The 45,141-nt window shown below is 66.4% G+C and carries 28 protein-coding genes; 18 read left to right on the top strand and 10 right to left on the bottom strand.

All coding sequences use genetic code 11. From position 1 onward, the window contains the following. Window positions 1-524 precede the first annotated feature (524 nt). From VGM71_RS02770 to VGM71_RS02735, 8 genes are all read right to left on the bottom strand, one after another. Window positions 525-3,605, bottom strand: a complete 3,081-nt coding sequence (locus VGM71_RS02770; RefSeq protein ID WP_331542272.1) for an efflux RND transporter permease subunit — start codon at window positions 3,603-3,605, stop codon at window positions 525-527. Continuing rightward, entirely contained in the window at window positions 3,602-4,630 is a 1,029-nt protein-coding gene (locus VGM71_RS02765) for an efflux RND transporter periplasmic adaptor subunit (protein WP_331542271.1), read from the bottom strand. The genes VGM71_RS02770 and VGM71_RS02765 overlap by 4 nt, the downstream gene beginning before the upstream one ends. Continuing rightward, the gene (locus tag VGM71_RS02760) at window positions 4,627-5,847 is read right to left on the bottom strand and encodes a TolC family protein (RefSeq protein ID WP_331542270.1); all 1,221 of its coding nucleotides are present in this window, start codon (window positions 5,845-5,847) and stop codon (window positions 4,627-4,629) included. The genes VGM71_RS02765 and VGM71_RS02760 overlap by 4 nt, the downstream gene beginning before the upstream one ends. A 256-nt stretch (window positions 5,848-6,103) precedes the next feature. Then, the gene (locus VGM71_RS02755) at window positions 6,104-6,850 is read right to left on the bottom strand and encodes a hypothetical protein (RefSeq protein ID WP_331542269.1); all 747 of its coding nucleotides are present in this window, start codon (window positions 6,848-6,850) and stop codon (window positions 6,104-6,106) included. 24 nt (window positions 6,851-6,874) lie between these two features. Beyond that, complete coding sequence (locus VGM71_RS02750) at window positions 6,875-8,464, bottom strand: hypothetical protein (RefSeq protein ID WP_331542268.1); 1,590 nt, start codon at window positions 8,462-8,464, stop codon at window positions 6,875-6,877. Window positions 8,465-8,565: 101 nt separating this feature from the next. Next, on the bottom strand, window positions 8,566-9,801 hold the full coding sequence (hutI, locus tag VGM71_RS02745; protein WP_331542267.1) for an imidazolonepropionase: 1,236 nt from the start codon (window positions 9,799-9,801) through the stop codon (window positions 8,566-8,568). Next, window positions 9,798-11,180 carry a chloride channel protein gene (locus tag VGM71_RS02740; RefSeq protein ID WP_331542266.1) on the bottom strand — a complete coding sequence of 461 codons (1,383 nt, stop codon included), beginning with the start codon at window positions 11,178-11,180 and terminating at the stop codon, window positions 9,798-9,800. The genes hutI and VGM71_RS02740 overlap by 4 nt, the downstream gene beginning before the upstream one ends. Continuing rightward, complete coding sequence (locus tag VGM71_RS02735; protein ID WP_331542265.1) at window positions 11,177-12,748, bottom strand: bifunctional GNAT family N-acetyltransferase/carbon-nitrogen hydrolase family protein; 1,572 nt, start codon at window positions 12,746-12,748, stop codon at window positions 11,177-11,179. Before VGM71_RS02735 ends, VGM71_RS02740 begins: the two co-directional genes overlap by 4 nt. A 69-nt stretch (window positions 12,749-12,817) precedes the next feature. Here VGM71_RS02735 and VGM71_RS02730 point away from each other — a divergent pair, with 69 nt between their 5' ends. After that, the gene (locus VGM71_RS02730) at window positions 12,818-14,173 is read left to right on the top strand and encodes a formimidoylglutamate deiminase (RefSeq protein ID WP_331542264.1); all 1,356 of its coding nucleotides are present in this window, start codon (window positions 12,818-12,820) and stop codon (window positions 14,171-14,173) included. 40 nt (window positions 14,174-14,213) lie between these two features. Here VGM71_RS02730 and VGM71_RS02725 read toward each other — a convergent pair whose 3' ends face one another. Then, window positions 14,214-15,341: an acyltransferase gene (locus tag VGM71_RS02725; RefSeq protein WP_331542263.1), complete on the bottom strand. Its 1,128-nt coding sequence runs from the start codon at window positions 15,339-15,341 to the stop codon at window positions 14,214-14,216. A 282-nt stretch (window positions 15,342-15,623) separates the two neighbouring features. Between VGM71_RS02725 and asnB the strand changes: the two genes are divergently transcribed. From asnB to treY, 15 genes are all read left to right on the top strand, one after another. Continuing rightward, window positions 15,624-17,294, top strand: coding sequence for an asparagine synthase B (asnB, locus tag VGM71_RS02720; protein WP_331542262.1), 1,671 nt, complete (start codon window positions 15,624-15,626; stop codon window positions 17,292-17,294). A 184-nt stretch (window positions 17,295-17,478) separates the two neighbouring features. Then, a protein-coding gene (gene prfB / locus VGM71_RS02715) for a peptide chain release factor 2 (protein WP_331542261.1) occupies window positions 17,479-18,604 on the top strand; the annotation gives its coding sequence in 2 pieces (ribosomal slippage) (window positions 17,479-17,553 and window positions 17,555-18,604; 1,125 coding nt in all). Between the two features lie 53 nt (window positions 18,605-18,657). Beyond that, a complete protein-coding gene (gene lysS, locus VGM71_RS02710; RefSeq protein ID WP_331542260.1) occupies window positions 18,658-20,187 on the top strand; it encodes a lysine--tRNA ligase in 1,530 nt (509 codons plus the stop codon). A gap of 25 nt (window positions 20,188-20,212) precedes the next feature. Further along, on the top strand, window positions 20,213-20,512 hold the full coding sequence (locus tag VGM71_RS02705) for a YciI family protein (RefSeq protein WP_331542259.1): 300 nt from the start codon (window positions 20,213-20,215) through the stop codon (window positions 20,510-20,512). Beyond that, window positions 20,509-20,772: a BolA family protein gene (locus VGM71_RS02700; RefSeq protein ID WP_331542258.1), complete on the top strand. Its 264-nt coding sequence runs from the start codon at window positions 20,509-20,511 to the stop codon at window positions 20,770-20,772. The genes VGM71_RS02705 and VGM71_RS02700 overlap by 4 nt, the downstream gene beginning before the upstream one ends. Before the next feature lie 156 nt (window positions 20,773-20,928). Beyond that, on the top strand, window positions 20,929-24,429 hold the full coding sequence (gene smc / locus VGM71_RS02695; RefSeq protein WP_331542256.1) for a chromosome segregation protein SMC: 3,501 nt from the start codon (window positions 20,929-20,931) through the stop codon (window positions 24,427-24,429). A gap of 21 nt (window positions 24,430-24,450) precedes the next feature. Further along, complete coding sequence (zipA, locus tag VGM71_RS02690; RefSeq protein WP_331542254.1) at window positions 24,451-25,422, top strand: cell division protein ZipA; 972 nt, start codon at window positions 24,451-24,453, stop codon at window positions 25,420-25,422. Between the two features lie 368 nt (window positions 25,423-25,790). Further along, window positions 25,791-26,003 (top strand): hypothetical protein, encoded by a 213-nt coding sequence (locus tag VGM71_RS02685; protein ID WP_331542253.1) that lies wholly within the window; start codon window positions 25,791-25,793, stop codon window positions 26,001-26,003. A gap of 138 nt (window positions 26,004-26,141) precedes the next feature. Beyond that, window positions 26,142-29,411, top strand: coding sequence for a maltotransferase domain-containing protein (locus VGM71_RS02680; protein WP_331542252.1), 3,270 nt, complete (start codon window positions 26,142-26,144; stop codon window positions 29,409-29,411). 3 nt (window positions 29,412-29,414) lie between these two features. Then, window positions 29,415-32,726: a maltose alpha-D-glucosyltransferase gene (gene treS, locus VGM71_RS02675; protein ID WP_331542251.1), complete on the top strand. Its 3,312-nt coding sequence runs from the start codon at window positions 29,415-29,417 to the stop codon at window positions 32,724-32,726. Then, window positions 32,723-34,912, top strand: a complete 2,190-nt coding sequence (gene glgB / locus VGM71_RS02670) for a 1,4-alpha-glucan branching protein GlgB (protein ID WP_331542250.1) — start codon at window positions 32,723-32,725, stop codon at window positions 34,910-34,912. Before treS ends, glgB begins: the two co-directional genes overlap by 4 nt. A 12-nt stretch (window positions 34,913-34,924) precedes the next feature. Continuing rightward, window positions 34,925-37,033 carry a glycogen debranching protein GlgX gene (gene glgX, locus VGM71_RS02665; RefSeq protein WP_331542249.1) on the top strand — a complete coding sequence of 703 codons (2,109 nt, stop codon included), beginning with the start codon at window positions 34,925-34,927 and terminating at the stop codon, window positions 37,031-37,033. Continuing rightward, complete coding sequence (gene treZ, locus VGM71_RS02660; RefSeq protein ID WP_331542248.1) at window positions 37,030-38,781, top strand: malto-oligosyltrehalose trehalohydrolase; 1,752 nt, start codon at window positions 37,030-37,032, stop codon at window positions 38,779-38,781. The genes glgX and treZ overlap by 4 nt, the downstream gene beginning before the upstream one ends. Before the next feature lie 4 nt (window positions 38,782-38,785). Beyond that, window positions 38,786-40,867 (top strand): 4-alpha-glucanotransferase, encoded by a 2,082-nt coding sequence (malQ, locus tag VGM71_RS02655; protein ID WP_331542247.1) that lies wholly within the window; start codon window positions 38,786-38,788, stop codon window positions 40,865-40,867. Then, entirely contained in the window at window positions 40,864-43,494 is a 2,631-nt protein-coding gene (gene treY / locus VGM71_RS02650) for a malto-oligosyltrehalose synthase (RefSeq protein WP_331542246.1), read from the top strand. Before malQ ends, treY begins: the two co-directional genes overlap by 4 nt. Window positions 43,495-43,604: 110 nt before the next feature. Here treY and VGM71_RS02645 read toward each other — a convergent pair whose 3' ends face one another. Then, on the bottom strand, window positions 43,605-43,865 hold the full coding sequence (locus VGM71_RS02645) for an acyl-CoA-binding protein (RefSeq protein ID WP_331542245.1): 261 nt from the start codon (window positions 43,863-43,865) through the stop codon (window positions 43,605-43,607). 121 nt (window positions 43,866-43,986) lie between these two features. Here VGM71_RS02645 and cmk point away from each other — a divergent pair, with 121 nt between their 5' ends. Both cmk and VGM71_RS02635 read left to right on the top strand, forming a co-directional pair. Beyond that, the gene (gene cmk / locus VGM71_RS02640; protein WP_331542244.1) at window positions 43,987-44,667 is read left to right on the top strand and encodes a (d)CMP kinase; all 681 of its coding nucleotides are present in this window, start codon (window positions 43,987-43,989) and stop codon (window positions 44,665-44,667) included. Window positions 44,668-44,836: 169 nt separating this feature from the next. Next, window positions 44,837-45,141, top strand: a 305-nt coding sequence (locus VGM71_RS02635; RefSeq protein WP_331542243.1) for a S1 RNA-binding domain-containing protein, incomplete at its 3' end; no start/stop codon positions are given.

Raw genomic sequence — 45,141 nt, 5'->3', positions numbered from 1 at the left:
GCGGCCCGTGTGCTCATATGGCCTCCGGCCGCTCTCTTGTGCGGAACTCGCCTCGAGGGTGGGCACCGAAGACTCTCCCCATTCCTGAGGGCGGAGTGTCCGGAGAGCCGCCACGGCCGACGACGGCAGCCGCTGCTCGCGGGATGTCGTCATCGCATCGGGCGCCTGTGGCTCTCCCATCACCCCACCGCATCGTCCGGAAGAGACCTTGGTGCCCACCCTCGAGGCGAGTTCCGCACAAGAGAGCGGCCGGAGGCCATATAAGGACATAGGCCGCGCAAGCGGCCCTCCTTGCCGAACGCGGAGGACCTGTCTGAGCAGCGAGGGTGGGCACCAAGGTCTCCTGCGAGACGCTCAGGTGTAAACGCGCCGTGGCGATACCGGGCGCGCGAACGCCACGGCGAGCCTGATCGAACCAGCGGCAGGGTCGTCATCTAAGGCGGTGCTGATCCCCGATAATGCGTGAAGAACCTTTTTTTAGCTCTCACCCTGAAGCCTATGCCGACGCTAAGGCACAAGCCGCTTCAGCGGCGATCGGTGCTCGTGGCAGGTTTACCCGCGTTGCGGGATCGCCACCGTTCCACGGCCCCGATCGCAACGGGAAGGCCCAGCAGGACGAGTGGGTACTGAATGACGAGACCGCCCACGATCGCGATCGCCAGTGGCTGCTGGATTCCCGAGCCTCGGCTTATAGCAAGGGCAAGCGGCAGCAGGGTAAGCAGCGCGGCGAATGTGCTCATGCTGATCGGTCGTACACGCAGGCGCACCGCACGGCGCATCGCGGCAACGGGTGAGGATATGCGCCGCTGGGTCACATAGGCGGAAACGAGGAAAATCGCCATCTCGGTTCCGATACCGACCACCATGGTCAGTCCCATCATCGCGGTAACATTCAGATCCACTCCGGTGAGCCAGAGAGCAAGAAACACGCCCGAGGCCGACAGCAGGGACGTCGCAATGACCAACCCGGCTAACCACGCGTTGCGGTACAGCAGCATCAACAGAAGAAACTCGGCGAGGAGCGCCGCCGCGAAAACCTTCCGCAAACCCGAAAACGCTGCTTGCTGTTGCGCGTAGAGACCACCCAGTTCGTAGCGGATGCCAGGAGGCAACAGGCCGGGCTGGGCCAATACCCCGCGCACGCGGGACACCGCGGCGGCGATCCCGCCCTGGTCGATGCGTGCCGTTATCGGCACCATCGTCTGCAGGTCCTCATGGGTAATCTGTGCCTGGCCGGTTACCGCCGTAAGCGTGGCCACGCGGCTTAGCGGAAAGATGTGGCCGTCGGGGGCGCGCACGGGCACATTGGCCACGTCGGCAATGCGCCAGTGGCGCGCACCCGGCATCGATACGCGGACACCCACGACGCGTGTCGCCATGGGAAGGCTCGTGGCGACGACGCCATCCAAGGCAGCGCTGACCGTGCGGGCAATCAGGTCCGCTCCCACGCCTTCGGCTGCGGCGGCATCATGGTCGACGCGGATGTCCAGCGCATCGCCTGCGATCCGCACGCCACTTTGCACCTCGACCAGGCCATCGGTCCGCGCGAGCGTGTCGGCGACGCGTCTTGCGGTGTCGCGCAAGGCTGCCTCGTCGTCACCGTACAGCTTTACTTCGATCGGTTGAGGCACTGCCGTAAGGTCACCGATGAGATCCTCCATCAATTGAGCGGTCTCCACTTCCACACCGGGGACATTCCGCTGCACGCTCCTGCGCACCTCATCCATCACGTCGTGTGTCGATAGCTCGTGGTCAGGAACCAGTCGGACAAACATGTCGCCATGGTGCGATTGACCGAGGTCGCCACCCAGGCCCGTGCCGAGCCGGCGAGAAAACGTCTCCACGTCATGTCGCGCACGCACGATCGCCTCGACCTGCGCCACCTGCCGTTCGGTTTCGGGCAGCGATGTGCCGGGGGCGGTGTAATAATCCAGCACGAAGCCGCTTTCGTCTGCGTCGGGCATGAACCCGGTCGGTACCCGCGAGGCGGCGAACGCCCCGGCGGTGAGCAATGCCAGCATCCCGATTGCCGAAAGCCACGGCCGGCGGACCACGGCACCGTACGCCAGGCCGTGCCAGCGGATCAGGCCCCGGGCCCGCCCCCTACCGGGATCCCTCCATCGGGACAGGTCAAGGCCGTGCGCCGTGAGGTACGGGACGATGAAGGCCGTCATCGCCCAGGAAACCGCGAGCGCACAGGCCATGGTGATCGACAGGGCGCGTGAAAAGGCCCCGGTAACGCCGTCCAGATAGGCTAGTGGAACGAACACGATGAGCGTCGCGGCGCTCGATCCCGAAAGCGGCGACAGGAATTCCCGGGCGCTCGCAAAGATATGTCGCTGTGCGCCGCCCTCGTCCGCGGTATCGGCCTGCGCTGCGCGATGGGCCAGGTGCTCGACCATGACCATCACGTCGTCGATCACCAGCCCTACCGCCGCCGCCATGCCACCAAGGGTCATGATGTTGAAGCTCATGTTCATCGCGCGCAGCAACAGCACCGTGACAGCCAGCGTTGCCGGCACGACGAACAGCGCGATCGCCACGATGCGGCCGTTGCGCAAAAAGAGCCAGAGCACCAGGGCCGCCAACAGCAGGCCGATGCCAATGGCATCGCGCACGCTCGCTGCGGCATCCGTCACCAGTTCGCTCTGGTCGTACCATTTGTTCAGGGTGACACCCTGGGGGAGCGTGAGCTTCGTCAGGCGTGACTTCACCTCGGCGGCGATCGCCACGGCATTGCCGTCCGGTTGCTCGTACACGTTGAAGAGCACAGCGGGACGACCGTCTTCCGCCACCCGGGTCCATTGGGGTTCCACCCCCACCTGTACCGTCGCGACGTCGGCGACGTGGATCCAGCCGGCGTCGCTTCGGCGCACGACGACCTCGCCAATGTCGCGCGCACCGCGCAGCGGTTGATCGACCAGCGTGAGAAACAGCTTATTGTGATCCTGGACGCGGCCGACCGCGCGGACCACGTTGGAACTGCCGATCGCTGTCACCAGGTCGTCCAGCGTAAGGTCCTGGGCCGCCAACCGGCGTGGATCGGCCTGCACCTGGATTTCCGTCGTGTCGCCGCCTTGTACGTCCACCCGTGAAAGGCCCGGTACGGAGGCCAGCGACGGTGCGATACGGTACTGCGCGAACTCGCGCAGCTGAGCGGGGGACACCGCGGTTGAGCGCAGCGCATACGAAATGATCGGGAACACGGTCGGATCCATGCGACGGACGTCGTAGCTCGTCCCTGCCGGAAGCGTCGCAACCACGCGCGCGATGGCAGCATCGACCAGCAACGTGGACGCGATCATGTCGCGCCCCCAACCGAAATCAACCGAAATCTGTGCCGCACCGCGGGAGGTTTCCGAACGCACGCCTTCGACGCCAGGGACGGTGCGGACAGCTTCCTCGACAGGTTGGGTCACCAGCAACGCCGTCGTGTCAGCCGGTCTATCGCCTGCGTCCAGGTCGACGACGATGCGAGGGAAGGACACCTGCGGGAAAAGGCCAACAGGCAGAGACCAGGTGGCCACCGCGCCCCCCACGGCGAGCGCCACGGCGAGGAGAAACAAGGTTCTCGCGTGACGGAAGACGAAGCTGTCGCCGTTCACTTCATGGCCGCCGGTCGCACCTGCATGCCTTCATCAAGCTGGGGCGCCCCGACGGTCACCAGCGGTCGCGACGGGTCGATCTTACCGTCGACCAAAGCCTCGGCGCCGTGCTGTGCGACGACGGTGACCGGCACGCGATGGGCTTTGCCTTTCACCACCTCCCAGACTGCTCGCGAATCGTCCTCGCCGATCACGGCATCCGCCGGTACCCTCCACCCTTCGAGCGTGCCGACAACAATATCGCCACGATACGCTGCCCCCTGGACCACGGGCGTCGCTGCCCTTGCTCTCACGTTGACCAGATGTGTGGTCGGATCGACCGCCCCGGCCACGGCGATGATCCGGGCAGCCAACGTTCCACCGCCAGAGAGGGGCTTCAACGCGACTGTCTCGCCGACGTGGACCCGGTCCATATCCCCGGGTTCGACGCCACCTGCGAAGTCGCCGAGGGTGTCATCGGCGAAGGTCAGCAGGGGCGCCCCGGCAGTGACCATCGCGCCGCGCCGCGCATCGACGCTCAACACGGTGCCGTCGGCAGCCGCCCGCACGGTGTCGTCCACCGTGGCTTGGGCAGCGAGCGTCGCTTCCGCATCGCGCAGTGCCTTGTCGGCCTGGAGCCACTGCTCGTTGGTCGCGAGATGGTCGGTCCGCAGACGCGCGAGGCGATCGCGCTGCTCGCGCGCCAGACTCACGGCTGAGCGAGCCGCGGTGCGTGCGGCCGCGGCAGCCTTGCTTGGAGTAAATACGGCCAAACGTTGGCCGGCACGCACACGTTGCCCAGCCATCACGTCCACCTCCATCAGCGTGACGTCCAAGGGCAGCGTGATGGCACGCGCGCCGCCGCTACCCGCGCCGCCTTGGCCGTAGGCCACGATCACATCGTCGAACTGGCCACGCGACGGCGTGATCTGCTCGATCACGGCGCTGGCGGTGACATCTTCCGCGTCCGTGTCTGCATCGCTGCTGCAGCCGCCCAATGCGAGAAAAAGCAGCGTGATGCTGCTCCGGAAACAGTATGGGTTCATGGTGTCATCCGGGGCGAAAGCGCATTGGGCAGACCTTCACCGGTCAGCGCCTCGAGTGCGATGCGTTGCTCCCGCCGATAGAGATCGCGGGAGATGTCGTTGGCAGCCTGTCCCAACGCGGCGATGCTCAGATCGCTGTAGGTGGCGGCGTCGATGTCGCCGTTCGCATAGGCACGACGGGCGGCATGCAACGGCGCGGTGTCGGCGGCGACGGGGGATGCCTCAGGCTCATTGGCGATGAGGGCGGCAAGAAGCGCACGGGCTTCGCCGGCCGCCGCATCGATCCGTGCGGTGTACTCGTCGTGCAAGGTCTGGCGGGTTGCTTCGGCGATCGCGATTTTGCTCTGTTGACGGTCGAACAGGGGCATGTCGAAAGAGACAGAGGGACCGATGTTGAGCACCCGGCTGCTGTCACGCGTCGCGTCCAGACCTATCGAGAGAGGGGGGAATTGACTGAGGATGGCGCCGCGCACACGGGCCTCCTGTGCCGCGTATCCGTACCTCAGCGCGGCGAGGTCGGGGCGGTGCTCACCCATGGACGCGATGTCCGACGCCGCCCGCATCGCATCAAATGGTGCTAGCGGCGGTAAGGGCGCCAGGGGCAGCGGTGCGCCTGGATCGAGGCAAAGGAGCGCGGCGAGTTCGGCGCGCTCCTGTTGCAATGTGTGACGTGCGTCGTCGCGGGCGGTACGGGCATCGCTTGCCACGGCAAAGACGGCGCCCGCCGCACCGGCCTCGATGTCTCCACGGGCCAGCGCCGCGCGCAGGGATGTTCCTCGTGCGTCGAGCAGACGCGCGGTTGTTTCCAGTATGGCGAGGCGGCGTTCACCATCGACGATGTCGACGACCAGCTGACGCGCGCGCGACAGCGTGACCCACGATTCCCAAAGCAGGCGCGCATCGGTTTCCTGGGCCGACGCGCGAGCCTCGTCGCGGCGGGCTCCTCGCGTGACCAGGCCTTGCAGGCTCTGAGCGAATCCCGCGGCCCAGGCGGGTGCGTCGCCGGCACCGGCCACAAGAAAACCCAGATTGGCCTGGATCGAAGGATTGGGGAGCATCGCGGCATCCCGGACCTGTGCCTGCGCAATGCCACGCTCGGCCCGTGATGCTGCAAGGGTCGGATTATTAAGCAGTACCAGCCGAAGCACCGCCGCTTCGTCCAAGGGTTGATTCAGCTCGCGTCCCCCGTCGAGGTCTTCAATCCGCCGGGCGAGCACCGGCTTGTCTGCCAGGGGCAGCGGATGCCAGCTCGCACATCCAGCCGTCATCGCGCACAGGACGACGGCAAGGCGGGGCCAAACGCGACGAGCAAAACGTTTCACCTACCATTCATCCCATGACAGTCATTGCAGGGAGAAGGTTAAGCAAAACTCCTTAGCGGAGACTTTTGAACGGTGATGGAGGCTATTTCGCGCCCATGGCCATCGATCAAGCAGGCGAACAATGCCCTCGACGGCATCCAGGAAGCCGGTCCTAGAGTTCCAGGCGTTCGGCGAATTCGAAGCGGCTGTCGGCGGGTGCGGCGATCATGTTCTGCTGGACCATCCCGGGGAAGATGTTCGCGCCGACGCCGGCGTGGTTCTCGTTGTTGAACAGGTAAGGCACGTGCGACCACACCCGGTAGCCCAATGCCTTGATCGCGTCGACCTCCGCCTGGGCGACGTCCAGTCCGGACAGGCGCGCATAGATCAGCGGACGGTGCGTGCGGATGGTCTCACCGGCGCCCGCCAGGACGTCGACCAGCGCGTAGGGCTGATTCACCTTGAGCAGGTGTAGCGCGTCCAGCTTCAGGCTGTCGACCGTAGCGAGGCGGACCTTCTCGTCGGTGCCCGCGGCGTGCCCGGGTAACAGCGTGCCGAGGGACGAGGTGCCCTTGCCTCGACCAAGCCACACGGGATGGGTGAATACATTGCCGAGCCCGTTGATGGCCACGTTGGCACAAGCCTGCTGGAAGAGGATGCGGCGTGGCTCGGCCACGTGGACCTCCCCTTGCGGACCCACCACTCGCGCCATCCACAACGCATGTGCCGCGAAGTCGCCGCCGAATTCGAGCACGGTCTGTCCTTCCTCGATCAGGCCGCTCAGCAGGATGGTTTCGTGCTCTGCCCATTCGCCGTAGAGCTCCAGCGAGCGGGCCACCACGTTGTCCGTGGTAACGCCAGCGGCGATGCCGTAACGGGTGGACCAGAAGGGTGGGGCGGTATCGCGGAAAGTTTTCATGCGTGAGGACTCGTGTTCGTGAATTCAGGAAGTGGAACGGGCGATGGCGAGGCAACGAAGCGACTGTGCGAGCGTTCGTTCGTCGTGTCCTTCGGTGCCGGCCCAGCGCCGGCAGGCCTTGCGCCAGAGTTCGAAGACCTTGCCGTCGGCGCTGCCGTCGCGCCAGATGGACTCGCACAGGCTTGCGGCTTTCGCATGGGCACCGTCGCGCAGGTACGCTTCCGCGACGGCGGCGCGCGCCGCGGGAGCAAGCGGGCCGGTGGCTTCCAGGTGGCGTCCAAGCGATGCGGTGACGCCATCCTGTCCGATATGGTCGGGAAGTGTTTCGTAAACCAGTTGGATGTCGAGGCGGCAGGCTATGGCCTCGGTTCGGCATGCCGGATCCTGTTCGGCGTGGAAGGCATGAACCAGGGCGTGGGAGCACGCGTCGGCCGCATCTGCCGGCGGCAACAGGCGCGCGCGCCGCAATGCGGTCTGGGCGACGAGAAGCGCTGTTTCCGCGTCCGGCGCGCGCAGATGCGCTTCGTCGAAAAATGCCTGCGCGCGATCGAGTTCGGGCAAGGCCAGCGATGTCTTGCCCAGCCGCGCGCGTTGCAGGCAAACCTCGCCGCGCCGGCGCAGGACGCGGCCGTCGACATCGGGATCTGCCTTCGCCAGCCGCTCGCATAGCCTTTCCGCCTCGCCTAGACGGGTGTCGGCGGCATCGCCCATGACCCATGAAGCCCAGGCCAGTTGCGCGTCGATACGGGCTTCGACGACGACGGTCGCGTCGGTGTCGGGATCGTCGGCGACGGCAGCGAGGAGGTTTCGCACGGCTAACAGGCGGGTGGCACCGGAGAGCTTCTCCGCGCGCGTAAGCCTGATCCTCAGCCATTGCGCAAGCACCTGCGCGCGCGCGTCGCCGCTGGTCTCCTTGAGCGCATCCATGGCTTCGCTTTCTGCCATGGCAAGGATGAGATCGGCGTCGTGCCGGGGTAGGGCGCGCGATTCCGCGATGAGCGCCTGCCATGCGGCAGGTCGTGCGTGCAGTCCAGTGGACGCGGCGCGCTCGGCGACGGTGGACGGCACCAGCAGGTCCACCGGCTCCGGCACCACGTAGATGGCCGGTGTTTCGAAGGGCGTACTGCGGTAGACCCAGGCGGGTGGGGTGGCTGGCGCAGAGCTGTCGTCCGGGGATGGGACGAAGAAGGCGGCGATCGAGGGCACTTCCGGCGCCGGCTCGGCAACGCGTTTCCTCCTTCGCCTCCAGGCAAACATGGCGAACGCCGGGATGGCGAGGCCGGCGGTTATGGCGATCGCCAGTGTTGCGAGCAGGGAAAAGGCCGAACGGTCACCTGACGCTGACGTGTTCGCAGGCGGGATCGGGCTGGCGATGGCAGCAGGGGAGGCGGGAGGTGCAATGGCGAACGACGGGGCCTCCGCGGCCGCCGGTTTGTCCGCTTCCATGGCATCGAGCATGCGCGACACGTCGCGCATCTGCCGCGCGCGCTTCGCGCGTTCCTCCTGCTGTTGTTCGCGTCCGCTGCAGGCGGCCAGCACCCAGGCCAGCATCGTGCAGACGAAAAGACGCACGACGACGCGTCCCTGCACGAGGGACGACGATGAAACCTTCAACGATCTTCCTCAGCGTTTGCAACAGGCAAAGCGCTTACGATGGTACGAGGTCGATTCCGGAAGATCGATGGAAGTTTTCGGAAAGTTCCCGCGGATTACGCCTACAGCAGCACGCGCTTGCCACCGATCCAGCTTTCCCTGAGCAGGTTGCCCCCGATCCAGTAGCAGAGTTCCGGAAGGTGCTGGACATTCCACACGGCGAGGTCGGCGCGCTGGCCTGCCGCGAGGGTGCCGCGGTCGTCGAGGCGCAGGGCACGCGCCGCATTCACGGTGGCGCCCCGCAGTGCTTCCTCGGGAGTGATGCGAAACAGCGTGCAGGCCATTCCCATGGCCAGGCGCAACGACAATAGCGGCGATGTTCCCGGATTGAGATCGGTGGCGACGGCCATGTCGACGCCGTGCCGGCGGAAGGTGTCGATCGGCGGTGGCCGCGTGTCGCGCAGTGCGTAATACGCGCCGGGGAGGAGCACCGCCACTGTGCCCGCTTCAGCCATCGCCCGCGCACCGTCTTCGCTGGTCCACTCGAGGTGGTCGGCGGAGAGGCCGCCGTAGCCTGCCACCAGCGCCGCGCCACCCAGGTCGGACAATTGTTCGGCATGCAACTTCACCGGCAGCCCCAGCGACGTCGCTTTATCGAACAGCCGACGCGTTTCTTCCGCGGTGAAGCCGATGCCTTCGCAGAATGCATCCACCGCATCGACCAGGCCTTCGTCCGCGAGGGACGGCAGCATGATGTCGCACACCAGTGCGACGTAGTCGTCGCGCCGTCCGGCATACTCCGGCGGAACGGCGTGCATGCCGAGGAACGTCGTGCGCACTTCCACGCCCAGTTCCTCGCCGATGCGCCGGGCCACGCGCAGCATGCGCCGCTCTGCATCGGGCTCCAGGCCATAGCCGGACTTGATCTCGAGCGTGGTGACGCCGTCGGCGAGCAGCGCCTTCGCGCGAGGCAGCGACTGCCGCAGCAGTTCGTCCTCGCTGGCCGCGCGGGTGGCGCGCACGCTGGAGACGATGCCACCACCCGCGCGGGCGATCGCCTCGTAGGTGGCGCCTTCGAGCCTCTGTTCGAACTCCTGGGCGCGCTCGCCGCCGAACACCAGATGGGTGTGGCAGTCGATCAGCCCCGGTGTCACCCAGGTACCGGGCGCCGATTCGACGTGCCGTGCCAGCGCGTGCGGCTCCCCAGCCAGTTCGGCCATCGGCCCGGCGAAAGCGATGCGCCCGTCGCGCCAGCCGATGGCGCCGTGTTCGATGGCACCGTATGCCTCGCCGTTGTCCAGCAACGTGGCGAGGCCGACATCGAGGAGCAGGTGGTCCCAGCGTGGATCGATGGTCATGGGTTTCCTTCGGCCCCGGCGATACGCCGCTGCGCGCATTCGTCTTTGTATTGGGCAATCAGCTGGTTCGCCAGCGCCCGGTATACCGGCACCCGGCAGATGAGCGCGGATACGACCCGCGCAAGCAGGCACGCGGCCATGATCGGCAGGGCCATCTGCCGGTTAGCGGTGAGTTCGAGCGAGATGACGGCCGCGGTGAGCGGCGCCTGGGTCACTCCGGCCAGGTAGGCAGCCATGCCGAGAAGGACCACGGCCGATGGGTCCGCGCCGGGAAGGAGATGGGCGATGTTGCCACCGAGCCCCGCGCCGACCGCCAGCGCCGGCGAGAAGATGCCCCCCGGTATGCCCGCCCAGGAGGCCGCGATGTTGCCGAGGAATTTCAGCGCGCCGAACAGCGGACCGGTGTCACTGTGCCCCTGGAGGATGTCGCGTGCCTGGGCGTAGCCGGTGCCGTAGAGGCTCGTGTTGCCGGCCATGCTGAGCAGGACCAGGCCGAGGCCGCATGCGGCAGCGAAAAGGACGGGGTTGTATGCGCGCAGGCGCGCGACGCCACCGCGAAATCCCTTCGCCGAAGGCAGGATCAGGCGCGCGAACAATCCACCCGCGGTGCCGCCGACGAGGCCGGTGAGGACCACGGCGATCCATGTCTTGCCGAGCGGGAGCGATGCGGCGATTTCGCCAAAATAGGCGTAATTGCCGAGGATGCCCAGGGAAACCACGCCGGCCACGATCACCGCGGTGAGCAGGGTGCCGCTCATGCGGTGCTCGAAGGTGCCGGACATTTCCTCGATGGCGAACACCACGCCGGCCAACGGCGTGTTGAACGCGGCGGCGAGCCCTGCGGCGGAACCGGCGAGGATGAAGCGCCCCGCCGCGGCCGGCTCGTCGAAGCCGAAGCGACGGCCCAGCGAATACAGGAGGCCAGCCCCCACGTGCACGGTCGGACCTTCGCGGCCCACCGATGCGCCGCCGAGCAGCGCGCCGAGCGTGAGCGCCATCTTGCCCACGGCGATCTTCAGTGAGAGCAGGCGGGCCCGGAAGTCCTCGTCCTCGACGTCGAGGCTGGCCATCGCCTGCGGAATGCCCGAGCCGCGCGTGGCTTTCATCGCGCCCTGGGTAAGCCAGCAAAGCAGGGCAAACGTGGCGGGGGTGATCAGCAACGGCACCCACCAGCCGTGCGAGGTGACGCTGCGGAACAGGTCGAAGGCGAAGTCGGCGGCTTTCGCGAAGAACACCGCGGCGACACCCACGAGCACCGCACCGGTCCAGAAGAGGATGCGTCGACGCCATTCGGTGGGCGAAAGCCAGGTATGGCGGCGGAGGCGTTCGAACGGCGAATCGGCTACCGGTGCAGGTCCGGATTCCGGAGCCTCGCTCATTTGACCTCCGTGCTGCGCACCCAGCGCACTTCGTAGAGATCGTAACGGCGGTCCTTCAGGTTCTGCACGGCGCCGGAGTTGCGGGCACGGGCGAGGTTCTCGAGGCGCAGGTCCGCGAACAGCACGGTTTCGATGTTCGGGGTGGAATCGGCGGCGACACCGTCGCGTGCGAAGGGAAAGTCGCTGGGCGTGAGGATGCAGCTCTGCCCGTACTGGATATCGAAGTTGTTCACGCCGGGCAGGTTCCCGACGTTACCGGAAAGGACGACATAGCATTGGTTCTCGATGGCACGGGCTTGGGAACAATAGCGCACGCGGAGGTAACCCTCGCGCACGTCGGTGCAGAAGGGCACGAAGAGGATCAGCGCGCCCTGGTCGGTGAGGTGGCGGGCCACCTCGGGAAACTCGGCGTCGTAGCAGATCATCACGCCAATCGGACCGCAATCGGTCTGGATGGTCGCTGCCGCGTCGCCGCCGGTGATATTCCACACGTTGCGCTCGCTGGGCGTTGGGTGCAGCTTCTCGCGCTCGTGGATCGAGCCATCGCGCAGGCACACGTAGCAGACGTTGTGGATGTCGCCGTTAGGCTGCCGCGTGGGGTGCGAGCCGCCGACGATGTTGATGTTGTAATGCACGGCGAGGCGGTGGAACAGTTCCTTGACCTCGTCGGTGTATTCGGAAAGACGGCGGATGGAATCCACCGGCGACAGTTCCGCGTTCTCGATCGACAGCAACTGCAGCGTGAGGAGTTCGGGGAAGGCGACGAAGTCGGCGTCGTAGTCCGCGGCGATGTCCACGAAGTATTCGACCTGGGTGGCGAACTCCGCGAACGAGGCGATCCGGCGCTGCTGGTATTGCACGGAGGCGACGCGCACGTTGTCGGGCAGCCGGTGGCTTTGCGATACGCGTGGCATGTCGGGCTGGTCGAGCCGATGCGGATTGCGCCAGACGAGGTGCGCGGCGTAGCCGAGGGATTCATGGTCGGAGGGCACGTAGCCGCGCAGCAGGCCGATCACCTCGAAGCCGTTGCGCAACTGGAAGCTGAGCGTGGGATCGCGGCGGCTGCCATCGACCACCGCCTGCACGTACGCCTCGGCGCTGCCGTAACGGCCCATGGCGCGGGCGAGACCGGGCACGCGGCCACCGAAGACGATGCCGCGCAGCTTGAGGTCGGCGCAGAGCCGTTTGCGCGCCATGTACAGGCGCTGCCCGATGCGCATGCCGCGATAATCGGGGTGGACCACCACCTCCATCCCATAGAGCCAGTCGCCTTCCGGATCGTGGCGCGAGGCGAAGCCACCACCCGTGATCTGCATCCAGGTGTGTGGGGCGAGGGCCACCGCCTCGCCCAGCCGGAACGTGGCGCAGAAACCGACGATCCGGCCTTCGTATTCGACGATGAACTGTCCTTCGGGGAAATGTGTCTGCTGTCCATGCAGCATCTCGGCGGAATGCCCCCATTCGGCCGTATACACACGGGCAGTGAGGGCCACAAGCTCGGGAACGTCGCCTGGGCGGGCCAGGCGAAGCAGCAACTTGGGTGGCTGTGAGGCCTTGCTCTCGTTCATCCCCGCATTATGCGCCAGCGTAAACCCCCCTTTTAGTACCATGCGCGCACCCCTCCACAGGTCATCCTCATGTCGAACGCCGCATTGAGCGCCGATTTCCTCTGGCAACAAGGCGCATGGCGTGCCGGCGATGCGGGTCTTGGCATTGCCGCGCAACGCTTCGCCGCGGCGGAGGGTAAGGCCGAACGGATCGGCCGTTTCGTACTGCCGGGCATGCCCAATCTGCATTCGCACGCGTTCCAGCGCGCGATGGCCGGTCTGGCGGAGCGGCGCGGGCCGGGGGAGGACAGTTTCTGGACGTGGCGCGAAACCATGTACGCCTTCGCGGAGGCGATCGATCCGGATGACCTCAAGGCGATCGCCACCCAGCTCTACGTCGAGATGGTGAAGGCGGGCTACACCCAGGTCTGCGAGTTCCATTACCTGCACCATGGCCCGCGCGGCGTGCCCTATGCCGATCGGGCGGCGATGTCGCTGGCCCTCATGGAAGCGGCGAAGGAAGCGGGCATCGGGCTGACGCTGTTGCCGGTGCTGTACATGACCGGTGGCTTCGACGGGCGGCCGCTTTCCGAGCGGCAGCAACGCTTCCGTCACGATGTAGGCAGTTTCGTGAGCCTGCTGGAGCGCCTGGCTCCCTTGCAGGACGACATGTTCACCCTGGGCATCGCGCTGCATTCGCTGCGCGCGGTGCCGGAAGAGGCGATGCGGGCGTTGCTGGCGACAGGTATCGCGCAGGGATTGCCGGTCCACATCCACATTGCCGAGCAGATCGGCGAGGTACAGGATTGCCTGGCCGTGCGCGGCGCGCGCCCGGTGGAGTGGCTGCTCGATCATGCCCAGGTGGACGCGCGCTGGACCCTCGTCCACGCGACGCACCTCACGGCGCAGGAAACCGATCGCATCGCGAAGAGCGGCGCGGTGGCGGGCCTATGTCCCACGACCGAGGCGAACCTCGGCGATGGCGTGTTCCCGCTGGCGGCCTTCATCGATGCGGGCGGTACATTCGGTATCGGTTCGGATTCGCACATCTCCGTGTCGCCGGTCGAGGAGTTGCGGTGGCTGGAGTACGGCCAGCGCCTCGCGACGCGGCATCGCAACGTCGCGGCTCGCGCGCCGGAGGAAAGCGTCGGCACGGCGTTATGGCAGCGAGCCCTGGATGGCGGCCTTCGGGCCGCGGGCCGCGATATCGGCCGGCTCGCTGACGGTGCCCGCGCTGACCTGCTCGTCCTCGACGACCGCTCGCCACTGCTCGCCGCGCGCGACGAGGCGGATGTGATCGACAGCTTCCTGTTCGCCGGCAACACGCCGCTGGTGCGCGACGTGATGGTGGGAGGGCAGTGGCGCGTGCGCGATTTCGCGCATACGGCCGAGTCGAGCGCCGCGCAGGCGTATCGCGGCGTGGTGGAAAGGTTGGCTGCCGCGTGACTGGCGGTGGCGCCTGTCACGAGGAAGACCCTTCGTCAGGCTATCGCGCGTAACCGCCGGCTCCCGGCGAAGGGAACGACGCGCCCCTGCCCAGGAGCCGTTGCCCGAGGTACCTCAGCAATGGTTTCTCCAGGACGTGGTAGCTGAGCAGACCGGCGCCCAGGCCAGTGGCGACCATGAGCGCGGTCAGCCCGGTCGAACTCACCACGCCCACCCAGCCTAGGTGCGCGAAGGCGTTCGCCACGGCATGGAACACGACCGCATGCCACAGGTAGATGGAGAATGAGGCGTTACCGAGGTATTGCAGTACGCGCGGCATGATCCATCGTTGGCGAATTTCGAGCACGACGATCCCGTAGATGACGATCGCCGCCGGGGCCCCCCAGCAGATGACGTGGAGCGCAAACGAAAGGTGGACCGCCGCGAACTTTCCCGAGTGGGCCACGCTCGAGGCGAATAGGGCGGGTCTGAGGAAAAGCGACCCGATGGCCATCCAGATAAATGCGCCCGCCAGCAGTGCGCCATGACACCGGCGAAAGCCGCGCTCTACCAGCACGGCCACGGCGATACCCAGCAGGAACTCCAGCAGGATGGGAGAAAACACGAAGTCCAGCGGCTTGCCCCATGGGAACCAGAAGCCCAACAGGGTTGCGCCGCCGATCATGGCGAACCAGGTCAGCACGCCTGCCATGGCCCGCCTTGCGAACAGCAGGAGGCTGAGGGCTACTACCGCGTAGAAGTAGACCTCGAAGGTCAGCGTCCAGGAGACGTAGAGGCGCGGGTTCGGCAGGTTGTCGACAAGCGCGAGCAGTTGGAACAGGGGTTCGGGCAGCGGCGGCGGGGTAGGCGACACCCAGGCCGTGAACAGGCACGACGTGCCGAACACGAGCCAGAAGAGTGGATAGATTCGAATGACCCGCTTCATCGCGAAGTCGTAAACCGCTTTCGCCTTTCCCACGGCGCCCATGCTGGCGATCGACCGCCCCATCACCTGGTAGATGAGGAAGCCCGAGATCACGAAAAATATATCGACGCCGGCTCCTCCGACGAGTGCGAAGAAAGGTTTCGCCCAGTGGGTGCGCATGGGCTCGATGTCGAAGAACATATGGGCGGAGACCACCAGCAGCGCGGCGATCGCGCGCATGCCCTGGATATTTCGGTAAGTCATCCGTGTCGATTCCCTTGGCAGTGCGGTATGTGCCCGCAAATCCCTGCTAGGTTTAATTGGCCCCGATGCGGCGGTGACGGCCGCTTGCGCCGGCCATAAGGTTCGTGTTGTAGTCACTGCATGATTCGCATCGCCGCCAATAACGCCAATAGCAATAATTCCCGGAACCTCGGGAGGGTCGGCGTGTAGGCGGTTGCAAGCGAAACCACCGTATACACGAAAGGCCCGCCCTCACAGGCGGGCCTTTTTCTTTGGACGTTTTCTGATCAGGAGAAAGAAGGCATGTGTTCGATCCTGGGGATATTCGGCGTAACCGCCGGTGACGACCTCGTCGCATTGCGCGCGCGGGCGATGGAGCTTTCGCAGCGGCAGCGCCACCGCGGCCCGGACTGGAGCGGGGTGTATGCGGACGACGGTGCGATCCTCGTCCACGAACGCCTTGCCATCGTCGATCCGGCCAGCGGCGCGCAGCCCCTGCGTTCGCTTGACGGCGAACTGGCTCTGGCGGTGAATGGCGAGATCTACAACCATCGCGAATTGCGCGCCGCCAGCGACTACGCTTTCACCACCGGCTCCGACTGCGAGGTGATCAACGCCCTCTATCGCGAATACGACACCGATGTCGTGGGCATGCTCAACGGCATCTTCGCCTTCGCCCTGTGGGACGCAGGCCGCCGGCGTGTCCTCATCGCGCGCGATCCCCTCGGAGTCTGCCCGCTGTATTGGGGCCACGACAGCGAGGGACGCCTGTATATCGCTTCGGAAATGAAGTCACTGGTGGGCGTGTGTGCGGATGTGGCGCCATTCCCGCCGGGGCACGTCTACGACAGCGCGCGGGGCGAGGCGGTGCCTTACTGGACACGCGAGTGGCGCGACTACGACGCGACACAGGGCAGGTCGATCGAGCCCGCCGCCTTGCGCGCAGCCTTCGAAGCCGCCGTGCACCGGCAGATGATGACGGACGTGCCGTACGGCGTGCTGCTCTCGGGTGGCCTGGATTCGTCTCTTGTTGCCGCGGTGGCCGCCGGTTTCGCGCGCCGCCGGATCGAGGCCGACGATGGCGCGGAGGCATGGTGGCCGCGATTGCATTCCTTCGCCATTGGCCTGGAGCGCTCGCCCGACCTGAGGGCCGCCGAGATCGCGGCGGCGGCTCTGGGTACCGTGCACCACGGTTTCCTCTATACGCTCGAGGAGGGCCTCGACGCCCTGCCGGAAGTGATCCGGCATGTTGAAACCTACGACGTGACCACCATCCGCGCCTCCACGCCGATGTTCCTCCTGGCACGAAGGATCAAGGCCATGGGCGTGAAGATGGTGCTGTCGGGCGAGGGTTCGGACGAGGTCTTCGGTGGCTACCTCTACTTCCACAAAGCACCTTCCGCCCGGGCTTTCCACGAAGAAACCGTCCGCAAGCTGGACGCCTTGCACTATTACGACTGCCTGCGCGCGAACAAGTCGATGTCGGCCTGGGGCGTGGAGGCCCGCGTACCGTTCCTCGACCTCGACTTCCTGGATACCGCGATGGGCTTCGATGCCGAGGCCAAGATGGTTGCCCGCAAGGGCATCGAGAAGGGCATCCTGCGCGAGGCCTTCGAGGGCATGCTTCCAGCGGAGATCCTCTGGCGGCAGAAGGAGCAATTCAGCGATGGAGTGGGCTATGGCTGGATCGACGGGTTGAAAGAGCATGCCGGAAAGCAGGTGTCGGACCGCGAATTCGCCGCCGCGGCCGCCCGGTTCCCGCGCAATACGCCGGCCACCAAGGAGGCATATTTCTACCGCGCACTGTTCGAGAAGCACTTTCCGGGCGATGCCTGCGCGGCGACGGTGCCCGGTGGCAAGTCCATCGCCTGCTCGTCGCCGGCCGCGCTGGCCTGGGACCCGGCCTTCGCGGCCGCGGCCGATCCCTCAGGCAGGGCGGTGCGCGGCATCCACCGCGAGGCGTTGACGGGGTAGGAGCGCGCCTTGCGCGCGACATGTTTTGAGGCCGAGACCGGGAGCTGGCGCGCCAGACCCGGGCCCGTGGCGACGACCTGTCGCGCGCAGGGCGCGCTCCTGCATGCGAGGGCGCCGGGCATTTGGTAAGATTATTCGCTTTAGTCGGGCCGCACCGCGCCCGCATCATCAGGCCAGCCAAACCATGATCGAGATCAATCCGATCCTTGCGCAGATCGCGGACCTCAAGGGCCGCGTCGAGTCGCTTAGGGGGTATCTTTGACTACGCCGTCAGGAAAGAACGCCTAGAAGAAGTCAATCGCGAGCTCGAAAGCCCCACCGTATGGGACGACCCGAAGCGCGCGCAGGAGTTGGGCCGTGAGCGCGCCCAGCTCGACACCATCGTCACCGGTGTCGAGGAGATGACCGCCTCGCTGGACGACGCGAAGGAACTGCTCGACATGGCCGCCGCCGATGGCGACGAAGCCACCGTGCAGTCCATTGTCGACGACCTGAACAAGGTCGAAGCCCGCGTGGGCAAGCTCGAATTCCGGCGGATGTTCTCCGGCGAGCTCGACGCCGCCCCGGCGTTCGTCGACGTGCAGGCCGGTGCCGGCGGCACCGAGGCCCAGGACTGGGCGGAAATGCTGCTGCGCATGTACCTGCGCTGGGCCGAGTCGCGTGGCTGGAAAACCGAGCTGATGGAAGTCAGCGCGGGCGAAGTCGCGGGCATCAAGTCCGCCACGTTCCGCGTCGAGGGCGATTACGCCTATGGCTGGCTGAAGACCGAGATCGGCGTGCACCGCCTGGTCCGCAAAAGCCCGTTCGACTCCGACAACCGCCGGCATACCAGCTTCACCTCGGTCTTCGTCTCGCCTGAAGTCGATGACGATATCGAGATCGACATCAATCCGGCCGACCTGAGGACCGACGTCTACCGTTCCTCGGGCGCCGGCGGCCAGCACGTGAACAAGACCGAATCGGCCGTGCGTATCACGCACGTCCCGACGAATACGGTCGTGGCCTGCCAGACCGAACGCAGCCAGCACGCCAACCGCGACCGCGCGATGAAGATGCTCAAGGCGAAGCTGTACGAACTGGAAGTGCAGAAGCGCAACGCCGAGAAGGACGCGCTGGAAGCCACCAAGTCGGATATCGGCTGGGGCAGCCAGATCCGCAACTACGTGCTCGACCAGTCGCGCATCAAGGATCTCCGCACCGGCATCGAACGTTCCGATACGCAGAAGGTGCTCGACGGCGACCTCGACGAATTCGTCGAAGCCAGCCTGAAGGCCGGCCTCGAGGCCGGTTCGAAGCGCGTCGACGCCTGATCCATCCGGGGCGCTCCGCCCCTGCTCTTACCAAGAAGCCAGCAATCCACGCCATGACCGAAAACGCCAACGCCACAGCCTCCGCCGCCGCCGACGAGAATCGCCTCATCGCGGAGCGCCGCGAGAAACTGAAAACGCTGCGCGCGCAGGGCATCGCATACCCGAACGACTTCAAGGTCGACAGCTTCGCTGGCGACCTGCAGGACGAGTTCGCGGACAAGGACACGTGGACGGCCGAGGCCATCGAGGCCGCGCCGCGCCGCGTGGCCGTCGCCGGTCGCATCATCCTGATGCGCGGGCAAGGCAAGGTCAGCTTCGTGCAGATGCAGGACGGCACCGGCCGTATCCAGCTCTTCGTGCACCAGGGGACGTTGGGCGAGGAGGGCTACGAGGCCTTCAAGCGTTGGGACCTCGGCGACATCGTCGGCGCCACCGGCCTGCTCATGCGCACCAAGACGGGCGAGCTGTCGATCAAGGTGGATGCGATCCGCCTGCTGACCAAGTCGCTGCGCGGCCTGCCGGACAAGCACCACGGCCTCGCCGACGTCGAGCAGCGCTACCGCCAGCGCTACGTCGACCTTATCGTCACCGAGGAATCGCGCCGCACTTTCGCGCTGCGTTCGAAGATCATCAGCCACGTCCGCCGCTGGCTCGAGGACGAGCCGCGCCGCTTCATGGAAGTGGAAACCCCGATGATGCACGTGATCCCGGGCGGCGCCACCGCGCGGCCGTTCACCACGCACCACAATGCGCTCGACATCCCGCTCTTCCTGCGCGTGGCGCCGGAGCTTTACCTCAAGCGCCTGGTGGTCGGCGGCTTCGACCGCGTGTACGAGATCAACCGCAATTTCCGTAACGAGGGCGTGTCCACGCGGCACAACCCCGAGTTCACGATGCTCGAGCTGTACCAGGCCTATGCCACGTATCACGAGGTCATGGATCTCACCGAAGGCATGATCCGGTCGGCCGCGGCGGATGTCGTGGGCAGTGCCCGGATCGAGTGGGACGGTGCCACCGTCGACCTGGGCCCGGCATTCCGCCGCTGGCGCATGGAAGACGCGGTGCTCGAGCTCAACCCCGGGATCAATCCGGGCGAGTTGCGCGACCGCGAGGCGATGGCCGGGCATGCGAAGCGCCTGGGTATCCATGTGAAGCCATCGTACGGCTGGGGCAAGCTGCTCCTCGAGATCTTCGAGGCCACGGTCGAACACACCCTCATCCAGCCGACCTTCATCACCGATCATCCGGTGGAGGTCTCGCCGCTGGCCCGCGAGAGCGACACCGACAAGGGCATCACCGACCGCTTCGAGCTGTTCATCAACGGCAAGGAGATCGCCAACGGCTTCTCGGAACTCAACGATTCCGAAGACCAGGCGGCCCGTTTCCAGGCCCAGGTGGACGCGAAGGATGCCGGCGACGACGAGGCCATGCACTATGACGCCGACTACATCCGCGCACTCGAGGTCGGCCTGCCGCCGACCGGCGGCCTCGGCGTCGGCATGGACCGCCTCGTCATGCTGCTCACCGGCTCGTCGTCCATCCGCGACGTGCTGCTGTTCCCGACCATGCGTCCCGAGGCCTGAGCCTCGTCCTCCCCGGAGTCACACCATGTGGTATGCCATCGTCGCCCTCGACCATCCGAACTCGCTCGAGAAGCGCATCGCCGCGCGCCCGGCGCACCTGGCCCGGTTGAAGGCGTTGCTCGAAGAGGGACGCCTCAAGCTGGCCGGCCCGTTTCCTGCCATCGACTCGGAAGACCCGGGTGAGGCCGGTTTCGACGGCAGCTTGATCGTCGCGCAGTTCGGCGACGTTGCCGCCGCGAAGGCCTGGGCGGATGCCGATCCTTATATGGAATCGGGCGTATACCGCGAGGTATCGGTCCGCCCGTTCCGCGTCACCCTGCCGTGACCGTCGAAAAAGTCGAGCGCATCCGACAACTTCTGGCCGGGGCCCTGGCCCCGGTGGAACTGGATGTGATCGACGAGGGCCACAAGCACGTGGGCCATTCGGGTCAGGGCAAGGGTCATTTCTTCGCCCGTATCGTCAGCCCGGCCTTCGCCGGGAAGAACCCGATCCAGCGCCATCGCATGGTGTATGAAGCCCTGGCGGAGATGATGCCGGACGGCATCCACGCCCTGTCGATCGAGGCCAAGGCCCCGGGAGAGTAGTTCCCGAGGCTCTATTTATGATGGAACAATGGGTTAGCGCCTTAACTTAATCCGTCTTCGCGTATTGCGCACCCCGCCCCCCTTTGGCAAAGTGATCGATCAGCCACGGGGAGGCTCCCGAACGGAGCCCACGGCCGCGTCCCAACGGAAACCATAATGCGTCTGACCACGATCAAGCTGGCGGGATTCAAGTCCTTCGTCGACCCCACCACGCTGCACCTGCCCACCAACATGACCGGTGTCGTCGGTCCGAACGGCTGCGGCAAGTCGAACATCATCGACGCCATCCGCTGGGTCATGGGCGAGTCCGCGGCCAGCCGCCTGCGTGGCGACTCCCTCACTGACGTGATCTTCTCCGGCTCCAGCGCGCGCAAGCCCGTGGGCCAGGCGGCGGTCGAGCTGATCTTCGACAACAGCGACGGCACCATCCAGGGCGAGTACGCCAGCTTCGCCGAGATCTCGGTGAAGCGCGTGGTCAGCCGCGACGGCCAGTCCGCCTACTTCCTCAACGGCGGGCGCTGCCGCCGCCGCGATATCACCGACCTGTTCCTCGGCACGGGCCTCGGCCCGCGTTCCTACTCGATCATCGAGCAGGGCATGATCAGCCAGATCATCGAGGCCGCGCCGGAAGAATTGCGCATGCACCTGGAAGAAGCCGCGGGCATCTCCAAGTACAAGGAACGGCGCAAGGAAACCGAGAGCCGTATCAAGTCCACCCGCGAGAACCTGGACCGTGTGCGCGACGTCCGCGACGAGGTCGAGAAGCAGCTGGACCACCTGAACCGCCAGGCCCGCGCCGCCGAGCGCTGGAAGGCCTTCAAGGAAGAGCACACCCGCCGCGAGGCGGAGTTGCGCGCGCTGGAATACCGCTCACTGCATCGCCAGCACGAAGGCGAAGGCTCCGGCCTGCGCGAGGCGGAACTGGAAATCGAAAAGCACCTCGCCGGCCAGCGCCAGGTCGAGGCGCAGCTGGAAAGCGTGCGTGAGCGTCATCATGGCGCCAGCGAACACCTGAACGTGGTGCAGGCCGAGGTGTACAAGGTGGGCGCGGAGATCGCCCGCGTCGAGCAGCAGGTGCGGCACAACCGTGATCTCAGCGAACGCCTTACACGGTCGCGCGCCGATGCCGAGCGCGAACACGAGGAACTGCAGGGCCATATCGCCGCCGATCGCGAACAGGTCGAAACGCTGCGCATGGCGCTGGCCGAGGGCGAACCGAAGCTCGAAGCGCTGCAGCAGATTCAGGACGAGACCGGCGAGGCGCAGCGCGCCACCGAGTCCAGGCTCGCCGACTGGCAGCAGCGCTGGGACTCGCATACGCGTGGCGCGTCGGAATCGAGCCGCGCCGCGGAAGTCGAGCGCACGAAGCTGGCCTACCTTGACCGCCAGTCGGTCGATCTGTCCCGGCGGCGCGAAGCGCTGGAGACCGAGCAGCGCGCCACCGACGTCGCCGCGCTGGACGCTGCCGCCGAACAGCTGGACACCGAACACGACACGCAGCGCGAGCGCGTGGAACAGCTGGGTGGCGTGCTCGACCAGCACAAGTCGGCCTACGAGGGTGCGCTCGAAGAAGAGCGCCAGGTCCAGTCCGCACTGAACGATGCCCGCCAGCAGTTGCAGACGGCGCGCGGCCGCCAGGCATCGCTGGAAGCGCTGCAGACGGCTGCGCTCGGCCAGGAAGAATCGGCCGCGAGCGGCTGGCTCGCGCGCCTGGGGCTGGATCGGTCGCGCCGTCTCGGCGAATCGCTGCAGGTGGACGCCGGCTATGAATCCGCCGTGGAAACGGTGCTCGCGGGCGTGCTGGACGGTGTGCTGGTCGATGCACCCGAAGCGCTCACCGCCGAGTTCGACTCGCTCGGCCAGGCCGACGTGGCGTTGTTCGCGGGCGCGCAGGGCGGACCCGGTGCCGACGGTACGCTGGCCGCCTACGTGCGTGGCCCCGTTGCCGCCGTGAACCTGCTGGGCAATGTCCTGGTCGTCGATTCGGTCGAAGCCGCCGCCGCCCGTGTCGGCTCGCTGGCCGCGCACCAGTCGGTCATCACCCGCGACGGCGCCTGGATGGGCCCGGGCTGGGTCCGCGTGCGTCGCGCGCAGGGCAACCAGGTGGGCGTGTTGGCCCGCGAACGCGATCTTCGCCAGCTCGCCGAGCAGGTCGAAACGCTCGAGGCGACCATCGAGGAACGCACGGACCAGCTGGAAGGCCTGCGCACCCGCAAGTTCGAAACCGAACGGCAGCGCGACGACGCACAGCGCGACCTGTACGCCGCACATCGCCGTCTCTCGGAACTCGCGGGCCAGCTGCAGAGCCACCGCGGCAAAATGGAAACGGCGCGTGCGCGTGCCGAAAAGGTCGGCGGCGAAATCGCCACGATCGTCGACCAGCTCGACGAACTGGATGGCCAGACCCGCGAAGCCCGCGCACGCCTCGACGAGGCCGTGGGCCACATGGGCGATCGCGAGGACGAACGCCGAGGGCTGGAAAACGAACGCCGCGAACTGCTCGAGGCGCGCGAGGAAGCCCGGATCAACGCCCGCGAGGCAGCCGACCAGGCACACCAGCTCGCGCTGGGCATGGAGTCCAAGCGGTCGGCGCTGACCTCTCTCGAGCAGGCACTCGCACGACTCGACACGCAGTTGCGCCAGGTAGTGGCGCGCCGCGACGAGATCGACCAGCAGCTCGCCGCGGGTTCCGACCCGATCGCCGACCTGGAAGCCGAGCGCCAGACCTACCTCGACCAGCGGTTGCTGGTGGACCGGCAACTGGTGGATTCCCGCCGCGCGCTTGAGGATTGCGATGCCGAATTCCGCAAGCTGGAACAGGACCGCCAGCGCATCGAGCACGTGCTGAACCAGGTGCGCGAGAGCGTGTCCGAGAAGCGCCTTGCTGCGCAGGCGCTGCAATTGCGCGCCGAGCAGCTGGCCCAGGCCATCCATGCCTCGGGCCTGGAACTCGAGCCGCTGCTGGCCGAACTGGCCGAAGACGCCGTACCGGAGCGCTGGCAGCAGCAGTTGGTGGACCTTTCGCAGAAGATTGCCCGCCTGGAACCGGTGAACCTGGCCGCGATTCAGGAACACGCCGAGCAGTCGCAGCGCAAGGAATACCTGGACGCGCAGTTGACCGACCTGTCCAGCGCGCTCGAGACGCTTGAGGGCGCGATCAAGAAGATCGATCGCGAAACCCGCCAGCGCTTCAAGGAAACCTTCGACCGGGTGAATGCGGGCGTGCAGGAACTGTTCCCGCGCCTGTTCGGCGGCGGGCACGCGTACCTGGAACTCACCGGCGAGGACCTGCTGGATACCGGCGTGGCGATCATGGCGCGCCCTCCCGGCAAGCGCGTGTCCAACATCACCTTGCTGTCGGGCGGCGAAAAAGCGCTTACCGCGGTGTCGCTCGTATTTGCCATCTTCGGCCTCAACCCGGCCCCGTTCTGCCTCCTGGATGAGGTGGACGCACCGCTGGATGAGGCCAACGTAGGCCGCTTCTCCGCGATGGTCCGCGAGATGAGCGAGAAGGTGCAGTTCATCTTCGTGAGCCACAACAAGGCCACGATGGAGGCCGCGCACCAGCTCTGCGGCGTTACCATGCGTGAGCCGGGTGTTTCGCGTCTCGTCCAGGTCGATCTGGCCGAGGCGTCGAAGCTGGTCGGCGTCGCTTAAGTACTACTCGAGGAAACGACCATGAATCCCGCCATCGGCCTGGCCTGGAACCCCGCGGTAGGCATTCCCATGCTCTTCGTTGGCGTCGTCGTGCTCGTGCTGCTCTGGCTGTTCGGCCAGCCGCGCCGGGAGCAGGGCCGTCGCAAGCCCGTGCAGGAGCAGCCGGAACGAGCCCGCGAGCGCCTCGAGCCGGTGTTCGGCGACGAGGTAGACGGAGAGGATGTGGCGATGGCGTCGTTCCGGGCGCGCGAAGACGACGACGCCAACGATCCCCTGTTCCATCCGAAGCGTGCTCAGGGCGAACTCGATGTCGACCTGCGGGCGGAGCTGGAGCGTCTCGGCGCCTCGCTTGCAGGCGAGCGCACTGTGCCCGCGGCGCCAGCCATGCCGGAAGATCCGGCTTCGCGCCCAGCTCGCCTGGATCCGCGCCTTGACCTGCCGTGCGAGTTCGACGAACCCGCGGCCGTCGCGCCGGCTCCTGCGCCGGCACCGCCGCCGCGGACACCGCCGCCGCGCTCCGACCTTGGCCGCCGCCCGTCGAACGCGATGGTCGAGCGCATCGTGAGCCTGTACGTCGTGTCCCGCGAGGGCAGCAAGTTCAACGGGTCCGACCTCGTCGTGGCCGCCGAGAAGGCCGGCCTCGAGTTCGGCGACATGGGCATCTACCATCGCCTCGTGGACGGTCGTCCGGAGCAGGGACCGATCTTCAGCGTGGCCAACCTCGTGAAGCCGGGCAACTTCGACATGGCGCGCATCGCGTCGTTGCAGACGCCGGGCCTGTCGTTCTTCATGGCCCTGCCGGGCCCGGTTCCGGCGCTCGACGCGTGGGACGCGATGTTGCCGACCGCGCAGCGCCTCGCAGAGTTGCTTGACGGTCTGGTGCTGGACGAGGAGCGCAACGCGCTCGGTCGCCAGCGCATCGCGCATATCCGCGACGAATTGCGTGGCTGGGATCGCGGTCACGAAGGCGAAGAGATCAAATTCGGACAATAGCGCCCGTGTATACGCCGAAGGACTTCGTGGAAGCGCGCCTGCCCATATTGCACGAGGCGATCCGCGCGAACGCCTTCGATCTAAAGGGACAGCCTGCTGTCATGCCCCGGCGGCTTCGCCGCGCTTGCCGGCTCGGCTTCGCCATCGTGTTGCGCTTCGCTGGTGAGGCAGGGGAGCCGCCGCGCGTCACCCTGGTCGCTAAGTGCTCGTCCGGCCTACGCCTCCCTGCGCAATCGCTCCCAGGGCGACGCCCACCGGCTCCCCACCCAACCTGACAGCGAACGTGTAGGAGCTCGCCCTGCGCGCGACATATTTTCTCGACACCACTGCAGGTTTAACAGCTCCCGCCCTTGCAATGCTCGAAAGGCGTGACCGAGCTACTGGCCGAACTCGTGCACGAAGCGGATAAGTTGAATCCGCAGCAAATGGCTGTTGGCCTTGAGGCTGTCGGCAAGATGATCCATATGGGTTTGCAATGCGCCTCGACGGCACACACGCGAATGCAGTGGGCACAGGCCAAGGCGAAGGCCGGTTCCGGCCTGCGCGGGAACGACGGAGTGGGAGTCTACGTACAAGAATGAGAACCAGTGCCATGGCACATTCACACTTCCGCAACGCCCCGATGCGTCACTGTCCAAGCTTCGCGTGCCCGGGTCATTGGCACGATGCATACATACGGCCCGGCATGCTTGTCTCCATTCCCCAGGAACGCGAGTCACATGCAGGCCAGCCAGAGTGCGCCCTTTCGTATCTATTACCTGCATCCGCTCATCGCGGGGCCACTGACCGCCTGGAGCGCATGGATCGAGCATGCGGCGGAACTGGGCTTCCGCCAGTTGCTCGTGGCACCACCGTTCGAAACCTCCCCGTGCAACGACGTCTTCGTCACACGCGATTTCGATTGCATGAACCCCGCGCTGGGCGACGGCGAGGCGACGATCCGGCTAGCGCAGATCGCGAAAGCCTGCCGGGCGCACGATCTCGAGTTTTGGCTCGACCTTCCCCTCGACGAATTGTCTTCGGATGCGCCCGTGCGCGAGCAGCATCCGGAATGGTTCCGCGCGGTGGCCGCACAACACGGTACGCCGGACCCGCGCTGGACGCCCAGCGAGAGCGACAGCGCGCGTTGGCGCCTGAACGATCCCGATGTGGTCGATGCGGCGAGTGACTGGTGGACGGAGCGCCTGCGGCAATGGATAGCGGCGGGTGTGTCGGGCTTCCGTATCGTCCACCCCCAGCGGCTGCACGCCAAGGCATGGAAGGCCCTGATCGACGGAGTGCGCGCGGATGCGCCGCGGGTGGCCTTCCTGGCCTGGACGCCGGGGCTCACGCCGGACGAACTCGGCGCGCTGAAGGGCGCTGGTTTCAACGCGGTGGTTTCGTCGGCCAACTGGTGGGATTTCCGTGCGCCGTGGTTCGCGGACGAAGCGGAACGCCTCGCCACCGTGGCGCCCGCCCTGGCATGCACGGAGGAACCGTTCGCCAGGCGATTGGGAGACGAACTGGGCGAAGAGAACCAGCTCGATCATGCGTATCGCCGTGCCATCGCCTTCAGTGCGACGTCGCCGGCAGGCTGGATGATGCCAGTCGGCTTCGAATATGCCGTGCACGACATGCTGGACCCGAGGCGCGGCAGTGCACTTACGCCGGCCGCGCTCGCCAGGGATGGCGTGCTCGATCTTTCCGCCGCGGTGAAGGCGGCTAACGCTTCCGTGGGCCAGCAGGTGGCGATGCGGCCGCTGGTCGTCACCCGCCCTGGCGTGGCCATGTTCCTGAGCGTGGACGGCGCCGATCCACGCACGGCGGACGGCGCCACACTCACCCTCGTGAATGCGTCGCTGGATCGCGAGGTGGACGTATCGGCCGCGGACGCGTTGATAGGTGCGGCCGCACACTTTTCTCCCTGGACCGCGCCCGACGGGCGCAAGGTCTTCGACCAGGGCGAAGGCATCACGCTTCCGCCGGGCGACGTGTTGACCCTGCGTGGGACACGCGCCGCGCCGGTGAAGCGCAAGATGGGTGCGAGCGCCCAGAAAGAATCCCTGCATGCGGCGACGCGCGGGCAGCGCGTGGTGATCGAAGCCGTGCAACCGAGCGTGGACGGCGGATGCTTTCCGGTCAAACGGATCGTCGGCCAGGCGATCACGGTCACGGCGGACATCTTCATGGATAGTCACGACGTGCTGGCTGCGCGCTTGCGCCATCGCGCCATGGACGAGAAAGCCTGGCGCGAAACGCCGATGCTCCTCCTGAACAACGACATCCACACGGCGAGCTTCACACCCACGCGCATCGGCCGCTACGAATTCCAGGTGGAAGCCTGGCGCGATCCTTTCGCCACGTACCGGCATGAAATCGAGTTGAAGCATGCAGCGAAGGTGTCGATCTCCCTAGAGCTGGAAGAGGGCAGGCTGCTGGTCGAAGAACGCGCCGCCGCGGCTTCCGGTCCGAAGGCGAAGGCGCTGCGTCACCTCGCGGCAGCCGTGGCAAGGAGCGAGGGCGACGCCCGCCGGGAACTGCTGCTCGCCGAGAGCACCCTCGAACTCATGACGGCGACCGATCCACGCGAACAGTCGAGCGCCACTGATGCGTACGCCGTCGAGGTGGATCGCCGCGAGGCCGGCTTCGCCAGCTGGTACGAGCTGTTCCCGCGCTCGATGACCGGATCGAAGGCAAGTCACGGCACGTTCCGCAACACCATCGCGCGCCTCCCGGCGATCCGCGACATGGGCTTCGACGTGCTGTACTTCCCGCCGATCCACCCGATCGGCACGGCCTTCCGCAAAGGGCCAAACAACACGCTGACGCCGGGCCCGAACGATCCCGGCAGTCCGTACGCCATCGGTTCGCCCGAGGGCGGGCACACCGCCATCCATGCGCAACTCGGCACGCTGGACGATTTCCGGGCGTTGCGCGATGCCGCGCACGAGCACGGCCTGGAGCTGGCCCTCGACTTCGCCATCCAGTGCTCCCCCGACCATCCCTGGCTAAAGGAGCACCCGGAGTGGTTCGACTGGCGACCCGACGGCAGCATCAAGTACGCCGAGAATCCCCCGAAGAAATACCAGGACATCGTCAACGTCGACTTTTACACGGACGGTGCTGTGCCTTCGCTCTGGCAGGCGCTGTGCGACGTGGTGCTTTACTGGGCGGGCGAAGGCGTGCGCACGTTCCGCGTCGACAATCCGCATACCAAGCCGTTCCCGTTCTGGGAATGGATGATCGCGCGGGTGCGCGCGAAGTATCCGGACACGCTTTTCCTGTCCGAAGCCTTCACCCGGCCGAAGCCGATGTATCGCCTGGCGAAGGTTGGCTTCAACCAGTCGTATACCTATTTCACCTGGCGCAATACCAAGCAGGAGTTCATCGACTACCTCACCGAATTGACGACCACGCCGGCGAAGGAATTTTTCCGGCCGAACTTCTTTGTCAACACGCCGGACATCAATCCGTATTTCCTGCAGACATCGGGTCGCCCGGGCTTCCTGATTCGCGCGGTGCTGGCTACGACGCTATCCGGCCTGTGGGGCATGTATTCCGGGTTCGAGATCTGCGAATCCGCGCCCATTCCCGGCAAGGAGGAATACATGGATTCGGAGAAGTACGAGATCCGCATTCGCGACTTCGATGCGCCAGGCAATATCGTGGCGGAGATTACCCAGCTGAATCGTATACGCCGCGCCCATCCGGCCCTGCAGACCCACCTGGGTGTGCGCTTCCTGCCGGCGAACAATGATCAGGTACTGTTCTTCGAGAAACGCACGGGCGACGACCTGGTGCTGGTGGCGATCAGCATGGACCCGCACAACGCGCAGGCGGCCGATGTCGTCCTGCCGCTGGGCGACTGGGGCCTGCCCGCCGATGCCGCGATCGACATCCACGACCTCCTGCACGACCAACCCTTGAGCTGGCGCGGCACGACGCAGCACGTATGGCTCGGCCTCGGCCAGCCTTACGCGGTGTGGCAGGTGCGGCTTCCCGGAGTCTGACCCATGGCCACGCGCAATAAGAAGAAAACGGTCGCTCCCGATTTCTCGAACGATCCGCTCTGGTACAAGGACGCGATCATCTACCAGGTGCACCTGAAGTCGTATTTCGATGCCAACGACGACGGCGTCGGCGACTTCCAGGGCCTGATCGACAAACTCGAATACATTGCAGAGTTAGGCGTGAATACGCTCTGGCTGCTGCCGTTCTACCCGAGCCCGCGCCGCGACGATGGTTACGACATCGCCGAGTACAAAGCGGTGCACCCGGACTACGGCAAGCTGGCCGATGCGCGGCGCTTCATCGCCGAAGCCCATGCCCGCGGCCTGCGCGTCATCACGGAACTGGTCATCAACCATACCTCGGACCAGCATGCATGGTTCCAGCGGGCGCGCCATGCCAAGAAAGGCTCGGCGGCGCGCAATTTCTATGTCTGGTCGGATACCGACCAGGCCTACGACGGTACCCGCATCATCTTCCTGGATACGGAGAAGTCGAACTGGACCTGGGATCCAGTGGCCGGCCAGTACTTCTGGCATCGTTTCTTCTCGCACCAGCCGGACCTCAATTTCGACAATCCTGCTGTATTGAAGGCGGTGTTGGACGTGATGCGCTTCTGGCTCGACATGGGCGTGGACGGGCTTCGCCTGGACGCCGTGCCGTACCTGATCGAGCGCGAGGGAACGAACAACGAGAACCTTCCGGAGACGCACGCTATCCTGAAGCTGATGCGCGCCGAAATCGACCAGCATTATCCCGATCGTATGCTGCTGGCCGAGGCCAACCAGTGGCCCGAGGATACACAGGATTATTTCGGCGACGGCGACGAATGCCACATGGCGTTCCACTTCCCGCTGATGCCGCGCATGTACATGGCGATCGCACGCGAAGACCGCTTCCCGATCACCGACATCATGCGGCAGACGCCGGCCATTCCGGATAACTGCCAGTGGGCGATCTTCCTGCGCAACCACGACGAGCTGACCCTCGAGATGGTCACCGACAGCGAGCGCGACTACCTCTGGCAGACCTATGCCGCCGATCGCCGGGCGCGCATCAACCTGGGCATCCGACGCCGCCTGGCGCCGTTGCTGGAACGCGACCGCCGCCGCATCGAACTGATGAACGCGATGCTGCTGTCGATGCCGGGCACGCCGGTGCTGTATTACGGCGATGAGATCGGCATGGGCGACAACATCCATCTCGGCGATCGTGACGGCGTGCGTACGCCCATGCAGTGGTCGGTGGATCGCAACGGCGGGTTTTCCCGCGCCGATCCGGCCAGCCTCGTGCTGCCGCCGATCATGGACCCGCTGTACGGCTTCCAGGCGATCAACGTGGAGGCACAGTCGCGCGACCCTCATTCGTTGCTCAATTGGACACGGCGCATGCTGGCCGTGCGCAAGCGCTACAAGGCATTCGGCCGTGGCACGCTGAAGTTCCTTTATCCGGGCAACCGCAAGGTCCTTGCCTACTTGCGCGAGTACGACGGCGAACACGTGCTCTGCGTGGCGAACATGTCGCGTGCGCTGCAGGCCGTGGAGCTCGACCTGGGCGCGTTCGACGGCAATGTGCCGATCGAGATCATGGGCGGTTCGTCGTTCCCGCCGATCGGCCAGTTGCCGTACCTGCTCACCGTGCCGCCCTACGGCTTCTACGCCTTCCAGATCTGCCCGAACGCGCAGATGCCTACGTGGCATGAGGTGCCCGCCGAGCCGATGCCGGACTACGAAACGCTGGTGCTTCGTGGTGCGCTCGTCGACGGGCCGGTGATGGCGCACCACCGCGGTGTGATCGAGAAGCAGGTGTTACCGGGTTACCTGGCCGTCCGCCGCTGGTTCGCCGCCAAGGATCGCGGTATCGACTCGGTAAAGATCCTCTACGCGGTGCCCTGGCCGGATCGCGGCGACGACCTGATCCTGACCGAGGTGGAGGCGACGCTCTCCGACGGTGGAAAGGAACGCTATAGCCTGCCGGCGGGCATCGTCTGGGAGGACGAGAGCCCCACGGCGAGGGCCCAGCAACTGGCCCTGGCGCGCGTGCGCCGTGGACGCCGCATCGGCCTGTTGACCGACGGCTTCGCGCTCGAAGCCTTCGCCAGCGGGCTCCTCATCGGTCTGCGCCAGAACGCCGAATTGCCGGTGCACGGTGGCGCGGTGCGCTTCGAGACCACCACCGCGTTCGCCGGGGTCACCTTCGTCCACGATATAGAAAACCGCTGGCTCACGGCCGAGCAATCGAACAGTTCGATGGTCCTGCACGACGCCGGCGTGGTGAAGCTGTTCCGGCGCATGTCGGCGGGCGTGAACCCCGAAGTGGAGATGGGGCGGTTCCTTACCGAGAACGGTTACGCGAACACCGCGCCGCTGCTCGGCGAAGTGGTCCGCGTGGGCGAACACGGCGAGAGGACCACCCTGGCCGTCTTGCAGGGCTTCCTGCGCAACCAGGGCGACGCCTGGGCCTGGACGCTGGACTTCCTGCGCCGCAGCTACGACGAGTTCAGCCATGCCGGCGACGACGAGCGGAAGGCGGAACTGGAAGCAGGCTACGACGCCTTCGCCGCTGCGGTGGGCACCCGCCTCGGCGAATTGCACGCCTTGCTGGCGAAGCCGAGCGACCTCCCGGCGTTCTCGCCGGAATCCGCGGTCGGCGCCACGGTGGAGCAGTGGCGCGAAAGCATCCGTACCCAACTGGGACGGGCGCTCATGTCCGTCGACTCGACGGGGGAGATGGCGGAGCCGCTCGCCGCGGACGTGGAAGCCCTGCGCGGACTCGCCGGCGCGTTGGACGAGCGCATCGGCAAGCTGGCCTCGGCGGGGCAGGCCGCGTTGACGACACGCACGCATGGCGACTTCCACCTCGGGCAGGTGCTGGTAGTGCAGGACGACGCGTACATCATCGACTTCGAAGGCGAGCCCGCACGGCCGCTCGAGGAGCGTCGTGGCAAGACCTCGCCACTGCGCGACGTGGCTGGCTTCCTGCGCTCGCTGGACTACGCGGCGGCCATGGCCCGCCGCGGCGAGGACGGCCTCGCACCGGTGGAGGACGAAGGTTTCGGCAACTACCTTGCGCGCTTCCGCACGCGTTCGTCGAGGGTGTTCCTTGAGGCTTATACCGCCGTGCTCGACGAGGCATCCGTGCGCTGGATCGATACCGATGCCCTGGCGCCGGTGCTCGAACTGTTCGTCATCGAGAAGGCCGCCTACGAAATCGTCTACGAAGCCGCCAACCGCCCTGGCTGGCTCGACGTGCCGTTGCGCGGCCTGCTGCAGATCGCGCGCGGCGAGATGGCGAATGAACGGGAGGAGGACTTGTGACCGATCCACGCACCTACGGGCTTTCCGATGCCGCCGCGATCGACGCGCTGGTCGACGGCCGGCACGGCGATCCTTTCGCGCTGCTCGGGCCGCACCACGTCGACGGCCGTCGTGTGGTACGCACTTTGCAGCCCGGTGCCCGCAGTGTCGAACTGATCGATGCGCAAGGGCGTGTCATCGGGGGTGAATTGCAACGCGTGCATGCCGGCGGTCTCTTTGCGGGATTCGTCGACGGGGACGGCAGCTATCGCATACGCGTGCACTGGCCAGCGGCCACGCATGACACGCACGACGCCTACGCTTTCGGCACGTTGCTCGGCGACGAGGACCTGCGCTTGCTCTCCGAGGGAACACACATCGAGTTGTTCCGTTGCCTGGGCGCCCATCCCGTCGTGGTCGACGGCGTGCATGGCGTGCGTTTCGCGGTGTGGGCGCCCAATGCCAAGCGGGTGAGCGTCGTCGGCGACTTCGACAGCTGGGACGGCCGCCGCCATCCGATGCGCAAGCGCGCGCCGGCCGGCGTCTGGGAGCTGTTCGTGCCGGGCCTGCTGCCGGGTGCGCGCTACAAGTACGAGGTATGGGGCGCCGACGGTTCGCTCACGCAGCGCGCCGATCCCGTGGCGCTTTCCTCGGAACTGCCGCCCGCGACGGCATCGATCGTCGCCGATCCAACGGCCTTCCACTGGACAGACGACGACTGGCTGCGCCGCCGCGGCGCCTTGCACCATGCGGGATCGCCACTCTCTATCTACGAACTGCATGCCGGATCGTGGCTGCGCGGCAACGACGGTCACGACCTGCACTGGGACGAACTCGGCGAGCGCCTGATTCCCTACGTGGCAGGCATGGGCTTCAGCCATATCGAACTGTTGCCGATCTCGGAGCATCCCTTCGGCGGTTCCTGGGGCTACCAGCCGCTGGGCCAGTTCGCACCGACCTCGCGCTTCGGCACGCCGGACGCCTTCGCCCGTTTCGTCGATCGTTGTCACGAGGCCGGCATCGGCGTGATCGTGGATTGGGTGCCCGCACATTTTCCGACCGACATTCATGGCCTCGCGCATTTCGATGGCACGCCGCTCTATGAGCACGCCGACCCACGCGAGGGCTTCCACCAGGACTGGAACACGCTGATCTTCAACCTCGGTCGCAACGAGGTGTCGGCATACCTGATCGCCAGCGCGCTGGCCTGGCTGGAGCGCTTCCACGTCGATGGCCTGCGCGTGGACGCGGTGGCGTCGATGCTCTACCGCGATTATTCGCGCAATCATGGCGAGTGGGTGCCGAACATCTACGGCGGCCGCGAGAACCTCGAATCCATCGCCTTCCTGCGCCGGGTAAACCAGCTGGTGGCCGAACGCCATCCTGATTGCATGACCATCGCCGAGGAATCCACCGCATGGCCCGGCGTGACCCAGCCGGTGGAGCAGGGCGGACTGGGCTTCACTTTCAAATGGAACATGGGCTGGATGCACGATTCGCTGGAATACATGTCGCGCGATCCGATCCATCGCCGCTGGCACCACGGCGAAATGACCTTCAGCATGGTCTATGCATATGCCGAGAAGTTCGTCCTGCCGCTGTCCCACGATGAAGTGGTGCACGGCAAGCGCTCGCTGCTGGGGCGCATGCCCGGGGACGAGTGGCAGCGCTTCGCGAACCTGCGTGCCTATTACGGTTTCATGTGGGGCCACCCGGGCAAGAAGCTGCTTTTCACAGGCGGCGAAATCGCCCAGCCGCATGAGTGGAACCACGACACTCAGATTGCCTGGGACCTGCTCGACCATCCCTTGCATCTGGGCGTGCAAAAACTCGTTCGCGACCTCAATCGCACCTACGCGGCCACGCCAGCGCTTCACGCCTGGGATGCCGATCCACGGGGTTTCCGCTGGGTGATCGGCGATGACGCCGGCCAGAGTGTATTCGCATGGCTGCGCTTCGCGGAGGGCGGGCGGCCCGCGCTGGTGGTCAGCAACATGACGCCGGCCGTGCGGCACGGATTTCGTATCGGCATACCCGATGGTGGCCGTTGGCGCGAGGCCATCAATTCCGACGCGACGGAGTATGGCGGTTCGGGCATCGGCAACGAAGGCGAACGGCATGCGCAGGCGGTTCCTGCGCATGGCTTCGAGCACTCGCTGATGCTCAGCCTTCCACCGCTCTCCACCCTCATTTTCGTCGCCGACTGACGAGGAGTACGAATGCCCGCCTTACCCGAACGCATGCAGTCCGGCTCGTCGTATCCTCTCGGCGCCACCTGCGACGGCATGGGTACCAATTTCGCCGTGTTCTCCGCCCATGCGGAACGCATGGAACTGTGCCTTTTCGATCCATCCGGCAAGCGCGAGATAGCCCGCTACGACCTGCCCGAGTGCACCGACGAGGTGTGGCACGGCTACCTGCCGCGTGTTCGTGGCGGCACGCTTTACGGTTTCCGCGCACACGGCCCCTATGCGCCGGAAGAAGGCCATCGCTTCAACCCGAACAAGCTTCTACTCGATCCTTATGCGCGGTTGTTGCACGGGCAGGTGCGCTGGTCGGACGCCTTGCACGGCTATCGCGTGGCCTCGTCGCGTGCGGATCTCTCGTTCGACCGGCGCGACAGTGCCGCCGCCATGCCGAAAGCCGTCGTCGTGGACGAGCCGATGCACTGGACCTACGGCAACCGCCCGCACACGCCGTGGAACGAGACGGTGGTTTACGAAACACATGTGAAGGGTTTCACGCGCACGCTGAAGCGGATTCGCCAGCACGAGCGCGGCACCTTCCTCGCACTGGCCGATCCCTACGTCATCGATTACCTGGTGAGGCTGGGAGTGACCGCGGTGGAGCTGCTTCCAGTGCACGCCTTCGTGCAGGACCGCCGCCTCACCGAGATGAAGCTGCGCAACTACTGGGGTTACAACACCCTGGCGTTCTTCGCTCCGGAACCGGGCTATCTTGCCGAGGGCGCGCTCAACGAGATCCGCGCCGCGGTGCAGGCGCTGCACGCCGCCGGCATCGAAGTGATCCTGGACGTGGTCTACAACCATACCTGCGAGGGCAGCGAACTCGGCACGACGATGTCGTTCCGTGGGCTCGACAACAAGAGCTACTACCGGTTGATAGCCGACAACCCGCGCTACTGCATCAACGACACCGGCACAGGAAACACGGTCAACACGTCGCATCCGCGCGTGCTGCAGCTGGTGATGGATTCGCTGCGTTACTGGGTGCAGACCTTCCACGTGGACGGGTTCCGTTTCGACCTGGGCGTGAGCCTCGGTCGCGAGGAAGCAGGGTTCGATCCCAACTGCGGCCTGTTCGATGCCATGCGCCAGGACCCCGTGCTAGCCAATGTGAAGCTGATCTCTGAGCCCTGGGATATCGGCCCCGGCGGCTACCAGCTCGGCAACCACCCGCCGGGCTTCGGCGAGTGGAATGGCCAGTTCCGCGACGACATCCGCAAGTTCTGGAAGGGCGATCCTGCCATGCGCGGCGTTCTTGCGGGGCGGTTGCAGGCTTCGGGCGAACTCTTCGACCATCACCGCCGTCGTCCTTGGGCGTCAGTGAATTTCATCACCGCGCATGACGGATTCACCCTGGAAGACCTGGTCAGTTACAACGACAAGCACAACGAAGCCAACGGCGAAGAGAACCGCGACGGCGGCAACGATAACGAGAGCTACAACTACGGCGTCGAGGGTCCGACCGAGGACGAGGCCATCCGCACGGAACGCGACCGCGTGAAGCGTGCGATGCTGGCCACGTTGTTCTTCTCCCACGGCACGCCGATGATGCTGGGCGGGGACGAGTTCGGGCGCACGCAGCTGGGCAACAACAACGCCTATTGCCAGGACAACGAGATTTCATGGTACGACTGGAAGCTGGCCACTTCCGATCGCGGCAGGGAGCTCGCCGACTTCGTCGCGCGGTTGATCCGCCTGCGCGAACAGCATCCTACGTTGCGCGCGGCGCACTTCCTTCGCGGGGACACGGAGGTGGTCCCGGGCATGCGCGAGGTGATGTGGTTCGACGAAAGCGGCACGGAGATGACCCAGGCGACCTGGGGCTACACGGAGGGCCGCCTGCTGGCCTTGCGTCGCGTGCAGGCGCAGGGCGAGAAGCGCGCCGACACGACCTTGGTAATGATCAACGCCACGCCGGAAAAGCACGTGTTCCACCTGCCGCAGCCGGCGGCGAACTGGCGGCTTGCCTGCAATACCGCGGCGCCGGCCGCGCCGGAAATCGCGTGGAGCGAATCTACGATCGAAGTGGAAGGCCGCAGCGTGGTTCTCCTGGCCGCGACGGTGAGGACGGAGCCCGCATGAACCAGGGTCAGGCCCACGCGATGCCCTACGGGTTCAAGCCCCTGGGCGATGGCCGCATACGCTTCCGGCTATGGGCACCGGACCGCGAGTCGGTGTCGATCGAATGCGACAATGGCCACGAAGCCACGATGCGCGCGCTCGACGATGGCTGGTTCGAATGCGTGTGCCCGGTCGACGTGGGCACAGCCTATCGATTCCGCCTCGACGATCGCCTTGTGGTGCCCGATCCCGCATCACGCCGGCAGTTGGGCGGCGACGTGCACGGTTACAGCCTCGTCACCGATCCCCTGGCGTATCGCTGGCGCCATGCGGGATGGAAAGGGCGCCCGTGGCACGAGGCAGTGATCTACGAACTCCACGCGGGTGCGCTCGGTGGTTTCCACGGCGTGGAAATGGTACTGCCGCATCTGGCATCGCTCGGTATCACCGCGGTCGAACTCATGCCGATCGCCGAATTCCCGGGCGAGCGCAACTGGGGCTACGACGGCGTGCTGCCGTTCGCCCCGGCTGCGGCCTACGGTTCGCCGGACGACCTGAAATCGCTGGTCGATACCGCGCACGGCCTCGGCCTGATGATCTTCCTCGATGTGGTCTACAACCACTTCGGCCCGGACGGAAACTACCTCGGCGCCTATGCGTCGCCGTTCTTCGACGAATCCGCGCATACGCCCTGGGGCGCGGCCATCGGGGTGGCGACGCCGCAGGTGGGCGATTATTTCGTGCACAACGCCCTGTACTGGCTGGAGGAATTCCAGTTCGACGGCCTGCGCTTCGATGCCGTCCATGCTATTGGCAATCCCGGTTGGCTCGCCGCGCTGGCGGGGCGCGTCCGTGCCGCGACGGGTCCCGACCGGCATGTGCACCTCGTACTGGAGAACGAAGCCAACCAGGCACACCTCCTGGGCCGCGGGCGTTTCGACGCGCAATGGAATGATGACTTCCATAACGCGCTGCATGTGCTCCTCACCGATGAGCATGAAGGTTATTACGCGCATTACCGGCCGCCGATGGAGAAAATGCTGCGGACCCTGACCGACGGCTTCGCCTTCCAGGGCGAGACGATGGGCGGGCGCCGACGCGGCGAACCGAGCAGCGCGCTGCCGCCGGCGCGCTTCGTCAATTTCCTGCAGAACCATGACCAGGTAGGCAATCGCGCGTTCGGCGACCGCTTGAGCACCCTGGTGGGCCCCGAAACCATGGAGGCGGCGCTGGCGCTGCTCCTGCTCGCTCCCTTCGTGCCGATGTTGTTCATGGGCGAGGAATGGGCGAGCCGCACGCCATTCCTGTTCTTCACCGATTTCTCCGACGACGACTTGCGCGCCGCGGTGCGCGACGGCCGGCGAAAGGAGTTCGAGGCCTTCACCGGTTTCACCGGGGAAGATATTCCAGACCCGAACGCGTACGACACGTTCACCGCGTCCATTCCCATTCGCGACGAGGCGGCGGGCGAACGGCGCCGTGCGCTGGTGCGCGAGCTGATCATGCTGCGCCAGCGGCATGTGGCAGCGCATATCGAGAACGCGCGCACCCTCGGTGCCGGGCCGCTGGGTGCACGCGCGTTCGTCGCCGCGTGGTCGCTTGGGGGCGGGTCGCTCACTTTGTTCGTCAACCTCGGCGACATGGATGTCGCCGTAGAACGACCACCGTCCCCTTCCGCTGCGTGGCTTCACGGCGATGCAGCCGACGTCGCTTCCGTTTCACGCGGCCTGCTTCCGGCACGCCGTACCCTTGCCTGCCTGGAGTCCTGACGCTGTGAATGCACCCCTCCACGATCGCCTCGCACTGTTGGCCGAACGGGCCGGCATCGACGTGCACTGGCGTGACGCGCTCGATCGCCCGCAGACGACGCCGGCGGACACCTTGCGCGCGGTGCTGCGGGCATTGGGCCTTCCGGCCGATCACGCGGACGAGGTGGAGGACAGCCTGCGGCGGATCGACGAGGAGCACAGCGGCGTCCGGCTGTCGCGGGTGCTCACCGCCGACGCGGGAACGCGTATCGAGGTTCCAAGGTTGCCTCGCGCAAGGCCATGGAAAATCGAGGCGGGCGATGCCACGCCGGTGAGTGAGGGTGTCTTGCCTTCCGGAGAAGCCGCCATCGCCGTCCCGTCGCTGCCCGGCTACTACACGCTATCGCTGGACGACGAACGGACGACCCTCGCGGTGGCGCCGCCGCGGACCTTCGGCGTACGCGACGTCACGACGGCATGCCGTCGTCCCTGGGGCATGGCCGTGCAGCTATCTGGCCTGCGCCGTCCCGGCGATGGCGGTATCGGCGATTTCACCGCGCTGGAAATCTGCGCGAAGGCCGCGGCGGAGAAGGGTGCCGACGCCCTCGCGATCAGCCCCCTGCATGCGCTGTTCGCGGCCGCTCCCGAGCGCTACAGCCCGTATGCGCCGTCGAGCCGGCTGTTCCTCAACGGGCTGTACATCGATCCGGCCCGGACCAGCGGCGAACAGACGGTGCGCGCGGTGATCGATTCGCACAACCTGCGCCAGGAACTCGCCGAGCTGGAATGGCTGGACCTGATCGACTGGCCGCGCGCCGCGCGGGCACGCATGACCATCCTGCGCTCGATTTTCGAGGGCGCCTCGGCCGATCTGGCGCATTCGGAACGCTTCATGGCCTTTCGCAACGAGCAGGGTGACCCGCTCGAGCGCCACGCGCGCTTCGAGGCCTTGCATGCCGACTTCACGGCGCACGGGCGCCCTGGTGGATGGCAGGGCTGGCCCGCGGAATTCCACGACCCTGCCAGTTCCGCGGTGACGGCTTTCGCGCGGGAGCATTCGCGCGAGGTGGCCTTCCATGCATGGCTGCAATGGCTTGCCAGGCAGGGGCTGGAGGGCGCGCAGAAAGCGGCGCGCGACGCGGGCATGGCCATCGGGTTGATTGCCGATCTGGCCGTCGGCGCCGATTCGGGCGGCAGCCATGCCTGGGCGCACCAGGCCGAGGTGTTGACGGGAGTTTCCGTGGGCGCACCGCCAGACGCGCTGAACCGTCTCGGCCAGGACTGGGGCCTGACGACCTTCTCTCCGCGCGGCCTGCGCGAGACCGGCTTCCGCGGTTTCATCGGCATGCTGCGCGCCGCACTCGCCCATGCGGGAGGTGTGCGCATCGACCACGTGCTCGGCCTGAAGCGGTTGTGGATGGTGCCGCATGGTGCGGGTGCGACCGAGGGTGCGTATGTGCGCTATCCGTTGACCGACATGCTGCGGTTGATCGCGCTCGAGTCGCACCTGGAGCGCGCCATCGTCATCGGCGAGGATCTCGGCACGGTGCCATCCGATTTTCGCGACACCATCGCCGAAAAGGGCGTGCTCGGCATCCGCGTGCTCTGGTTCGAGCGGGCTGCCGACGGCGGATTCACCACACCGAAGGATTGGTCGGACAAGGCCATGGCCACGACGAGCACGCACGACGTGCCGACGGTCGCCGGCTGGTGGAGCGGGCGCGACGTCGAATGGCGCAAGCGCACCGGGCTCGACGATCCGGCCGTGAACGAGGTGGCACGGCGCGAGCAGGAGCGCTTGCAGTTGTGGCGCGCTCTGTTCGCCTCCGGCTCGGCGTGGAACGAGGACTCGCCCCCCGCCCCGGACGAAATTTCGCCGGTGGTGTGGGCGGCCGCGCACCATGTTTCGCTGGCACCGGCGCCGCTGGCGATCTTCCCTGTGGAGGACATTCTGGGCCTGCACGAACAACCCAACCTTCCGGGCCCGACCGACGCGGTGCATCCCAATTGGCGCCGGCGCATGCCGGACACGTCGTCGCGACTTTTCGACGGTCCCATCGCCCACGCCGTGTGCGCCACCATCGACCAGACGCGGAATCGCGGATGAGTCCGCCGCGTGCCCTCGCGCGCCTGCAGTTCCATGCAGGCTTCACGCTGGACGATGCCGTAGACGTGGTCGGCTACTACGCACGCCTTGGCATCAGCCACCTATACGCCTCGCCGATCCTGCGCGCCCGTGCGGGATCCACGCACGGTTACGACGTGGTCGATTGCAACGAGGTGAATCCGGAAATCGGTGGCGAGGAAGCACTGCGTCGCCTGGTCGCGAGCCTGCGTTCGCGTGGCATGGGTCTCGTGCTTGACATCGTGCCGAACCACATGGGCGTGGGCGTGGAGAACGCATGGTGGATGGACGTGCTTCGCCACGGCCGCGAGAGCCGCTACGCGGGCTATTTCGACATCGACTGGCAGGCGCACGATCCGCTTCTGCGAAACCGCCTGTTGTTGCCTATCCTCGGCGCCGGTTACGAGGCGACGTTGCGCGAAGGCCATCTTCGCCTCGCGCGGCGGCGCGACCAGTGGATGCTCCGCGTCTACGACGACCACCTGCCGTTGTCTCCTGCGTCGGTGGCGGACCTCGACGACGGCGCGGTGGGTACGCATGATCCATCGACGGATGAAGGCAGGGCGGCGCTGCACGCGCTCATCGAACGGCAGCACTACCGCCTGGCGTTCTGGAAGCTGGCCAGCGACATGGTCAACTACCGTCGTTTCTTCGACATCAACGAGCTTGCCGGCCTGCGCATCGAGCGCACCGCGGTGTTCGAGGACACCCACAAGACGATCTTCCGGCTGTATGCCGAGGGGCTGATCGACGGCGTCCGTTGCGACCATGTGGACGGCCTTGCCGACCCGCGCCGGTATTGCCGCCAGCTGCGTCATCGCCTGGAGCGCCTGCGATCACAGCGGCCCGCGGGGGCCCTACGCGACGCGGCCTACGTCGTGGTGGAGAAGATCCTCGCGAGCGACGAGTCGCTGCGGCTCGACTGGCGCACCGACGGCACTACCGGCTACGAGTTCATGGACCAGGTGTCGGCTGTGCTCCACGACGACACCGGTGAAGGCCCGTTGACGGAACTATGGCGCAAGCTCACCGGCGAAAGCGCGGATTTCGGAACGCAGGCGGTGCGCGCGCGGCGGCAGATCCTCGTCGACAGCTTCGAGTCGGAACTGGATCGCACGGCGCGCGCGTTGTTCGCCGCCGCGCGCGCCGATGTCGCCACGCGCGACGTATCGCTCGCCGCGATCCGCCGCGTGCTAGTGGAACTGCTGGTGCACTTTCCCGTCTATCGCACCTATGCGGGCGGCGCCGGGCGCGACGCGTACGACGAAATGATGTTCGCGCGGGCCGTGGAAGGCGCCTTGCGCACCATCAGGCTTGAGGATGTGGAGCTCCTGCACCTCGTCGCCGGATGGCTTGGCGGCGAGGCGCCGCGCTCGCTGCCCCCGGGGGCGGTGCGACGAGCTCGCGAGCGAGCGATGGCGGTGTTCCAGCAGGCCACGTCGCCGGTGGCCGCGAAGGCCGTGGAAGACACCGCCGGTTATCGCTACGGCCGGCTGCTGTCGCGCAACGAAGTGGGCGTCGACGCGGCCCGGCTCGCCATGGCGCCGGAGGAATTCCACCGGCGCTGCGTGGAGCGCGCCGCTACCTTGCCGCATAACCTGCTGGCCACGGCCACGCACGACCACAAGCGCGGCGAGGATCTGCGGGCTCGTCTCGCGGTTCTTTCGGAAGTGGCCGGACGCTGGGTGGTGACAGTCGAGCGCTGGCGCATGCGCCATGCCGGATTCCGCCGGCGCACCGAGGACGGCCGGATGGCGCCTTCCGCGGCGGATGAGCTCATGCTCTACCAGATGCTGGTGGGCGCGTGGCCGCTGGGGCTGGCGCCGGACGACGAGGAGGGCGTGGAGCGCTTTGTCACGCGGATCGCCGCCTGGCAACGCAAGGCGCTGCGCGAAGCCAAACGCTGGACCCGCTGGACCTCGCCGAACGAACCCTACGAGGATGCTTGCGAAGACTTCCTGCGCAGCCTCATGTCGAGCGAATGCGGTCCCGAGCTCGCCGCCTTCGCCGCCTACATCGCCGTGCCCGGTGCGGCGAACGGGCTGGCACAGACCGCCCTGCGGCTGACGACGCCGGGCGTTCCCGATCTCTACCAGGGCACCGATTACTGGGATTTCAGCCTGGTCGACCCGGACAACCGCCGGCCCGTCGACTTCCTCGCCCGGGCCGCGTCCCTCGAACGGGATGCAACGCCCGCGGATGCGCTGGCCAACTGGCGCGACGGATCGATCAAGCAGGCGACGATTGCCCGCCTGCTGCGTCTGCGCAGGGACCACCCGGACCTGTTCGCCCGCGGTACCTACCGGCCGCTGGTGGCCTCCGGCCCGGCCGCGGACCACGTGCTGGCTTTCGTGCGCGAGCACCGGGGGCAGAAGCTCGTGGTGGCGGTAGCGAGGCACACCGCGGAATGGCTGGCCGGGTCGGACGCACCCGCCATCCCGGCAACTCGCTGGGCAGGGACCTCTCTCATCCTGCCCAAGGGTCACTGGCACGACGTGCTCGGCGCCGGCCGCCTGCGCGGGGAAGACTGCCCCGTCGCCGACCTCATGGGCGAACTCCCCGTCGCCGCCTGGTTCGTAGGAGCGCGCCCTGCGCGCGACATCGTTTGAGGCCAAGCCTGGGAGCTGGCGCGCAAGTTCGTGGGCAGTGGCGAAAGGCTGTCGTACCCGACGCGGGCATAAGCGCGCAGGGCGCTCTCCTGCGAGGGTCACCGCGTGGCTCAGCCCTCCAACGACTTCACCAGCGCGACGTAATCGCGCATGGCCACCTCGGTCGGGGTGCCCTTTAGCGTGGCCCAGGCTTCGTACTTGGCCGTGCCCACGAAATCGAAGAAGCCCGGCCTGTCCCCATGGACGTCGCCTTCGGAGCCCTGCTTGTAGAGGGCATAGATGCGCAGGAGGGTGTCGTTGTCCGGTCGATGCCCGAGGCGGCCCAGGTCCAGGTAGGCCTGCTCGAACTGGCTCCGGAGGTCGTCGGACATGGAACGTATCAACCGTGGCGCGGGAGTTGGGGGCTTGTAGCATGGCTCCCGGAGACTGTCCATCGGCCGGGACCCGAGCCCAACGCGATATCATGCGGGTTTCGCGAACGAGGTTGATCCCATGGCCCATCCGGCAGCCGTCCCCGTCCTGACCATCGACGGCCCCTCCGGCTCCGGCAAGGGAACCATCAGCCGCCTCGTGGCGGAGCGCCTGGGCTGGCGACTGCTCGATTCCGGCGCCCTGTACCGCGCCGTGGGCTATGCGGCGGGCGAAGAGGGCATCGACCTGTCCGACGCCGAGGCGGTCACCCGCTGTGCCCGGATGGTGAAGATCCGCTTCCAGCCCAGCCCCGACGGCGGGGAAACCCGGGTCCTGGTCAATGGCCACGATGCCACCGACGAACTGCGCACGGAAACGGCCGGTGCGGCCGCCTCGGCCATCGCCGTGATCCCTTCGGTCCGCGAGGCCCTGGTGGACCTCCAGCTCGGTTTTCGCAAGGCGCCGGGCCTGGTGGCGGACGGGCGGGACATGGGGACGGTGATTTTCCCCGAGGCCGTCCATAAGTTCTTCCTCACCGCCAGTGCGGTCGAGCGTGCGAAAAGGCGCTATAAGCAGTTGAAGGATAAGGGACTGAGCGTTACACTTGCCGTCCTTCAGCGAGAGATCGAGGCGCGCGACGAACGGGACGCGTCGCGGCCGGTCGCCCCGCTGAAGCCCGCCGAAGGCGCCGTGGTCATCGATACCACAGGCATGCCGATCGACGAGGTGGTGGCGAAAGTTTTCGCCGTGGTGCGTCCGTAAGGCGCATCTCGGCATCGGTGTCCGCGCAGTGGGCGCGGGCTCTTGGCAACGGTGCAGGGGAGCCTACCCGGGTATCTCCGCGCGCCCTCTACCGGCGGGTCCCCCGTCCGTCTGCGATCAAGAAGGTACGCAGGCAGCGGGTACGACCTTTCATAACCCTGGAATCAACATGACTGAAAGTTTTGCCGAACTGTTTGAACAGAGCCAGCAGGCCATTTCCAAGCTGAAGCCCGGCTCCATCGTCACCGGTATCGTTGTGGAAATCCGCAACGACGTGGTGGTGATCAACGCCGGCCTGAAGAGCGAAGGCATCGTCCCCATCGAGCAGTTCAAGGACGAGTCCGGCGCGCTGGAAGTGGAAGTGGGCGACGAGGTCAAGGTCGCGCTCGACGCGCTCGAAGACGGCTTCGGCGAGACCAAGCTCTCCCGTGAGAAGGCCAAGCGTTCGATGGTGTGGGACGACCTCGAGCAGGC

It is taken from the genome of Luteibacter sp. (genome assembly GCF_036499525.1).
In the GTDB taxonomy this organism is placed as follows: domain Bacteria; phylum Pseudomonadota; class Gammaproteobacteria; order Xanthomonadales; family Rhodanobacteraceae; genus Luteibacter.
This window is presented reverse-complemented; position numbering and strand designations above follow the sequence as displayed.

Coding starts and splice junctions, on each gene's coding strand:
- lysS (WP_331542260.1), top strand. CDS start 18,658: ATGACCGAAAACGCCAACGCCACAGCCTCCGCCGCCGCCGACGAGAAT.
- VGM71_RS02705 (WP_331542259.1), top strand. CDS start 20,213: ATGTGGTATGCCATCGTCGCCCTCGACCATCCGAACTCGCTCGAGAAG.
- treZ (WP_331542248.1), top strand. CDS start 37,030: ATGAACCAGGGTCAGGCCCACGCGATGCCCTACGGGTTCAAGCCCCTG.
- zipA (WP_331542254.1), top strand. CDS start 24,451: ATGAATCCCGCCATCGGCCTGGCCTGGAACCCCGCGGTAGGCATTCCC.
- smc (WP_331542256.1), top strand. CDS start 20,929: ATGCGTCTGACCACGATCAAGCTGGCGGGATTCAAGTCCTTCGTCGAC.
- treY (WP_331542246.1), top strand. CDS start 40,864: ATGAGTCCGCCGCGTGCCCTCGCGCGCCTGCAGTTCCATGCAGGCTTC.
- VGM71_RS02740 (WP_331542266.1), bottom strand. CDS start 11,180: ATGAGCGAGGCTCCGGAATCCGGACCTGCACCGGTAGCCGATTCGCCG.
- hutI (WP_331542267.1), bottom strand. CDS start 9,801: ATGACCATCGATCCACGCTGGGACCACCTGCTCCTCGATGTCGGCCTC.
- VGM71_RS02735 (WP_331542265.1), bottom strand. CDS start 12,748: ATGAACGAGAGCAAGGCCTCACAGCCACCCAAGTTGCTGCTTCGCCTG.
- cmk (WP_331542244.1), top strand. CDS start 43,987: ATGGCCCATCCGGCAGCCGTCCCCGTCCTGACCATCGACGGCCCCTCC.
- VGM71_RS02645 (WP_331542245.1), bottom strand. CDS start 43,865: ATGTCCGACGACCTCCGGAGCCAGTTCGAGCAGGCCTACCTGGACCTG.
- asnB (WP_331542262.1), top strand. CDS start 15,624: ATGTGTTCGATCCTGGGGATATTCGGCGTAACCGCCGGTGACGACCTC.
- VGM71_RS02730 (WP_331542264.1), top strand. CDS start 12,818: ATGTCGAACGCCGCATTGAGCGCCGATTTCCTCTGGCAACAAGGCGCA.
- VGM71_RS02725 (WP_331542263.1), bottom strand. CDS start 15,341: ATGACTTACCGAAATATCCAGGGCATGCGCGCGATCGCCGCGCTGCTG.
- VGM71_RS02755 (WP_331542269.1), bottom strand. CDS start 6,850: ATGAAAACTTTCCGCGATACCGCCCCACCCTTCTGGTCCACCCGTTAC.
- treS (WP_331542251.1), top strand. CDS start 29,415: ATGGCCACGCGCAATAAGAAGAAAACGGTCGCTCCCGATTTCTCGAAC.
- VGM71_RS02765 (WP_331542271.1), bottom strand. CDS start 4,630: ATGAACCCATACTGTTTCCGGAGCAGCATCACGCTGCTTTTTCTCGCA.
- glgX (WP_331542249.1), top strand. CDS start 34,925: ATGCCCGCCTTACCCGAACGCATGCAGTCCGGCTCGTCGTATCCTCTC.
- VGM71_RS02680 (WP_331542252.1), top strand. CDS start 26,142: ATGCAGGCCAGCCAGAGTGCGCCCTTTCGTATCTATTACCTGCATCCG.